The sequence below is a fragment of the Pseudoalteromonas neustonica genome, from assembly GCF_001653135.1.
In the GTDB taxonomy this organism is placed as follows: Bacteria; Pseudomonadota; Gammaproteobacteria; order Enterobacterales; family Alteromonadaceae; genus Pseudoalteromonas; species Pseudoalteromonas neustonica.
The window spans coordinates 230,687-288,357 of record NZ_BDDS01000002.1 but is presented as its reverse complement, the minus strand read 5'-3'; the positions used below and the strand labels follow the sequence as shown (position 1 = coordinate 288,357).

The 57,671-nt window shown below is 40.5% G+C and carries 55 protein-coding genes (2 of these 55 running past the window's edge); 29 read left to right on the top strand and 26 right to left on the bottom strand.

Features of this window, described 5'->3' with window-relative positions:
* The 5 genes from A7967_RS04550 to A7967_RS04530 form a co-directional block, all read right to left on the bottom strand.
* On the bottom strand, window positions 1-204 hold the 5' portion of the coding sequence (locus A7967_RS04550) for an AAA family ATPase (RefSeq protein WP_064435433.1). It extends 1,032 nt beyond the left edge of the window; 204 of the gene's 1,236 nt are visible here — the first part of the coding sequence; it begins with the start codon at window positions 202-204; its stop codon lies off the left edge, out of view.
* Entirely contained in the window at window positions 194-1,858 is a 1,665-nt protein-coding gene (locus A7967_RS04545; protein ID WP_064435432.1) for a Mu transposase C-terminal domain-containing protein, read from the bottom strand. Before A7967_RS04545 ends, A7967_RS04550 begins: the two co-directional genes overlap by 11 nt.
* Before the next feature lie 9 nt (window positions 1,859-1,867).
* Window positions 1,868-2,785, bottom strand: coding sequence for a hypothetical protein (locus A7967_RS04540; RefSeq protein ID WP_064435431.1), 918 nt, complete (start codon window positions 2,783-2,785; stop codon window positions 1,868-1,870).
* A gap of 118 nt (window positions 2,786-2,903) precedes the next feature.
* Window positions 2,904-3,353 carry a hypothetical protein gene (locus A7967_RS04535; protein WP_064435430.1) on the bottom strand — a complete coding sequence of 150 codons (450 nt, stop codon included), beginning with the start codon at window positions 3,351-3,353 and terminating at the stop codon, window positions 2,904-2,906.
* Between the two features lie 52 nt (window positions 3,354-3,405).
* Window positions 3,406-3,672, bottom strand: coding sequence for a helix-turn-helix domain-containing protein (locus A7967_RS04530; protein WP_064435429.1), 267 nt, complete (start codon window positions 3,670-3,672; stop codon window positions 3,406-3,408).
* A 174-nt stretch (window positions 3,673-3,846) separates the two neighbouring features.
* Here A7967_RS04530 and A7967_RS04525 point away from each other — a divergent pair, with 174 nt between their 5' ends.
* From A7967_RS04525 to A7967_RS04505, 5 genes are read left to right on the top strand one after another with little or no spacing between them, the layout of a single operon-like run.
* Window positions 3,847-4,530 carry a S24 family peptidase gene (locus A7967_RS04525; protein WP_064435428.1) on the top strand — a complete coding sequence of 228 codons (684 nt, stop codon included), beginning with the start codon at window positions 3,847-3,849 and terminating at the stop codon, window positions 4,528-4,530.
* 24 nt (window positions 4,531-4,554) lie between these two features.
* Window positions 4,555-5,085, top strand: coding sequence for a hypothetical protein (locus A7967_RS04520; protein WP_064435427.1), 531 nt, complete (start codon window positions 4,555-4,557; stop codon window positions 5,083-5,085).
* Window positions 5,069-6,127 (top strand): hypothetical protein, encoded by a 1,059-nt coding sequence (locus A7967_RS04515; protein ID WP_064435426.1) that lies wholly within the window; start codon window positions 5,069-5,071, stop codon window positions 6,125-6,127. Before A7967_RS04520 ends, A7967_RS04515 begins: the two co-directional genes overlap by 17 nt.
* A 9-nt stretch (window positions 6,128-6,136) precedes the next feature.
* A complete protein-coding gene (locus tag A7967_RS04510; RefSeq protein ID WP_064435425.1) occupies window positions 6,137-7,138 on the top strand; it encodes a hypothetical protein in 1,002 nt (333 codons plus the stop codon).
* The gene (locus A7967_RS04505) at window positions 7,135-7,692 is read left to right on the top strand and encodes a hypothetical protein (RefSeq protein WP_064435424.1); all 558 of its coding nucleotides are present in this window, start codon (window positions 7,135-7,137) and stop codon (window positions 7,690-7,692) included. Before A7967_RS04510 ends, A7967_RS04505 begins: the two co-directional genes overlap by 4 nt.
* 31 nt (window positions 7,693-7,723) lie before the next feature.
* Here the strand turns inward: A7967_RS04505 and A7967_RS04500 are convergent, their stop codons facing one another.
* Both A7967_RS04500 and A7967_RS04495 read right to left on the bottom strand, forming a co-directional pair.
* Entirely contained in the window at window positions 7,724-7,978 is a 255-nt protein-coding gene (locus A7967_RS04500) for a hypothetical protein (RefSeq protein WP_064435423.1), read from the bottom strand.
* Window positions 7,979-8,236: 258 nt separating this feature from the next.
* Window positions 8,237-8,611 carry a hypothetical protein gene (locus A7967_RS04495; RefSeq protein WP_064435422.1) on the bottom strand — a complete coding sequence of 125 codons (375 nt, stop codon included), beginning with the start codon at window positions 8,609-8,611 and terminating at the stop codon, window positions 8,237-8,239.
* A gap of 68 nt (window positions 8,612-8,679) precedes the next feature.
* On the opposite strand from A7967_RS04495, the gene A7967_RS04490 reads away from it, so the two are divergent.
* The 20 genes from A7967_RS04490 (at window position 8,680) to A7967_RS04395 (ending at window position 33,196) form a co-directional block, all read left to right on the top strand.
* Entirely contained in the window at window positions 8,680-9,525 is an 846-nt protein-coding gene (locus A7967_RS04490; RefSeq protein ID WP_157756403.1) for a hypothetical protein, read from the top strand.
* A 79-nt stretch (window positions 9,526-9,604) separates the two neighbouring features.
* A complete protein-coding gene (locus A7967_RS04485) occupies window positions 9,605-10,405 on the top strand; it encodes a hypothetical protein (RefSeq protein ID WP_064435420.1) in 801 nt (266 codons plus the stop codon).
* A 161-nt stretch (window positions 10,406-10,566) separates the two neighbouring features.
* Window positions 10,567-11,724, top strand: a complete 1,158-nt coding sequence (locus A7967_RS04480; protein ID WP_064435419.1) for a hypothetical protein — start codon at window positions 10,567-10,569, stop codon at window positions 11,722-11,724.
* 4 nt (window positions 11,725-11,728) lie between these two features.
* A complete protein-coding gene (locus tag A7967_RS04475) occupies window positions 11,729-12,121 on the top strand; it encodes a DUF2190 family protein (RefSeq protein ID WP_064435418.1) in 393 nt (130 codons plus the stop codon).
* Between the two features lie 38 nt (window positions 12,122-12,159).
* Window positions 12,160-13,098 carry a hypothetical protein gene (locus A7967_RS04470; protein ID WP_064435417.1) on the top strand — a complete coding sequence of 313 codons (939 nt, stop codon included), beginning with the start codon at window positions 12,160-12,162 and terminating at the stop codon, window positions 13,096-13,098.
* Window positions 13,099-13,168: 70 nt separating this feature from the next.
* On the top strand, window positions 13,169-13,636 hold the full coding sequence (locus A7967_RS04465; RefSeq protein WP_064435416.1) for a hypothetical protein: 468 nt from the start codon (window positions 13,169-13,171) through the stop codon (window positions 13,634-13,636).
* The gene (locus A7967_RS04460) at window positions 13,636-14,058 is read left to right on the top strand and encodes a phage virion morphogenesis protein (RefSeq protein ID WP_054453634.1); all 423 of its coding nucleotides are present in this window, start codon (window positions 13,636-13,638) and stop codon (window positions 14,056-14,058) included. Before A7967_RS04465 ends, A7967_RS04460 begins: the two co-directional genes overlap by 1 nt.
* Window positions 14,059-14,069: 11 nt before the next feature.
* Window positions 14,070-14,519, top strand: a complete 450-nt coding sequence (locus A7967_RS04455) for a phage tail terminator protein (protein ID WP_064435415.1) — start codon at window positions 14,070-14,072, stop codon at window positions 14,517-14,519.
* Window positions 14,516-14,719: a hypothetical protein gene (locus A7967_RS04450; RefSeq protein WP_064435414.1), complete on the top strand. Its 204-nt coding sequence runs from the start codon at window positions 14,516-14,518 to the stop codon at window positions 14,717-14,719. Before A7967_RS04455 ends, A7967_RS04450 begins: the two co-directional genes overlap by 4 nt.
* Window positions 14,716-15,615 carry a hypothetical protein gene (locus tag A7967_RS04445; RefSeq protein WP_054453637.1) on the top strand — a complete coding sequence of 300 codons (900 nt, stop codon included), beginning with the start codon at window positions 14,716-14,718 and terminating at the stop codon, window positions 15,613-15,615. Before A7967_RS04450 ends, A7967_RS04445 begins: the two co-directional genes overlap by 4 nt.
* 52 nt (window positions 15,616-15,667) lie before the next feature.
* Window positions 15,668-15,994, top strand: coding sequence for a hypothetical protein (locus A7967_RS04440; RefSeq protein WP_064435413.1), 327 nt, complete (start codon window positions 15,668-15,670; stop codon window positions 15,992-15,994).
* Window positions 15,995-16,014: 20 nt separating this feature from the next.
* Window positions 16,015-16,359, top strand: coding sequence for a hypothetical protein (locus A7967_RS04435; protein WP_064435412.1), 345 nt, complete (start codon window positions 16,015-16,017; stop codon window positions 16,357-16,359).
* Window positions 16,319-19,267: a tape measure protein gene (locus A7967_RS04430; RefSeq protein WP_064435411.1), complete on the top strand. Its 2,949-nt coding sequence runs from the start codon at window positions 16,319-16,321 to the stop codon at window positions 19,265-19,267. Before A7967_RS04435 ends, A7967_RS04430 begins: the two co-directional genes overlap by 41 nt.
* Window positions 19,268-19,321: 54 nt before the next feature.
* Window positions 19,322-20,179 (top strand): hypothetical protein, encoded by an 858-nt coding sequence (locus A7967_RS04425; protein WP_064435410.1) that lies wholly within the window; start codon window positions 19,322-19,324, stop codon window positions 20,177-20,179.
* A gap of 76 nt (window positions 20,180-20,255) precedes the next feature.
* Entirely contained in the window at window positions 20,256-20,861 is a 606-nt protein-coding gene (locus A7967_RS04420) for a hypothetical protein (RefSeq protein ID WP_064435409.1), read from the top strand.
* Window positions 20,861-21,451 carry a hypothetical protein gene (locus A7967_RS04415; protein WP_054452950.1) on the top strand — a complete coding sequence of 197 codons (591 nt, stop codon included), beginning with the start codon at window positions 20,861-20,863 and terminating at the stop codon, window positions 21,449-21,451. Before A7967_RS04420 ends, A7967_RS04415 begins: the two co-directional genes overlap by 1 nt.
* Window positions 21,435-21,845: a DUF6950 family protein gene (locus tag A7967_RS04410; RefSeq protein WP_064435408.1), complete on the top strand. Its 411-nt coding sequence runs from the start codon at window positions 21,435-21,437 to the stop codon at window positions 21,843-21,845. Before A7967_RS04415 ends, A7967_RS04410 begins: the two co-directional genes overlap by 17 nt.
* Window positions 21,838-29,796 carry a hypothetical protein gene (locus A7967_RS04405; RefSeq protein WP_064435407.1) on the top strand — a complete coding sequence of 2,653 codons (7,959 nt, stop codon included), beginning with the start codon at window positions 21,838-21,840 and terminating at the stop codon, window positions 29,794-29,796. Before A7967_RS04410 ends, A7967_RS04405 begins: the two co-directional genes overlap by 8 nt.
* Before the next feature lie 3 nt (window positions 29,797-29,799).
* Entirely contained in the window at window positions 29,800-32,571 is a 2,772-nt protein-coding gene (locus A7967_RS04400) for a hypothetical protein (protein WP_064435406.1), read from the top strand.
* A complete protein-coding gene (locus tag A7967_RS04395; RefSeq protein WP_064435405.1) occupies window positions 32,561-33,196 on the top strand; it encodes a hypothetical protein in 636 nt (211 codons plus the stop codon). The genes A7967_RS04400 and A7967_RS04395 overlap by 11 nt, the downstream gene beginning before the upstream one ends.
* Window positions 33,197-33,705: 509 nt before the next feature.
* On the opposite strand, the gene A7967_RS23275 is transcribed toward A7967_RS04395, so the two are convergent.
* The 6 genes from A7967_RS23275 to A7967_RS04370 all read right to left on the bottom strand — a co-directional run bounded on the left by A7967_RS23275 (window position 33,706) and on the right by A7967_RS04370 (window position 37,444).
* Window positions 33,706-34,071, bottom strand: a complete 366-nt coding sequence (locus A7967_RS23275) for a hypothetical protein (protein WP_231659000.1) — start codon at window positions 34,069-34,071, stop codon at window positions 33,706-33,708.
* Window positions 34,072-34,157: 86 nt separating this feature from the next.
* Window positions 34,158-34,319 (bottom strand): hypothetical protein, encoded by a 162-nt coding sequence (locus A7967_RS23270; RefSeq protein ID WP_231659001.1) that lies wholly within the window; start codon window positions 34,317-34,319, stop codon window positions 34,158-34,160.
* A 535-nt stretch (window positions 34,320-34,854) separates the two neighbouring features.
* The gene (locus A7967_RS04385) at window positions 34,855-35,427 is read right to left on the bottom strand and encodes a MiaE family protein (RefSeq protein WP_054204596.1); all 573 of its coding nucleotides are present in this window, start codon (window positions 35,425-35,427) and stop codon (window positions 34,855-34,857) included.
* A 101-nt stretch (window positions 35,428-35,528) separates the two neighbouring features.
* The gene (locus A7967_RS04380; RefSeq protein WP_054204597.1) at window positions 35,529-36,173 is read right to left on the bottom strand and encodes a sulfotransferase; all 645 of its coding nucleotides are present in this window, start codon (window positions 36,171-36,173) and stop codon (window positions 35,529-35,531) included.
* A 3-nt stretch (window positions 36,174-36,176) separates the two neighbouring features.
* Window positions 36,177-37,067: a transporter substrate-binding domain-containing protein gene (locus tag A7967_RS04375; protein ID WP_054452963.1), complete on the bottom strand. Its 891-nt coding sequence runs from the start codon at window positions 37,065-37,067 to the stop codon at window positions 36,177-36,179.
* A 2-nt stretch (window positions 37,068-37,069) separates the two neighbouring features.
* Window positions 37,070-37,444 carry an MAPEG family protein gene (locus A7967_RS04370; protein WP_054204599.1) on the bottom strand — a complete coding sequence of 125 codons (375 nt, stop codon included), beginning with the start codon at window positions 37,442-37,444 and terminating at the stop codon, window positions 37,070-37,072.
* A 115-nt stretch (window positions 37,445-37,559) separates the two neighbouring features.
* Between A7967_RS04370 and A7967_RS04365 the strand changes: the two genes are divergently transcribed.
* Window positions 37,560-38,912, top strand: a complete 1,353-nt coding sequence (locus A7967_RS04365; protein ID WP_054204600.1) for a DUF2254 domain-containing protein — start codon at window positions 37,560-37,562, stop codon at window positions 38,910-38,912.
* A gap of 10 nt (window positions 38,913-38,922) precedes the next feature.
* On the opposite strand, the gene A7967_RS04360 is transcribed toward A7967_RS04365, so the two are convergent.
* The 3 genes from A7967_RS04360 to ggt all read right to left on the bottom strand — a co-directional run bounded on the left by A7967_RS04360 (window position 38,923) and on the right by ggt (window position 43,388).
* The gene (locus A7967_RS04360; RefSeq protein WP_054204601.1) at window positions 38,923-39,636 is read right to left on the bottom strand and encodes an SIMPL domain-containing protein; all 714 of its coding nucleotides are present in this window, start codon (window positions 39,634-39,636) and stop codon (window positions 38,923-38,925) included.
* Window positions 39,637-39,742: 106 nt separating this feature from the next.
* Window positions 39,743-41,437 carry an NAD-dependent malic enzyme gene (locus tag A7967_RS04355; RefSeq protein ID WP_054204602.1) on the bottom strand — a complete coding sequence of 565 codons (1,695 nt, stop codon included), beginning with the start codon at window positions 41,435-41,437 and terminating at the stop codon, window positions 39,743-39,745.
* A 160-nt stretch (window positions 41,438-41,597) separates the two neighbouring features.
* Complete coding sequence (gene ggt, locus A7967_RS04350; RefSeq protein ID WP_054204797.1) at window positions 41,598-43,388, bottom strand: gamma-glutamyltransferase; 1,791 nt, start codon at window positions 43,386-43,388, stop codon at window positions 41,598-41,600.
* A gap of 87 nt (window positions 43,389-43,475) precedes the next feature.
* On the opposite strand from ggt, the gene rrtA reads away from it, so the two are divergent.
* Complete coding sequence (rrtA, locus tag A7967_RS04345; RefSeq protein WP_054204603.1) at window positions 43,476-44,063, top strand: rhombosortase; 588 nt, start codon at window positions 43,476-43,478, stop codon at window positions 44,061-44,063.
* A gap of 32 nt (window positions 44,064-44,095) precedes the next feature.
* On the opposite strand, the gene A7967_RS04340 is transcribed toward rrtA, so the two are convergent.
* The 7 genes from A7967_RS04340 to A7967_RS04310 form a co-directional block, all read right to left on the bottom strand.
* Complete coding sequence (locus A7967_RS04340; RefSeq protein ID WP_064435404.1) at window positions 44,096-46,585, bottom strand: S9 family peptidase; 2,490 nt, start codon at window positions 46,583-46,585, stop codon at window positions 44,096-44,098.
* A gap of 97 nt (window positions 46,586-46,682) precedes the next feature.
* The gene (locus tag A7967_RS04335) at window positions 46,683-47,873 is read right to left on the bottom strand and encodes an endonuclease/exonuclease/phosphatase family protein (protein ID WP_054204605.1); all 1,191 of its coding nucleotides are present in this window, start codon (window positions 47,871-47,873) and stop codon (window positions 46,683-46,685) included.
* Complete coding sequence (locus A7967_RS04330) at window positions 47,873-48,805, bottom strand: YeiH family protein (RefSeq protein WP_099458965.1); 933 nt, start codon at window positions 48,803-48,805, stop codon at window positions 47,873-47,875. The genes A7967_RS04335 and A7967_RS04330 overlap by 1 nt, the downstream gene beginning before the upstream one ends.
* 7 nt (window positions 48,806-48,812) lie before the next feature.
* A complete protein-coding gene (locus A7967_RS04325) occupies window positions 48,813-48,983 on the bottom strand; it encodes a DUF2798 domain-containing protein (RefSeq protein WP_231659002.1) in 171 nt (56 codons plus the stop codon).
* A 109-nt stretch (window positions 48,984-49,092) separates the two neighbouring features.
* Complete coding sequence (locus A7967_RS04320) at window positions 49,093-50,241, bottom strand: 5-(carboxyamino)imidazole ribonucleotide synthase (protein WP_054204606.1); 1,149 nt, start codon at window positions 50,239-50,241, stop codon at window positions 49,093-49,095.
* A gap of 1 nt (window position 50,242) precedes the next feature.
* Window positions 50,243-50,728, bottom strand: coding sequence for a 5-(carboxyamino)imidazole ribonucleotide mutase (gene purE, locus A7967_RS04315; RefSeq protein WP_054204607.1), 486 nt, complete (start codon window positions 50,726-50,728; stop codon window positions 50,243-50,245).
* Window positions 50,729-51,127: 399 nt separating this feature from the next.
* A complete protein-coding gene (locus A7967_RS04310) occupies window positions 51,128-52,714 on the bottom strand; it encodes an ABC-F family ATPase (protein ID WP_082355598.1) in 1,587 nt (528 codons plus the stop codon).
* A 311-nt stretch (window positions 52,715-53,025) separates the two neighbouring features.
* Between A7967_RS04310 and A7967_RS04305 the strand changes: the two genes are divergently transcribed.
* Window positions 53,026-54,234: a porin gene (locus A7967_RS04305; protein ID WP_054204608.1), complete on the top strand. Its 1,209-nt coding sequence runs from the start codon at window positions 53,026-53,028 to the stop codon at window positions 54,232-54,234.
* Between the two features lie 261 nt (window positions 54,235-54,495).
* On the opposite strand, the gene A7967_RS04300 is transcribed toward A7967_RS04305, so the two are convergent.
* Window positions 54,496-55,353, bottom strand: coding sequence for an alpha/beta hydrolase (locus A7967_RS04300; protein ID WP_054204609.1), 858 nt, complete (start codon window positions 55,351-55,353; stop codon window positions 54,496-54,498).
* A 128-nt stretch (window positions 55,354-55,481) separates the two neighbouring features.
* Entirely contained in the window at window positions 55,482-55,664 is a 183-nt protein-coding gene (locus tag A7967_RS04295; RefSeq protein WP_054204610.1) for a hypothetical protein, read from the bottom strand.
* A gap of 107 nt (window positions 55,665-55,771) precedes the next feature.
* Between A7967_RS04295 and A7967_RS04290 the strand changes: the two genes are divergently transcribed.
* Window positions 55,772-56,293, top strand: coding sequence for a TetR/AcrR family transcriptional regulator (locus A7967_RS04290; RefSeq protein ID WP_054204611.1), 522 nt, complete (start codon window positions 55,772-55,774; stop codon window positions 56,291-56,293).
* Window positions 56,294-56,460: 167 nt separating this feature from the next.
* Here the strand turns inward: A7967_RS04290 and A7967_RS04285 are convergent, their stop codons facing one another.
* A protein-coding gene (locus A7967_RS04285; protein WP_054204612.1) for a S41 family peptidase crosses the window boundary here: on the bottom strand, window positions 56,461-57,671 show its 3' portion. 154 nt of this gene lie beyond the right edge of the window; 1,211 of the gene's 1,365 nt are visible here — the last part of the coding sequence; its start codon lies off the right edge, out of view — the gene reads right to left on this strand; the stop codon is at window positions 56,461-56,463.

Genomic DNA, 57,671 nt, shown 5'->3' with positions numbered 1-57,671 from the left:
ACCAAATAACTGATGCCACATTTTGGCAATGACCTTTTCAGGGTTGATGGTACATTTGTTTGCCAGTACCTCTTTAACTGACTGCAATGCAAAGCCACAGTTTAATTCTTCGGCGGTCATGCCTGTGGTACTAAGCTCTTGGTTAATCAGCTCAACACGCAGGGTTTGCTCGGCTGTGTATGGGTGTGGTTGGCTATAGCTCATAGGTTTGTTCCTTACGTAATTTGGGTTGGTCTAATAATTCGTCTAGGTCGATTTCGTGCTGTGGCCGTGCTGGCGATACATCAAAATCAAAAATATTTACTGTGCTTTTTTGTTCGGCTATTGCCGTGATCGGGGCTGCAAACTTAGTGATTGAATCAAGATCAACTATGCGTTCGTCATTTTCTTGGGCTTGAATTTCGCGGCGTTTGGTGTCAATGCGTTTTAAGCGACCAGTGCGGCGCGCACTTTCGGCTTGCTCAATACGCGACGATGGCACGGCATGCGATTTAGCTTTTAAGTTAGCGAACATTAAAAACTCCCCGTTTAGCTTATAAAGCTTGGTGTAGCTGTCGTCGTGTAGGTCGTAGGCGGCAATGAGTTCTTGGCCATTAAACTGGTGTAAAAAGTCGGCACTGTAGTCACGTTGATGCAAGCGAAAGCGGCCACGGCGAATGTTGACGGTTTCGCGCGGTAACATGACAAAATCGCCCTCTACGGGTGGTACGCGCTCTATGTTTTCGTCCCATACTTGTTGGCGGGTTTTGCCCTTAACCTCTGGGTGTGCGCTATTGTGATAATCGTTTAAAAAGGCTTTAAATTCGGCTATCCACTCGTCTACTGTGGGTAACGCTTTTTTGCCTTGCTTGGCCTCTTTAAGTACTAGCTGTTTGTGGCGATCGTCATGGTCGCGCCCGCAATAGGTGCTAAAGCGTTTACCAACGCGGTCTTCCATGTGTAAAAAGAACCGCTCTATCCACTTAACCCGTGCATTACCTGGTATGGCAAAAATTACGTCTATTTCAAACTGCGCATAAAAGCCGGTGGTGTCGTCGTTCATGAGTTTGTTTTTGTAGCCTGAGCCGTTATCTAGGTAAAACATGGCGGGCACATTGTTATGCACTTTAATAGCGCGGCTTATGGCTGCTAGGGTGTCGAGTGTGCTTTCGGCGTAGCCGAGTTCCCAGCCTACAATGCAGCGGCTTGCAACATCTTGAAACGCGGTTAGCTCGGCGCGGTAAGGCTTGCCCGTTTTTGGGTGAGCCAGGTATACGTCGAGCGTGTGGCCATCGCCGTTATACATAACGCCAGGCTTTAAGTTGTCGGTTGAGCGCAGCAAATGATCTTTATGTTTTTCACGGTACAGTTTTGCACCCATGCGATACGGGCTTTGTGGGCCTAGCTCATGCGGGAGTGCATTTATAAAACGGCGTACTTGGTGATGCTCTGCCTTGTAGCCCTCTTTGTTTAACTGATCTGCAACTTGCGCAAAACTTGGGCTGTTTGGGCTGTGGTAAAGCTCAAGGCTACGCGCAAGCCAGCTATACTTAGTTTGTGCTTTACCTTTGTGGTTAGGTAATAGGCCATTAATACCGTTGTCTTTATAGGCATTGCACCAGTTATAAATAGTTGCGCGCCCTGGTAACTTACCTAACGCATCAATAGCCGTTGTTATTGTGCCCAGCGCCGTATTTGCACGGTATGCTTTTACCAGCACATCAAACGCTTTTTGTAAGCCACATTCTTGAATCAGTAAATGGCGTACTAACACGGCCTTACTCTGGGCTTTTTTACGGGCTGTTTCGCTGGCATTTTGCCAACTTAGCTCGTTACCTGTGCTTGGTAACTTATTGTATTTTTGAACTGCAGGATGCATTGCTCTCTCCTACTTTTTATTAGAATTAGTGCTAAAACGGTCGTTGAACATGGCTAGCATGTATTCACGGTTGGTTTGGGCGTCTTGCCATTCGTCTTCGGAAAATTGCGGTATGCACTCAGCGCCGGCTAAATGCTCAGGACCAAACTCGCCACTTAAACGATTGAGCATGTGGGTAATGCGTTGCTGTACGCCTAGCCATAAATGCCACGTTGTTTGCGCTGCGCCTATGCGGTGGTTTAGGTCAAGGTCGCGTGTGTTACAGAGCTGCTCGGTCATGGCAATAAACTGCTCAAGGGATTGGTTAATAACCGCGTTATGAGCAAACGACTCACGGCGAACCTGTGCAACCAGCATGGGCAGCTCGTACATTTGCTTAGGGGCTTTGGTTAAGCGTTCGGTCTCTAGGGCGTTTATAAGCGTGGCCGTTTGGTCTTCAAGCTCGATGTGCTTGTCTTTTAGTTTGCGGATTTCTTTACGGAACTCACGCACTGATAAGTCATTGAGTGTGTCTAGGTCGTCGTCATCTAATGATTCAACGGTTTCAACTGGTAAACGCGCCATTTCAATTAACTTGCTTTTGTTCATGTTCAAAACGGCGGACGTCCGCCGTTTTGACTCAGGCAATGCTAAAAACATTTTTGCGACAGTCATTGATTCTCTGACAGTTCTAGGAGCTAATGAATGCTCGCGGATTTTCGATTCAAACTCGCCGTGGGCTGAATGCATTTTGATAGACATGTACACCAAGCCACGCTTAGCTGTATCTATAAGTGCTTGCTCTTCCATCTGAATAACTAGCTGCCATGCACTTTCTACATTGTCAGGCATCACTAGATGAACTTGAGTAGCCATAGATTCAATTTTTTCAGCTAGCTGTTGTTGCTCTTCGGCAGAGAATGTTTGATCCGTTAACTCAGTGCTCATAATGGCCTCCGGCTGCGTTTATGCGGCTGGCTTTACAAAATACAGACGGTTTTTGGTCTTTGATTGTCATTGTTTTTAGCCTTATATGGGTTTTATATCGGGTGGTGTGATGGTGCTTTCAGTCTTGGTTATCGTTGTTGAGTAGCGACTCTGAAATATAACGCTGCATGGCGGTTCGCTCTTCTATCTCCATTTGCAGTTCGGCGTGTTGCTGTAACAGCTGAGAGCGTTGGTCGACGGCTTTAAACAAAATAGGTTTTAGTAGCACGTTAGCAGGCTCTGTTGAGCGCACGGCATAACAAAGCGCTGGCAAATAATGCATTGGCATATAGTTGCTTTGACTTGGGGCTAACCATTTATTGAGTTTGGCTTGGTCTACATCGTTGTTTTGAGCGCGGAGTGCATCGTTCATGCGGTCTGCAATGACTGGGCGACTAAAGCCAGAGCGTTTCATTGCTGAACACACGCTATGAATAAACAAGTGGTATATATCGCAATCAGGCGCTACGTCAGCATCTAGAATGCTTTTAGTGAGTTGTTTTTGCTGTGCCATTGTTAAGTTTTCCATGGTAAAAATCTCTTGCAAAATTACATTGATTTAATACGCGTGATTGCCGATGCTATTGCTCACTGGCTAGTAACTCGCGTAACGCTTGTACTTTTTTAGCGCGACAATCTTTGTTTTTAATGTAGGCAGGTACATCGGGGAAAATAACTTCTACCGGTTTACCAATAATCTTGGCAATGGCAGCAGCCACTTTGTATGAGGTGGTATGTTGATAAACAACACTGCTAACATGCGATAGGTTTAAACCTAGCGCAGTAGCAACAATTGACAGTGAATAGCCTTTTTCTTCAAGGGCTTGTTTAATTTGCTCTGGTTTCATTGTAAAGTACCTTTTGGTTTACATTCTCTTTTCAGTTCTTTGGCGAGATTTAAAGAGAATGTTTTTGTTAATGTGTGGTGAGTATAGGTTTAATTTATTAACCCTGTCAATGCACTAAGGATCAATATTTTCAACCTAAAAGTTAGGTTGTTGATTTAAAATAGGTTTAAATAATTGAACCCACTAAGAGAAGAAAGAGAATCTTTAGGTTTAAATCAAAAAGACGTATTTGAAGCTATTGAGGTTTCTAAGGGAACATATATCCGATGGGAAGCTGGTAAACCAATCCCATCCGATAAATTGTCTGAACTTGCAAAGCTAGGATTTGATATCAATTATGTGGTTACTGGTTGTAAAAGTGATTCATTACCAGTCACCGCAGCATCAACACAAATCACAGCGCTGCAAACCAGCCACGCAGATTTAACTGCGGTGCCACAATATGACTTAGCGGCCAGTGCGGGGGGAGGTGCTTTAGTTATTGCTGAGCACCCTATTGCTCGTTTTGAGCTTTCAACCCGTTGGCTGCAACAAAATAACTTACATAATAAAAAATTAACTGTGGTACCTGTACGCGGCGATAGTATGGAACACACTTTGTGTGATGGTGATTTAACCTTGGTATCGCTAATTGATGATCCTGCAGATGCACGTGAAGGTGTATGCGTACTGAGGTTTGATGATGAGATTTTTGTAAAACGTATACAGTACGACTTTAAAAGTAAGGGCTATAACATCACCAGCGACAACAACGCATACTCTGGCTTTTTTGTTGAGGCGGATGATATTAGCGCTGGGCGCTTTAGCGTGCTTGGCCGTGTAGAACGCGTGCTACAACGAGCACGTAAAGTGGATTGATAATAAAATAGTAAAGGGATTTATATGAAAAATATTTTTATAGTTGCTGCTGTTTTTACAGCATTGGTTGGGTGTGGGCATGAAGATAAAAAGCGAAAACCAGTACCTGTTGCTGTAGCGCCGACTCCTCCACCTGTTGCTTTTGTTGGATCGAAATTTACGCGGCCTTATAAATATCATGGGTTTGACGTTGCTAAAGTAAGTGAAATTTTAGGCGTTAAACCCAATGCCGCCGGTAATATAGAAATTGAAACTAATGAGCATCTTATACGCTATGACGTAACAGATGGTGTGATTAGTTACTCTGAGGTGTATATGCTGGAAACAGCGCCTTGTAATCAAAGCCAATCATTTGACCCTATTGTTATGTTAGATGCAGTGGCCGTAAATCTTGCTGATTTAGAGATGAATACACGGATGACTCACTTAGCCACTTACCATGATCATCAAGAAAAATTAAAGATTAGTGTTACCTGTGAGCAAGACGGAACGCCCATTGTGGTGAGGTTTAGTAATAAATATTATCGGGGGGTGAAAAATGACAATAGAGTTTAAAGAAACTGATGATGGGATTTCATTCCTAATTAATGGTGAGGAAATTACATTCTTCGAAAAAAACACCGATTATTCTTATACATTACGCAACGATTTTGAACTAGATAACGATGAGATTAATGAACTTTTAAAGTTACAATATATTGAAATTCCATTAGATTTTATTTATAACAAGGAAGATTATACAAAAATAAATGGGGCATCTATAGACTTGAGTATTACCGAATATCATTTAGGCTTTCGTGTTAAACATGAACTACAAAATTGGGCAAACTACTACTCTTTTAAACAGTTTAATTTAGTTTTTGAAAAGCTTCTTTTAGAAGGTCCATTTAAAGTAACCACATATGACTATTCAGAAGTAGACTTAGATATTGAGGTAGACAGGTTAAAATATCAAAATCGAATAATGTTATTGGATGTAACAAAAGCACTTAATCACATAGAAAATTGCTCGTTAGAGGCTCATAAAATTTTAATAGAACAGTCAAAAGATGATGTTTTCATAAAGATTTTTGAGTTTCCTGCGGAATATAAAAACATTTGTTCTCAATATTTAATATGGTTTGGTGAATTCCTACAGAACTTAGGCATAGATGCTAATGTTTCAACAAATCAAAGAAAAAACCAAACTCAGCTTATAGTCTCTCCAAACGAATGCCCTGAATTACTCACTGAAATAGAAAAGCTATTTTATCAGTATCTATCGCTCCCTTATGCTGAATTATTACCTCCAGAATCAAACCTAACACCACAAGAATTACATGCATATCAAGCAGTGAAAATGCAAGTGCAACATTTACAAACGCAAGTGCAATTGAAGGACTATGTGATCGCAAGCTATCAAGCAACTAATACAAGCCTAATGAATAAAATTAGCGAAAAAGACTCAGAACTTTTGCTTATCAATAGCTTGAAGGATGAAAACAAGTTTGAGGTTTTTGGTGGGATTTTAGCAATAAATAAAGTGCAGAAGATTGGTAAAAATGATAATGCATCAATCGATCTGTTTAAGATCTATAATAAATTAATAAAGAAATAGGTTGGAACTATGGCAAAAAGAAATGAACGCAATATCTTATTTTTAGATCTTAATTTATACACTAAAACTTATACGCCACACATAACAGGGTTAACGAACCAACTTACCCTAGATGAGCTGATGAAGAAAGTTGTCGCCTTACGTGAAAAAAACCTTGTTAACGTTAGGATAGGTACGAAAGAGCCGAAAGAGCTCTATATAGCAGATATGAAATATAATAGAAGTACTACCACATGGCAGCTATTGATAAACATTGTTGATACGTCTTTAGCTGATGAAGTGCACCGTCAAATTGGTGGTGCAGCTAGCACGCGTAAAGTAAACAGCAAAACCGATGATGTCGGAACTGAGTTCTCTAGCCATGTTATTTTTAAAGGATCTAAACAGGAAAGTACCGTTTATTTAGCCTTATATGAACAAACCCCTAATTTGCCCGTCAAGCTCATTGCTCGCTATTTAAATGAAGTGTTGAAACGTGTTGCACGTGAGTACGAAGACGAGTTTAAGATTAAACACCCGCAAAATATTTTGGACGAAAAAGGTAAGCCTAAAACGATAAGAACTTACTTTAAATGCCACTTTAATGGGCATGCGTCAGACCAATTTAAAAATGATGTAGATAATGGTGAGTTTAACGATATAAAGCTGATTACTGGGGAAATGAGTAAAGTCGAAGGTTATGATGTGCAAAAGCACAGCCAGCTTAGAGAAGTACAAATACCAGTAAAAATTGATAAAGTAGCTCTTTTAAAAGCCGGGGGTAATCATAAATGGCTTTCTAAATTTAGACGTGGTGTAGCAAAAGACTTAGGCATGCAGGAGCTTAAAGTTTCGTTTAAAGATGAGACGGACGCATCACATACGGCTAATATAGATGTTGATACAGGTATGTTAGTTAACTCTGAGAAGTATGTTAAAAAAGTAAAGATTAGTGATTTTTCGGAACCTTTAACTACGTCTGTTGATCTAATACACAAACCCATTATTAAGAAAATGCTCGAGCACATATGACATCAAATATTGTTTACCAGCTAACTAGGCCAATATCTTATTTATTATTGCACCACCCCGCTGGAAAAATTTATAACTGGCGTATACCATTCGTGCTTGCCTTGCTAAGTGCAGCATTACTGTTTGTATGTTTTGATGTTGCCACTATTGCGACTAAAGATGGGTTAATAGATCAACTCGCTGGATTTATAACTGGCCTACCCGGTTTTTTAATTGCTGCGCTTGCAGCAATTGCAACCTTTAACCGCCCTGTTATAGATCAAGAAATGATTGAAGGCCCTACTATTACCATTAAAGTTGGCAATACTAAAATTGAAAATAGTCAGCTTACACGTCGTGATTTTTTATTGAGGCTATTTGCTTATTTAACGGTGCTAAGTATTTTTTTAGTGATCTTTGTAAAGGTAGCAATGGTAGTTACTTTGCCTGCAACCATTGCTTTGTATGGACAATGGTTATTTGTTGGTGTTTTTTTATTGTTATTTTGGCAGTTACTTGTGTTGTTGCTCTTTGGAATGTACTACTTGTGCGAACGCCTTAATATGAATATATGATAAAGCCCCTAGTTAGGGGCTTTTTTGTATGCTAGTCGTTCCAGTCATGACGACAATACCATCTATCATCATTTGTTATTTCATAAAGAGCAGAACATGAAATTCCAGTTTCTAGTGTAGTGATGGTTATTGTTGCTTCAGTTTTACTTGTGAAAGAAACAGAAGGCGAACAACTATATTCCTTTCCTGTGTCACGTTTCACTTCTTTTTCTAAATTTCTAGCGCGTGATTCAGCTATTTCTTGTAACTTATTTTGCATATCAAGAGAGGGGAGATTATATGTCATAGTACGGCCTTATTAATGAATTTACGTGTTAAGCGTTTAGTTAGCCAATCTAAAGAATTATAGAATAAGATTTGCCTTTACTGTTTCTATCATAGGTATGATAACAATGTAAAATATCAATAAAATATAAACTGTCCATATATGCGATTTTAAGCAACTAACATTACTTTGTGACTATATTGCCTTTGCTAAATATCGTTTAAACACACACGGTCGAATTTAAACGCAGTTTAAACATGGTTTAACTTGGATTTAAAGTTATGGTTTTGCGTTTTGGTGGTTAAGCCATGTTTTATGAAATTGTTGTTTGGTTGGCTTGAACTCTAAATTTAGATCGTTAGACATAGTAAGGTTGTTATTAAGCGTTAGCCGAATGTATTCAGACTCAGTAATAATGTGATCGTCATAAGCCTGGTTAACGGCATCTGAAAAGTCTTTGCTTGGGGTTGATTCTAATTTATTGGTAAGTGCTGCATATAATTGCGACATTGCCTCACCGGGGTTTGATGATAGGTATTTATCTGGGTTGTTGTTATAGACATAGGCAGCTATACCAATACAGTACAAAACGATGGCTGCTACGATAAGCCAAAGTAGTTTGTTGAATGTTTTAAGGTGAGCTTGTTTATTCATAACCAGTCCTTGGTGTTTTAGTGTTTTTTGAATATAGTAGTTTACAAATAAATTTCAATGGACCTGATGTGGAAATAGTTAATAAGATTCTAAGTTTCTTAGTTAAATGCTTTTCTATCGATGAAAGTAGATCGTTACACAAAAATCATTCATTTTGGTTTGCTTTATTTGCTCCTGTCATCTTTGCACTCTTTTTAGGGTTAAATTTAACTAAAGAGTTAGTAATTAATAATAGTTTTGACTTTGGGCTGACGGCCGCTCATTTAGACTCTTTTATAAATTACTACAAGTTCCCGATTGGCCTTTTACCGATATCTATACTTTTGAGTGTGATGGTTGCCCGTTTTCACGCATCTAAGCAAACAGTTCAACAAACACATCTTAAAAATTACTTTGACCACTATAGTTTCTTTGAAGCATATTGTTTGGAATTAAAAGAAACCTTTAAAATATCAATTGACGCTAGAACCTTATACCTTCACCTTTATACAGAGTCTAGTTTATTGAAATTTGATGCAAACCCGAGCTATGATCTTGTTTATAAATATCAGCACGTTATACGTAAAATTTTGAGTTTGGACAAAGATGTATCATTTCAAAAATTAAACATAGAATCTTTAAAAGTAATTGATGAGTTTGAAAATGAATTTAAATTCGGTAATAGAAAAGAAGAAAGAAATAAGCTTTTTAATAATACATTTATAGATTGGGTTGAAAAAATAGAGCCTATTCTAATCAAGATATATTCATTTCAAGGAAATAGGTTGAATAAAAAACAACTACACGACTTAACCATTAAAATGGAGAAAATAAGTCTAGAGTTCCATGAACGTTGCACTTCCAAATACCCGAAAGAAGTAAGGATTAAAAAAGAAGTTTACGAAGGAATGGATGGTGAGCATGATGAGTTTTAAAAATACAACTTTATATTGACTTAATCGCCTGACAAAAACATCAGTATGTGGATTTATAAATTTTAAGGAATAAAATTAAATGATAAAAAGGTTTGTTGAATGGTTCAATGAGTGCATGCCTGTTGAAGAAAGTGTTGGCTTACATGAAAATAAAGCATTTAGGCGTTGGGTTGGTTACCCCCTTCTTATAATTCTACTTTTATTCATAGCCATAACTTGGGATTTATACAACGCTGGTGTATATAGTTTTAGCAAAAGCTTCTTGATAAACTCAACAACATTGAACGGATTTGCTAAATTTTATGCATTTCCAATTGCCGCACTTGCAGTCCCTCTTACCTTCGGGGTTATGTTTAACCGATTTCATTCCTCTAAGCAAAAAGCAAAAAGTAACCAATTAATTGAACAAAATAACTCTGCTAATATATATTTTTCACATTTTGCATATTTCAGTGAATACACAAAAGAAATTGACAACAAGGACGAAGTATTAAAAAAAGGAACGTTTAAAATTGATCTTTCAGCACAATTGGCTTACAGAAGAATTTTTACCAATTCAACTATAAGTAATTCAGATTTCAATATTCCTAAATCCGTAGTTGATGAGTTAGTTGATGAGTTAAGTAAGGAGTTTCTTTCTTTTAATAAGTATGTAATAGACGCATATAACGGTCCATACTTTTCAAATTTTGAGATCGAAGGGTTCAAACCTACACGAGCAGTCAATAATAAAGAGAGCTTCAAAAATATGGTTAAATCATACTTTCATGTTTATCAAGAGTTATTTAAATTTCAAGGTACTACAAACACAAATGAAATTTTAGATTACCTTTCAACTGCAGAGAGAAATTTCTTTGAAACTTATTACCCTAAAAAATAATTCAGTCTTAACATTAAATTATTGCTTTAAACAGTTTAATTTTAGGAGTTATACTTTAATAATCAATTAAGAGTATTATATGTAAAGCCTTTTCCTGCGGCTCAATAGTAACTCCCCCCTTACACTGGGTGCCACTTAGTTAGTTTATTGGCACTTGGAACATGGCAAAAAAAACAACCCCAAACACCCAATTTGATTGGTTTGAAGTTTTTAAAGCAGGTACCCAAACCGACGCTAAAGGCGTTGAGCACACATTTAGCGTCGCTGATTTAAGCAGCGTTGTAACCAACTTTAAACCGAAGAGCGCGCCACTGGTTATTGGCCACCCAAAAATGGACGACCCTGCATGGGGCTGGGCCAGTGAATTAAAAGCCGAAAACGGTTCGTTGTTTGCTAAAGCTGAAGACGTATGTGCTGAATTTGCACAGGCTGTACAAAGCAAGCGCTACCCTAACCGTTCAGTTAAATTAGAAAAGGTGGCTAATGGCTACCAACTTGCCCACATTGGTTATTTAGGCGGTAAAGCCCCCGCAGTTGAAGGCCTAGCCTGGCAGTTTAGCCAAGCAGATGACGCCGACACACTTACCCTAGAATTTGCTGCAGGTGATATTGACAACATATCGCTGCATACATCAAACGCCCTTACCCGCCTTATGAGCAACTTGCGCAGCTTTTTAACTGACCGTTTTGGCAGTGAAGCGGCTGACAAAGTTGTGCCACATTACGAAGGTGAATGGTTAAAAGAAGAAACCATTATTGCTGAGCACGAACGTGCTAAAGCCAATACGGGTGAAGGTGCCGAATTTAGTAAAGGCGACGCTATTAATAACAGCAATGCCACCCCACCCACCGATGAGGACAATGCAATGGATGAAGAAGAAAGAAAGGCGCTGCAAGACCAGATTGATGCGGCTAACGCTAAAAATGCAAAGCTTGAATTCGCGCAGCGTGTTGCAGCAGCCAGCACTTTTATTAATACCGAAATAAACGGCGGTACTGCACCGCGCTTAACCAATACCGACGGCATGGCAGAGTTTATGGCCAAACTGGATGACGGCGACACGACATTTGAGTTTGCTGCCGCAGACGGTAAAAGCCAAGCGCTTAAACCAGCTGCATGGTTTGAAGGCTTTTTAAAAGGCTTGCCGGAGCAAACAGGTTTAACCCAAGAGTTTAGTAAAGACGATAAAGACGGCGAAGTAACTGACGACAGCGCAGAAGCACTGGCAGCGAAGGCGCTTGAATTTCAACAATCACAATCTAGCAAAGGCATTGAAATTAGTATTACTGCCGCGTTAGACCACATTAAAAAGGCCTAAGAGCATGGCACAACCAGGATTTATTAGAAACTTTGTAGCAGTGGCTACGATTGCTGCTAACCGATTAGTTGCGGTGTCTGCGCTTGAAGATTTTCAGGTGATTGGTGCAACAGATGCCAGCGCCGTATTTGCAGGTGTAACAGAGCAAGGCACGGACAACCATTTACGTGTTGATGTGGTAATGACCCAAAGCGCCCCTGTTGAATTTGGTGGTGATATTGCGGCGGGTGACTTAATTGTTGCTGACGCTGACGGCAAAGCCATTGCCTTTGTTTTAGCTGATTATTCAGGGGAAACCCAAATACATGTTGCAGGCTGGGCGATGGAAGAAGGCGATGCTGGCACCATTGGTGACATATTTTTAGCCCCGCAGTTAATTGCGACTATTCCCGCTTAGCGCTGGGTTAACTTAACTTTATAAAGTGAGGATTTGCCATGAGTAATGGTATGCCATTTACCCCCGATGTTGAGCAAACGGCGATAGCCATTGCTTATACAAATAAAAAGCTAATTGCTGATAATTTAGCGCCATATTCATCTGTTGGTAAACGATCGTTTGAATGGACTGAATACAACAAAGGCGACAAGTTTACGCTGCCAGACACAAAAATCGGCCGTAAATCTAGCCCGAATCAAGTTGAGTTTGGTGTAACGGAAAAAGAAAGCTCTGTTGTTGATTATGGTTTATCTGATGTTATTCCAAATGATGACCAGAATAATGCACCAGCAAACTATAACCCACGTACGCATGCCGCTGAGAGCATTGCGGACTTAGTTTTACTTGGTCGTGAAGTGCGTGTTGCTGAGCTGTATAACACTGCGGCTAACTTTGGTAAGTCTGAAAGCTTATCGGCACAAGGGTTTAAATTTTTAGATGACCCTACGCTTGATATTCTACCGTTCTTTTTAGAAATGCTTGACGAGCCATTAATGCGCCCTAACGCGATGAATATGTCTCAAACAGTGTCTACTAAGTTACGTACCCACCCTAACATTGTTAAAGCGTATAACGGCACCAGTGGCGATAAGGGCTTAGTACCTTGGAGCTGGATTAAAGAGCAACTCGAAATTGATCATATTAATGTGGGTCAAGCTCGCTTAAATACAGCGAAAAAAGGCAAAGACGTTGTGCTTAAACGTGCTTTTGCTGACAACTTATCGTTTACGTATCACGACCCATTGGCGTCATTTCAAAACAAACGCATGACCTTTGCGCTAACTGCTCGTTATGGCTCGCGTGTGTCATCAAACCGTGATGTAGCCGCAGGTTTAAACGGTGGTGTAGAAGTGATGGTGGGTGAAGCTGTTAAAGAAATAGTGTTAGCCAAAGACTGCGGTATTTTGCTGACCAACGTGTTAACACCTGCCCAATAAATCATTGTTCCCTGTGTAAAGGCCCCAGTACCGACTTGCTCGGGGCCTTTTTTTACTAACTGAGGTACGTATGTTTACTACAGAACAAGCAGTTATAGACAAAATTGGCATTAATACGCTGTTGCAATTTGCGTCGAATAAATTTAACGAGGCAGGCACGCGCGTAACGCGTGATGATGTAGAAGCCGCCCTTTTAAATGAGACTTACAGCGAGTTGCAAGAGCAAATTAATGCCTGGTATGTGCAAGCACAAAAAAATGTAAATGCGATTATAGCGGGCTACGTAGCACGATTTGCATTAAACCAAGATGATATTAATAACTCGGTCTTGCCTGGCATTGCTAACGATTTAATGCACTGTGAGCTTGCCCCTAACATTGCTGACGAAAACCTTAAAACCCTGAAAAGTAACGTAATGATAATGCTTGATAAGGTTAGTAAAGGTGTGATCCAAATTAAGGAAGATGCGCCTGCAGGCGTAAGAACTGGGATGCGAACAAAACCTGCAGGCTCTCAATTTAATTGGGAACGCTATTAATGGCGGGTGTATTTATACACATAACGGGTAATGCACTGCCCCGCTTAACCCAAATTGCAAATACAAGCGGTGAACCAGCTGATGTATTGGACGACATTGGTGCATTTTTAGACATGGACGTCACCACCCGATTTTTACGCGAAGTAACACCCGAAGGCCGCAAGTGGGAGCAATCACAAGCAGCAAAAGACCGTGGCGGTTTAACGTTAACTGATGAGCGCAACCTTGCAGGCTCTGTTACGCACAATGTAAATGGGAATACGCTTGAGCATGGCTTAGGCGAAAAGTACGCAGCTATACACCATTTTGGTGGTGAAACTGGCCGCAATAAAAGCGTGACGTTAATTGCACGGCCAATACTGGGTATTGCCGCTGTTCAAGAAAGTGAGATTAACGACATCATCACTGACTGGTTAATTTAAAGAGCATTTAAATGGCATTTAACTTTGATTTAAACAACATAGAAACCCTGCTAAGTAGCACTGTTTTTGACGCTTCGGTGGGGTTTGCGAGCGATTTTAACCATGTGCGTGAACATGCTGTACACAGCGCGCAGCTGTTTGTATTGCCATTGGCCGATGACAACACCAACACCAATGAAGTACACGGCCTTGACGAATACCAAGTTAAAGACGTGTTTGCGGTGATGATTGTGATCCCTTGTGCTGCGGGAAATGCGCACAGTGATGCACAAGTAAAGCAATTGCGCAGTGATGTAAAAGCCGCTATTGCAGGATGCCAATACCCTGGGTGGGACCCAATAAAGCTTGATAAGGGCCGCACTATTGAGCTTAACAAAAAAACAAACAACCTAATTTACCAGTGCCAGTTTAGTGTAACTGGCCTACATACCGTAACCGTAACTGTGAAGGTGATGCCATGAGCAAACAAACCGAGCCGCAATCAACAAAACCCGCTGAACAAAAAGCTGTTGTAAATACAGCCCCTAAAAAGTCCCGCGCGATGACGATTGCCCAAAACGTTAACCAGGTGCTTGCAAGTACCAAAGGGAACAGAGACGAGATAGCCGGCGCTTTTAACTTAAAAAGTGGTGAGCTAATTAAAGTGGAGCAAAGCGCATGAGCAGTTGGCGATTTAAAGACAAACTCATTTTAGCTGATGCCCTGGGCACAACCTTAACGGGCCTACACGCTATTTATGCCAGCGAGGTTGAGCTGTCACTTGAAAGCGAAAGTGAAAAAGACGAGCTAGAAACCAGCTACAGCGGTGCAAGCCTTGAAACGTTTTACGGTGAGCACATAAGCCTTAACTTTAAAACCCCGCTTGCGATGAGTGGCACGGTAGGTAATGAGCCTGCCTTTGCGCCGCTTTTACTTGCTTGTGGCATGGTGCAAGTGGCGGATGCCTCAAGCGTTACGTTTACCAAAGGCGCGGCTGTAGCGGTTACGTGTAAAGTGCGCTTTGGTAAAAACACCCACAACATTAGTGAAATGAAAGGCAATGTGAGCTTTGCGCTTGAAAAAGGCAAACCCATGCTTAACTGGCAGTTTAAAGGGTTGTTTAGTGCACCGGTTGCAAGTAACGCCGCCCCTGCTGTTAATTGGGACCGTTGGGTACGCCCTGAAGTACTTGGCGTGAGTAATAGCAGTGACTTTAAGCTTAACGATGTTAAACGCACGCTACATAAACTTACCGTTGATTTAGGTAATAACGTGGTATTTGACCGCGCCATTAATCATGAAGAAATAATGATAACGGGCCATGAAAGCAGCGCTAACTTTACGTTAACCGCAGAAGAACTGGCAACCTTTAACCCGTTTGACGATGTTGGCAAAGTACACATGTTTGAATTTACCCACGGCACCGCCGCAGGTAAAAAAGTCACTATTATTGGCCGCTACCAAATGCCTTGGCCTAAGTACACCAGCCTTGACTCAGAATTAACTGGTTATGAGTTTGACGGCAAGCTAGTACCCAGCGGCGCAGGGTATGACGAACTGACGATAGTGTTTGAGTAAGTTAGTCACCCATAAATAACAAATTACGACTGCTAAATTAGGAAAACACGCAATGAAATTAAAATTATTAAATCAGTTAAAAAGTGCCGTTATAAGCGCCCCGCTCAACTTTGAGTTTGGTGGGGTTATTTTTCAGTTTACGGCAAAAATTAAGCTAGTACCTGAAAATGAGCTTAAAACACTGACTGAAAAGCAAGGTGCTAATGATGGCGAGATAGTACGTGAGCTGTTAGTAAGCTGGGGTGACTTTTTTGATGACGGTAAAGAGGTCCCCTTTGATAAAAGCACCCTTGAAGAAATGTTGGCGTACAGCGGCCTAACTGCCCGATTAAGTGTTGAGTGCATTAACGCCCAGTACCGTATCACTGAAAAAAACTAGCCGATGTTGCTAGGTGGTTTTTGGGCGACCTAGCAGCAGCCAGTAAAACGTTGGATGACGACGAAGCCCACTTTGGCGCACCTAAACAAACCGCGCCAAACAAAGAAGACACATTATTTGTATTGCCCCCTAACCACACGGCTGTATTGGCACTCACCACCGCCAGTAGTCAGTGGCAGCGGGATAATGAAGGCGTTGAAATTGCCCTTGATTATGCCAGGGCTGATATAGCCTGGCGCTATGCAAATATAACTCTTAACCCTGATGATTTTGCAAAACTGCAAACCCTTGAGCGCACCATTATTGGTTTAATAAGGCGACCCGATGAGCAACAACTTGAATTTGGCGTTACGCTTAAGTTATGACGGTAGAGCTGTTACAACCGGTGCACGCCAAAACGTAACTGAATTAAACCGTATTCCGCAAGCGGTGCAACGCCAAATGGCCGCTAACCAGCAGTTAGGTGCCAGCCAAGCACATATAATGCAACAGCAAGGCGCAATGACGCGCCAATTGGGGTTGATGAATAGCGCTTACGGGCAAATTGGGGCTACGCTCACTACTTTGGTAGGTATTGGCACCGCCACAATGTTTGTGCGTGATACGGGGGCTGCACAGCTACTTGATACCCGCCTTAAAGGGCTAACTGGCTCAGCGCAAAACTACGCCAAAGTACAAGAATACCTATTTGCCACATCAGACCGGTTAAATACCGGTTACACCACCCTTGCTGACTCTTACAGTAAAATTTTAACCCTACAAGAAGTGGGCGTTGTTACCCAAACCCAAGGTAAAGCTATTTTAGAGGGCATGGCTAACGCCGCAGCTAAAACAGGTGCCAGTAATGTGCAGCTTGGGCAAAGCTTGTTTGGTATGACCCAAGGTATGACTGCCGGCGTTTTACGCGCTGAAGAGTTAAACCAAGTAACCGAACCCATGCCAGGGCTTTTACAAAAACTCGATAAAGCAGCGGGTAAAGCCGCCGGCGGTTTTAGGCAAATGGTGAACGATGGCCAAGTAACCAGCCAGATGTTTAAAAATTACCTAATTAAAGCGCTAAACGATTATGCGGGTGCGGCTGAGGCCACCGAAGGTAAAATAAATGCCAGCTTTGCGGAAATGGGTAACGAGTACCAACGCTTAATACGTAAATACGAAGAGCCAGTAAATTTTGCTGTAACTAGCGTGGTTGACTCAATTACCGACACGATGGGCTACTTGCATGAGAATGAAGACGTTGTTGGTAGCTTAGTGATTGCCACTGGTGCATTAGCCACGGTATTAACGGGGCATTTAGTGGCGGGGTTAGCCGCAAGCGCTAAAGGTTATGTTGCTAATGTTGCCGCTAAAAGCCGTGTTTTAGTTGCCGATGCTGCGCTTGCAAAACAAAACCAAGCTAATGCAGTGTTAGAGCTGCAACGCGCTGCACAAATGAAAGCGTATGCACAGCACACACTTGCGGTGGCTAATACCACCAATTTACGAACTGCCGCAGTTGCCCGCTTGGCTGCTGCGAATACGCGCTACACTGCAACTCAAGCAGCCGCTACTACTGCTACAAATATTTATACTGCGGCTGCAGGAAGAGCAACCATTGCGAGTAGAGGATTAAATGTTGCAATGGGCTTGTTAGGTGGCCCCATTGGTTTGGTTGTAACTGCTGGGCTTGCACTTGCTTATTTTGCAAGCCAAGGGGATGACGCGAGTAAAACAGCCAAAGAACTAAAAACGTATATTTATGATTTAAGTGATGCTTTTGACTCGCTAAATAACACCAGTGCGGGTGTACAGTTAAATACGGCATCTAATAAAATGGCTGTTTACACCCGTAATATCAATAATGCTTATACACAACTGAGTAAATTGAAAGCCCGTGAAAAAAACTCATCAGATGAGCGGACTAAGGGAGGGTATCGTCGTCAGATAAATGAACTACAAAGCTACATTAATAAACAAAGCACATTGCGTGCAGAGATAATGAATAGCACCCGTACAATTGCTAATTTTGAGCAGAACCTAGAAAAACTGCCCTGGCAAAAAGTGGCAGAGGCGTCAAAAAATGCATTGAGTGCCCTGCCCGATAACATTAAGCGTTTAGAAGTAAGCTTAATGGGGGAAGAAGCCCGCTTAAAAGATAGCTATGAAAAACGTAAACAAATGGTGATTGTTGCGCGTGAAAACGATGCAGCTAATAAAGTTAAGTACGACGCCATTTTAAAGCAGCTTGATGTTAAATATAGCGAAGACCTAAAAACCATTGCACAAAAGCGTGAAACTGAAAAGACACGGATACAAAACCAAGCTGAAGAAAAACGCAAAAACGATTTACAAGCTGACTTAGAAAACCGTATTGCTGTAATTAAAGGCTTTGCTGGGCGCGAAGCGCTAGCCGCTTACAACAACGAACTGAGTGTTGAACAAGCTCGCCAACAAGCACGCGTTGATGCAAAACGGCGTTCGCAACTTGGCCTTGCTGCTAATGATGATGCGGGCGAGCTTGCATATAACACTGATAATCAGCTACGTGATTTAGAGCGCCAAACGGAACTAAACTCTGCTGCTGGCTATTATAGCCAACGGGAGGCCAGCGAAGCCGCGCACCAGGAACGGTTATTTCAAATAAAAAACCGTTATGCGGGAGCACTGCAAAGTAACATTGTGGCGTTTGCTAACTTTGAGAAACAAACCGAAGCGGACAAGGCAAATGCGATTGTGGGCTTAGGTGCTGCTACGTTTAAAACGATGGCGAATCAAAGCAAAACCGCGTTTAAAGCCTACAAGGCGTTTGCTATTGCTCAAGCGATTATAAATACTTACCAAAGTGCTACCGCTGCATTTAACTCATTAGCCGGCATTCCTATTGTAGGCCCTATTTTAGGCGGTGTTGCAGCAGCTGCGGCTGTTGGTTTAGGTATGCAGCAAGTGAGGCAAATTAAAAACCAACAACCAGCAGGTATTGCGCATGGTGGTTTAGATTATGTGCCAAATGAATCTACCTATGTATTACAACGTGGTGAGCGTGTATTAAGCCCTAAACAAAACACTGAAATTAGCCAAATGGCACGACGTTACAATGCAGGCGGCGCGGCAAATGATACTGGTAACAGTGGTGTGAATATTCATATAACCAACCAAATTACTGTGCAAGGCGGAGCAAGTGAGGAAACATCGCAAGCCGTTGGCCAAGACATAGCCCGCCAAGTTGTAGGTGTTGTGGTGGCTAACATTCAAGAGAATGGATCAATTATTCGCGCAGTACGCGGTGCTGCTTAGTTGTTAAGTGGTTGAGATTGGTGTAAAAAGGAGTTTTAAAGCGAGGGAATGTAGATGAGTAGAGAACACAATAATTATAAAAATTACATTTTTAAAATAGCCTGTATAATGGCCTTTTTTTTATTTTTTATTTTAATAATCTTCGTAAACAAGTTTGGATATTACCCTTCCAATAATATTCAAACCTGGAATAGCGCAACAGGTATAATAAATAGTCTAGTCAGTCCATGTGTAGCTTTAATTTCATTGATTTTACTTTATAGAATATGGATAGATAATAAAAATGAGCTACAAAAGACACAAGAAGCACTAGAAGAACAATCTACATTACATAAATACAATATAATCGAAAATACAATTTTAAAATTGACGAATCAATTAAATGATGAAATAGCTAAAATAAATAATATTCAATGTACTGGTGATGCTCAAGGTGGAACTATTATAAAAAGAAAGTACACAGCTCTGAAAGATGGCGAAGTACCGTTACAAAACCTAAAATCAGTCATAATAGATTATTTTTCTGTTGCGAAACAGAGCTCTACCGTACAGCCTTCTATTCTGGACGGTTATCATAAAGGAGTTATTGAAAGTGAGCAATTTGATCTACTTACCTCAACACCATTATGTATAAGCAGGCTCACAAAAGATATTAAATCAAAAAGTTTGAAAAAAATATTACATCAAATTCTCTTCTGTTTATTAACTAAAGAGTTACTTTTAGTCATTGCTAAAAGGGCTTATCATCAATATGAAAAAACTAATGAAATCAATGGAATTGAAAAAGAAAGATTCAAAGTAATGTTTTTAGAATTCACAGAGATTTTAGATGAAAATTGTAATGTAAATGATCTTGGTGTTTTCAATTTAAACGAGTTATGCTTGTATTTGAACTATAGGGATTCACTGTAAACACCTTTCCAGCCGAAATCTCCCCCCCCTAAATTTTATACTCGTTACCAGTGTTTTATTATGAAAACTGGTAACGATGCAACCACTCCCTCTACCCAAACGTCCTAAAAGCTCTAACTTTACGTTAGTGCCTAATAGCCAAATACACTTAAATAAAGCAAACAATGCGACCGAGGTTTACGACCTTGAGGGTGCCTATTGGGAATTTGAAATAGAACTTGCCAATGTACCTGAGCGCGATGCATTGGCCCTAGATGGTTTTATTGCCAGCCTGCGCGGCCAAGTAGGCACGTTTACCTTAATTGATTACCGCCGTGAACAGCTTGATAAAGACTTTGTGGGCTATGTGCGTGGTGCAAATCAAGATGGCAACATTTTAAATATTGATGGCTTACCCGCTAACCAAACCTTATTGGTTGTTGGCGAACGTATGCAAGTAGATGTTGGCCAAAACACCGAACTTAAAGTATTAACCCAAGATTTAGTGACTGACTCACTTGGCCGCGCAACGGTTATATTTGAATCCCCCCTACGCAAAATACCTGCAGACAACACCTTAATCACGTTTAAACAACCGGTTGGTTTGTTCCGCCTTGCTGATAACAAGCAAGGACTTGCCAGTGCGCAGTATAAAAACGGCATTGTTACCAGCTGGAAAATTAAAGGGCGGGAGGCGTTTTAATGGAAAGCTTAAACGCTGCCCTACTCGCTGATTTAGCAACAAGCGGTCGTGCTCGTTACTTTGTGCGCCTGGCGTTTAAAAGTGGTGATGTGCTGTTACATACCGGTGTGGGTGAGCGCCGCTTTGCTAATTTAACCTGGCATGGCGTGGGTATGCTTGGCACCGTGAGTGAAATACCGGCCAGCGATAAAAACGACAGTGCTCGCATACGTTTAACCCTACACACCCAAGACCAGGCTATTTTAGCTGAGGTTGCCGAAAACGACCCCATTAGCCAGGGCTGCGAAATATACCTAGTGACTGTTGATGAGCATTACCGTGTGAGCCAAAGCCAGTTACTTGAAAGCGGCTACATTGTGGCCTGTGATGTTGAGCGCGGCGATGTATCACAAATACAACTTAGCGTAGCAGGTGAAAGTGAGCGCTGGAAAGAAGCCCGCTTAAACCAACGCTGGAACGACGCCACCCAAAAAGCGCTTTACCCGGGCGATGTGTTTTTTAGTGAGCAAGCGACCGCCAATAAACAAAACCTACCTGATACACAACCTGGTAATTACATAGGAGGGCCACGCAATGAACGTCGCCGCTAAGCTTGCTGCTTTTATAACAAAGCGTAACTGTGAACCGTTTAAATGGGGTAAAAATGATTGCTGCCTATTGGTAGCTGATTGGGTGCTATTTGCAACGGGTAACGATGTAGCCGCCGACTTTAGAGGTAAATACCGCACTGAACGTGGTGCATTTAAACAATTATTTAAACGTGGTTTAAACGATATTCAAAGCGTGTTTAAAGAGCGTTTAAACCCCGCAATTGCGCTTAGTTACGCCCGCCGCGGTGATATCGCCTTGGTTGAGTTTAAAGGTGAGTATGTGGGCGGCATCGTGACTGTTAATGCAGTGGTGTGCGTGGGTGAAAATGGCTTGGTTACACTACCGATGGATACAGTAAAAACAGTTTACCCATTGGAGCCGCGCAATGTCTAAGATTGTAAAGCGTGAGTCGTTATTAAGTGGGGACTTTTTAGGCATTACCCATAAACTATGGGATAAAACCATGGGGGCATTATGGGATTCATTGACCCCTGATGAACCCGTAAACGACTTAGCCACCCTTGGCCAAGGCTTACAAAAAGGCATTGACCAACCCCGCCGCATTACATTTGGCCGTGATCGTGTAGGTGGTGTTATTGCACACCAAGCAGAGATTGAAAAAAACGATAAAAAATGGATGCAGTTAATAGTACTTATTAACGGTGCGCCCATTGATGCCCTTGAAGAGATATACATTGCGGATAAAAAACTGAGTGAATACCCAAGTGAAAGCTGGGATTATTCGCTCAGTGATGGCCGCCAAACCACAGCTAACGCTAAAGCCGTGGCTAAAATGGCGGGCTGGACGAGTGAACATATAGGATTTGGCCAAAGCTATGTGTTTATTGAAATTGAAAATAACCGCGAAGTGTTTGAAGACGGCATAAGCGACATGGGCTTTTTAATACGCGGTGCCCGTGTGTGGGACCCGCGCGATACAAGCCAAGACCCTGACGACGAAAGCACCTGGCTTTGGAGCCAAAACGCCGTGTTATGCGCCCTGCACTATGTGCGTTTTTACGGTGCTCACGAAGTGCCGTTTGAGCGTTTACCACTGCAGTGGTGGATTGCAGCCATTAACGTGTGTGATGAAGACGCTGAGTTTACGGATGCTGAGGGCGTTGTAACGACAGAGCCACGTTATACAACCAATGGCAGTTTTACGTTTAGCACCAAACCCATTGAAGTTTTAAACCAATTAGAAGCGTGCTTTGCAGGTAAGATTTTTAGACAGATGGGTCAATGGTATGTGCGCGTAGGTGCCTGGTATGGCAATCCAACGCACACAATTAATCAGGATGATGTACACGGTAATATTAAAATAAAATGGCACGCTGATTTACGCGACCGTGCCAATGTTGTTAGAGCCACATTTACCGACCCTGAGCAAAACTATGACCGTACAGATGCCCCGCCCGTTATGTCTAAGGGTTATCAAGCCATTGATAACCAAACGCTTGAAAAAACCATTACTCTGCCATTTGTACGCAGCAGTACTACAGCGCAGCGCTTATCCACTATTTATATGGAGCAAACCCGCCTTGGCGAAATAGAGCTACCGCTTAAACACAAAGGTTTGGCTGCAGCTGTGGGCCGTACGGTGTATTTAAATTTACCACGCGAATCCATTAGCAATAAAATTTACCGTGTTACAGAGCGCCGCTTTAGATTAGACGGTGGCGTAACCTTGATGTGTGTTGAAGACGGCCCTGATTTATGGGCTGATAACATAATACCTGGTGCGCAGGATTTAACCCCAAACAGTGACTATTTGGTTGGCAAACCACAACCAACTTTTGATGTACGGGTAACAATAGACGGTGACGGAAACGGCATAATTAAATGGAACCACCCGACCCCGCTTGCTGTGCATGAATACGATGTTGAGTTTATTAATACTGCTGCTAACGGGCCAGTATTTAAAACCTCAGTCACCTACACACAAGTAACAATCCCTAATTTGCAGCTGGGAGAATACACCGCACGTATTAGCGCTAAAAACATATTTGGCCAGCGCTCACTATTGGTTGCGGTGCAATTTAGTGTACTAACCCCTACTTTGCCGAGTGTATATGTTACTGCTGATTATAACCAAATTACGTTAACTGCTGAGATTGCCGCAGCTGGCATTGGTACACAGTTTGAGTGGGAGTTTTTAGGCACCGCAGCACAGCCACATAATGGCGAACGTGTGCTTGCACAGATTTATAACCGCATTGGTTTAAAAAGCGAAACGGAGTATAAATTTAGAGTGCGCAGCGTAAATCACCTGGGCGCAAGTGATTGGGTTAACGTAACGGCCACTACGACCACCGTTGATTTAACAGAGTACATTAATGAATTACCCCTTACAAAATTAAGCACTGAGGCCCAAACCCTTATTGCTGACATAAACGCGCAAGTTGATCGCCTGCGCCCTGAAACTGAAAACAACTTACCCAGCTTAATTACTAAAAACCTTAATGCCATCACCGAGCTAAGCACTAAAATTGAAGTACTCGACGCAGAGAACCCCCACGGAATACCGTTTAAGATTGATCAGCTCGTTGATATTGTTGATGTGATCAACGCCGAAAACCCGAATAATCTACAGCAACAACTAGCCGACTCCAACAGCAAAATAAACGATTTAGAGCGCGTAACAGAGGTTTTAGACGAAACCAAGCAAAACAGCCTGCCCGCGCTTATTAAGATCAACAATATTGCGATTGAGCAACAGCGTTTAGAACAGCAAAGCATTGGTTTAAGCCTTTTAAACGTGACCAGCGCGTATACAAGTTGGCGTACCGAGTACGAACGCCGCACGTTTAATAACGAACGTTTGATTGATGCAGCTGTGTATGTTGATCCAGATACAGGCACCATTGTTAACCGCGCGTATGCCATTGCTGAAGAAAGTTTTAATAGCGCTACGCTCTTAATTGACGGTGTGAACAGTAAAATTACGCTAGCGTCACAACAAATTACTCAGTCTCAAAACCGTATTAGCCAGGCTGAGGCGCAGCTTATTGTTCAAGCAGCACAAATTAATCAGAAAGCGAGTTTTGCCGAAGTAGATGGGCAAATAGCCGGTGCATTGGCCGCACTGCAACCCGCGTATAGCTGGCAGTTTAATACCAGTAATGAAGGGTTCGATCCAGATAGCCATAACGCCCTTGGATACATTGTGGCCACCGCGCAAATTAGCAGCCCTGTTATTAGCTATAACGCTGATGAAAACCCGGTGTTTCGCCTGCGCGTTCGCAAACACTCAGGCACAACCTGGCGCGGCGATATTAAATTTAATGGTGGGTCCACTACCCTGCATTTGCCTGAGCCAACCAGTACAGATTTTGAGACCTTAACGCTGGATGCAACGGGCACAGCTAGCTACACGGGCACGATTACAAGCTTAGAGTTTGACCTTGGCCCCTGTGATATCGACTTTATTGAGGTTGGTAAACGTGGCGCGAATGATTTAGCGCTTACTGAGATTACAGCCCGTACAACAGAGCTTGAGCAAGATATTAACGCCGCAACGGGCATCATGGGCCAGTATGCAACAACTGCTTGGGTTAATGCGCTGGGCTATCAAACGCAAAGTAACGTACAGACGCTAATAGACTCGTTTAATGCTCAGTACAGCATTGCCGCTACGCTGCAAGAGTTTAACGAGCAAGACATCATCGTTAAAGCCAACGCGGCTCAAACGTGGATCAACGGCGCAGAAGCCACAATACGCGACCAAGTTACCAGCATTTTAAACAGCGAAGACGGCGTAAACCAGCGCATTAGTATTGCTGAGCAAAGCATGGATGCCATAGCCGGTGAAATTAGCCAAAGCATAACTCAGGTTAGCGGCCTTGAAATTGATGTTAAAGGTTTAGGCTTAAATGAGGTTATTGCAGCATATAACAAAATGCAGCAAGACAAAGAACTTGCAGAGCAAAGCTTTAGCCTGGCTACAGCGAATCAAAAGCTCACCGCGGTGACTGACGATGTAAAATCACTCGCTACCCAAACGCTCGAACTTGCGGGCTTATACGGCCAAAATGCCGCGTATTTAACAAGCCTAAACCAAGCATTTGCAAATGAGCGTACAGCGCGATCAAGTTCTGAACGTGAATTAAGAGCCGAAATAACCCGCGAAGGTACACGCTCTGTTGCTCAAGCCAATGAACGGGTTGATGCAATTGTTGGTTACTGCGTAGATGCCGGTGGTAATAAAGTTGGTGAACCAGACGCGATGGCTTGCATTGCACTGGGCCATGAATGGATTGATGGCCCACTGGTACAGTTAATTAACGACTACACCACCGTTTTTGTAAATGAAAAAGGCTATCAAACTGCGGCTAACGTACAGCAATTTATAAGTACGTTTGACGGTGAGCATGGAATTACAGCAACAATCCAGCAGATTAATGACGAGGGCATAATCACTGCTGCTAAAGAGGCTCAGCAATGGGTTAACGCCGCTGAGGGCACTATTACAAACTTGATCACTCAGTTTGTAGCTCAACCAGACGGCATAAACGATTCACTGGCCTTTGCACATGAGCAAATACAAGCCAATGCTGATGATATTCAAAATGCAGCGACAGCGCGACAACAGTTATCCGTTCGCATGGGGGAAGCTGAATCTGATTTAGTGTCTCTTGATGAAGCCATTGTTAGCGAGCAACAAGCCAGAGCGAGCCAAGGCAATCAGTTACGCATTGAATTTCAAACCCAAGATTTAGCCATGCTGGCCACGGCCAATGAATTTACCCGTGCCGTAACTGGCTATTGTGTAGATGCCAACGGCGAACGTGTTGATCAAGATGATGCCGTGCAATGTGAACTTGACGGCCATACTTGGGTAGATGGGCCCGCTGTTCAACGCGCAATTAACTTAAGCGCTGCGTATGTTGATGAAAAAGGCTATCAAACACAGAACAACGTACAGCAAATACTTGATACATGGGATGCAAGTTTTAGCATAAAAGCGACTATTCAGCAGATAAACGATGAGGGCATAATCACTGCTGCTAAAGAGGCTCAGCAATGGATTAACGCCGCTGAGGGCACTATTACAAACTTGATCACTCAGTTTGTTGCACAACCCGATGGTATCAACGAATCTATTGCACTGGCTGAGGAAAGCATACGAGCCAATGCAGATGATATTCAAAATGAGGCCACAGCGCGCCAACAGTTATCAGTCCGTATGGGTGAGGCCGAATCGGATTTAATATCCCATGACGAAGCCATTGTAAACGAACAGCAAGCACGCGCCAGCATGGGGGCACAACTGCGCATTGAATTTCAAACACAAGATTTAGCGATGCTTGCGACAGCGAATGAATTTACTCGGGCTGTAACCGGTTATTGTGTTGATGCCAATGGCGAACGTGTTGATCAAGATGATGCTGTGGCTTGTGAAGCTGCGGGTCACACATGGATTGACGGCCCTGCCGTACAACGCGCCGTTGAAATTGGTGCCGCATGGGTAACACTGCAGGGCTATCAAACACAAAGCAACGTTAACCAAATATTAGATACGTTCAATTCAACGTATAAAATAAGCGCCACGCTACAGGAGTTTGACGAAAACAACACGCTCACTAAAGCCAACAATGCTCAGCAGTTTTTAAACGGTAAAGACGCTTATTTTGAAACCCGAATCACGGCTTATAACGCTAAAGAGGACGGCGTTGATGCTAAGTTTACTGACGTTCAGCAACGTTTAGACGCAGCCGAGGGCGCGGTAACAACGAGTATTTTGCAAATTCAGGGCTTGGAACTTGGGCAACAAGCCCAGGGCTTGAATGATGTAATTGCTGCGTACAATCAATTTAAGCAAGATAACGACTTAGCCACGCTCAATGTTAAAGCCGCTCTCGCTAACGAAAAGCTCCAATCGCAAAGCACAGACCTTGAAAGTTTGGCTCAGCAGCAGCTTGAGTTAGCAGCCATTTTTAATAGTAACAACGCTATTATTACCTCGCTAAACAAAGCGGTAGCTAATCAATATCAATCAAGTGTAACCCGAGACCAACGTTATCAAGCTACGTTTGATAATGTAACCGCACGTTTTAGTGATGTAACCACAGCCATTGCCACTATTGACGAAGCCAACACCCTGCGTGACGTTGAGTTTGAATCGTTTGTAGCGGAAACAATCGCCAGCTTTGACGAAGTCGCTGAAACCTTTGCCAGCCAAAACCAAGCATTCAGCACGTTGCAGCAAACGCTTACAAGCAAAATTAATGATGATACCGAGGCCGCTAAAAACGCGGCGATAGCCACAGCGCAAGAGTACACACGTACAGCGGTGGGTTACTGCTTAGATGCACAGGGGCAAATAACCAGCGAAAACGACGCCGTGCAATGCGTGGCAGATGGCGGCTCATGGGTTAATGGCCCGCTCGCTGAGTTTATCGCCAATATGCAAATCACCGATGGTGAAAACAGCGCGAGCATTAAACAGCTACGCCAGTTATTTACCACAGTAGACGGCAAGCTTGTTGCTCGTGGTGGTTGGACTCTCGACAACAATGGCCGTGTAACGGGTATTGCTGGCTATAACGATGGTGTATTAGCAAGTCTAGATATTGTGGGCGATGTTATTCGCCAAGGGGCGATGGTTGATGGCACCTTTGTGCCCACGTCTTACGTTGATAATAGTGACCCACTTAACCCTGAGCATGTATTCAAAGGCCGCATGGTCTTAGGTGATGGCCATACTGTTAGCTCATTAGAAGACATTAAAGCGCAAGATGGTAAAGACGGAAAAACCCGTTACGTTGAGTATGTTTATAGTGTCACTGGTTCAAGTGGCTGGCACTCAGAATACACAACCGGAGACCTTTATCGCCGTGAACGAACTATTGAAAATGGTGAAGCTATCACTGGTTGGAGTGTCCCAGCAAGAATTACAGGTTTAAAGGGTGATAAGGGAGATACCCCGAGCTTCACCACTAATCCTGATGGTTCATACACCATAACCAATGGTACAGATACCATTACCATTAAAGACGGTGTGGACGCGCCCATACCTACAGTAACAGATAACGGTAACGGTACCCATACAGTTACGGATGGTGCTGGTAACAGCATAGTTATTGCTAATGGTAACGATGGCTACACCCCCTTAAAAGGCACGGATTACTTTGATGGCTTAAACGGGAATTACATTAGCTTGGTTTACCGTGCAGCAACATCAAAACCTTATAAACCCGTGGGTGGCGGCTTTAATGGTGCCACTGAAAATATACCTAGTTTGTATCAAGATGCACCCTATTTCGAAGAGAGTAAAACAACCTATGTTAGTCGTGCTGTTTACATCGATACGGGTGATGGTTGGGCTAATCAGGGCTGGAGTGAACCCGCACCTTACATCATCAAAGGTGATGATGGTTACACACCACAAAAAGGCACAGATTATTTTGATGGAGAACCAGGCTTAAAGGGTTCCCGAGGCGCAGGCCGTTACATTGTAGCCACGTCAAGCGGCGCATGGTCCGACGCAAGCGCAAACAGCGCAGTACCGAGTGGTTCCCCCGTCATTAATGACATAGTTACCATTTATAAATCCAGCGACCCGAAAATTGAAAACACCAAGCGTTATACCGGATCAAGTTGGCAATCGTATGTGTTGCGAGTACACGGCAGCGCCCTGATTGAAGACACTCTGGATGGTAAGGTTCTGCGTGCGGGAACGCGCATTGAATCCCCGCGCATTGACTTGGTTGGCTCAGCGTTTATGAAAATTGAACTCGCCAGCGGCTTTGGCCCTGATAATTTGTGGTATTGGTACGGGCCTAAAATCATGAGCAATGGCCTACCGAATCTTGCAGCACTTCGAAAATCCAACGCCCTTGAATGGAAAGACACATCAGGAAATGCCTATTTCGGTGGGTCAATTTCCGCGGGCTTATTTAGAACCGCTTTAACAACAACGGACTTAGCGGCGAATGCCAATGTAACAATAGGCCCATTCGGGTCAAATGGCGGGATTATAGATCTTATTTGCTCGTTACAAGCGAACACATACCGCAGCGGTAGAAGTGAAGTAGAGCCGACAAAACCACTTAGCCCCCGCTTTAGCATCGTTTTATATGAGTTTGTAAATAGCAATTGGGTAACAAGAAGAACCCAATCATACACGGGCACATCATACCTCAATAGTACATACGACCATGAATCACGCAAATATATATGGAGCATGAGCCAAGCCTGCTCAGGCTCGTTCACATATACAGATAACAAGCAAAGCACCGTGGATCGCACCTACAAACTCGCAATTTCAGTACGTGATGATTTTAGAGTGTCGTCATCGTTCACCACATCGCAAAAATTAACATTAGTGTCTCAAGAGGATTAAAATATGGCAGCATTTACAGCCAGTCAAGCCAGTGTTACCAACGGCTCTAAAGTAGTAACAATCAACAGCAGCGAGAGTATCGCCACTATTCGACAAGGTGATTTTTTATTTTTGGCTGGGTTTTTAGTTGAGATAAACCGTGGCTACGTGGGTAGCGCTAGTCAGCAGTACATAGAGCTGGTTAACAACTGGGCCAATAGCAATCAGTCAAACCAAAAGGCAGTGGTAATCCCCACCACGGGCGATTTTAGAGCCGCCGTGGATGCTATTAACAACGCAAACAAAAACGTCAACGATAACTTTGTGGCAATGCAAAATTGGCAAACTAAAATGGGGGCGGTCACGTTCGTTAATCAAGACGGCAGCACCACAAACGTTAAAACGTTAAAGCAGATTGAAGCGGACAACGCCACACAAATGGATGCGTATCACCCGTACCCGTGGGCTATGCGTAAAGTCGAGTTTGAAGCTAGACGTGCTGCTAATAATGAAAAGTTTGCGGCCAGTGGTTTTGTGCATTTTGGTAAGCATAGAGTTAATGACGCTACACTATTCAATGTTAATGAAGGATTATATACCTACCCGACAGGCGGGAATAGTACTCTTTTACTAGGAGATTTATCATCAGGTGCAACAGGCGAAAGTAAAACAAACTCCTCGGTGTTGAATATTTCTGGTATAACAACATATTTACAAGCAAACAATTCTTGGGCAGCGCTAACAGTAAAACTACCTCCCGCAGAGGGTGGCACTCGCACCTACGACAGTGCGACAGGTATCTCAGTGACACATGCCACGCCAGCTATTGCGTTTGCCAGTGAGACCGCGACTAATAAAGTTGTGACAGACCGAGTTGATATGTGGGGCATTCTACAAATTGAGCAAGAAATCAACGATAGCTACCCGTTTGTATATCTAAATGGCTTGCCGCAGTCAGTAGCAAGCTCAATAAATGATGTGCCCACAACAGCAAATACTGTCCAGCCCATTGAGTACTTTGCACAGTATGCGGGGGACACTAGTAGCCGTGGAAAAGGAGTCAATTGGCAAACAGCAACGCAGGCGCAGCGTATTGCTATTGCGTCAGATCCAAACAATAAAATACGATTTGATGATTCTACGGGTCATTTTTATCAAACCCATGACTTTGTTTTATCGTTTGCAGGGATAGGTAATAGCGATTGGTTAACGATAGATGCTATCTCAGGTGATTTAGCATTTAGTGCGCAATCCAAACTGGTACCAGCACTAGCAACGAACGCGACTAAGTTTAGTGCAGGGAACGAGGTAGGTGTATTTACAGCGAATAACAACCCTGATTGTCACTTTTTGGTTTGCGGTACAATTAATAGATTAAATCGAGGGGCATATCATCCTAGTTTAAACCCTTTTGGTACAGGGTATCTGAGATCAACTTCTGCGCCAGATTCGTTAGGACATGGCGCACTCTGGAATGGCGCTTCACTTGCAATTGCGAGTAGAGCTGAAGCTTTCGATCCTGTCGCTGTTAGAATTGGAGGGGCTTCAAAATGGGGCAAGGTAGGCGGTTTATCAGGCCGCCCAGATGGGCGTTTCTACGATGTTATATACACTAGTGGTCAAGGTGGCGTCTGTCGTGATATGCGTTATTCAGCTTGCGGGTTAGAGCAAGAAAGTTTTACAGAAGCAGATCTAAAGATTAAATCTGGTGAGTATCGTGGGCATGAAAACGTGAGCTTTACCAAACTATTACCTATAAATGATTCACCTACCGTTTCTTCTTCTAATATAGGCGTTAGAGCTTTCAACGATCTAGCGGTGGAGTTAGGTATAAATGTGGCAGATTCATACTATGTATATAATACGACTAACGGTGAGCTGTTTTACAATTTAGATCGAAGAGAGATGTTACAAGGTTCATTCAAGAGTCATATTTACTATCCTGAGACGTGGGGTAATTCCCCTTCAGTCATCTTAATATACATTTTGAAACAAGCATCCGTTGCTGGAGAATTTCTACATACCGATGTTATTGGGCCTCCTGCTAAAATCCTTCAATGTGACGATTTAAAAGATGGCTGGCTAGGTAGATGGCTCCCTCAGCTAGTACAACCCAGTAAAATTTTAAATGCAGAATTAAGTTTACCGTGTATCGGCAGTTCGTTAACTCAGGCATTATTTACTAGTAATCAAATTACTTGGGCTAATTTGACTGCTACATTTAATCCCACGGAAAATACTGTATTAGTTGGTGGAGGTGCAACATCTCAAGATAATTTATACATGTTAATCTACAATACCAAAGCAAAAATCACCAAAAACTCAGTTAGCAGTAGTATTTATGGTGGTGTTAAAGGAATAGGTAAAGTTGATGCTATAACTGATAACTTAACTGGTTATTCGTTATTAACTTATTCATTAGCTGGGATTATTCCTGCGCAGAGATATTGGCTCGGGCTTGCTTTAAATATTAGTATGAAAAAATTCATCCTCTCGTCTGAATCCAAATTTTCATTATCAGGGGAAGGTGCTCTCCATAATGAATTATCATTGCATCCCCCGATATCAGGAATTACTGGTGTAAAAGCACTCAATTACAGCGTTGTCGAAAACCAACAAGGTTTTATCAATTACGCATATACAGAGCTCAAACACGACGGTACCGATTGGGGTGATGACGGTAAAATTCACATCGTAGACGGGCAATCAACAATGCTTGATGAAAATGGCAACACTGTTTTAGTCGGCACAGCTCGTTGTGTAGAACCACTTGGATGGATTAAAAATGACAAATAAATTAGACGCTATTTTAGATTTTATCGTCCTAGATGACGACCAAGTACCTGTCCTTAACCAGCAAGGTTTACCCACACTTAAGCAAGGGCCCGTCGTAAAAGACCTGGCACAGCTTATCGCCAAGGGAAAAGTTCAACACATTGAAAAATTTGCAAAAATCTTTGCAGAAGGCGAGCAATGGATCTGGGCGAATGACTATTTTAATTACTTAGTTGAGCTGAATAAGGTAACAGAATACAACGCAAATTTACCAGTTATCATAGATAACGAAGATGGTACAACGGCAGAAATTAAACCACGTTCACTCCCTACCGCACCTGAACGATCACCTCTTAAATCCATTGAAAAAGTGTTAGAACCATACGCTAAGAAAATTGAAAAATTGCTAGGTATAAAATTTAAAAACGTTCAAGTTTCACTAACTGAGAAAAATCAAAATGGCTTGTCATCACTAAAAACAGCTTTTGATTTAGCAGTCGAATTCGAAGCAGAAGAACAGTTTTTCCCTATTCACTTTAATGCTGAAACATGCAACGGAGTAGAAGTGGTTGAATTACTGGGCGAAGCTGAGTTTAAATCTTTCGGCTTGCAATTCATCTTAGCTCGAAAAGCATTCTTTAGTTAAGATTTAAAAAGGGTTTAAACAATGTTTAAACCCTACCCTTTATAAATATTGTTAAACCAAGTTTAAATCTCAATATAATCACCGTCAGAAAACAAAACAAGACTCTATTTAACATAATTTATAAAATTCTAAAATCTAGCGTCTTTTTTTCTAAATTTCAGCAGCGGCTTACAATTACTGATGATGGACCCATTGCAGTAAGTGTTAGGGCTTGTTCGTTTGTAGACTAATTGTAAGGGGTTGTTCGTTTATAGAATAATAAAGATATGGATATTTTCGCCCTTGCCTTGCGGAAACCCACGCCGTTACTGGGTTTGTACTGATTTTAGCGTGTAAATCCTTAACTTTGAATTACGCTTGTTTTTAGACAAACCCGTTCAAAGTGACCCAAAACCCGCTTATTCCTGCTCATTTTACGTTTAAAACTAGATATTTTTTGATTGTTAACGTGCTTAAAACGGAGTTTAAATACCATTTAAACGCTCTTTAAATCTTCAAAACGTGGTTATTTAAACCTTTTCGGCAAATATAATCGTATTAAACTGTGGTCCTAGTTCAATTGTGACCATGTAGCCTTGATAGGATAATTTTATTTGGTTGCCTATATAAGCAAACGTATTTGGTTTTTGAACTGCGTTCATTAGATCATGTATTTGTTCAAGACTAAGTTGACCCGCTAAAAGCTTTTCAATTTGAGTGCTGCCAACTGTAACGGCGCTACTATATATAGGTGCGTTTTTACGTGACAATTCATTTAATAAATTTGCAGGCAAGTGCCCTAGCGTAAATTGCTGGCCATCAGCTCTGGATTTTTTAAGCGCTAACTTTGCTGCGTGTAAATTTATCTGCTTTATATAGTACTGCTGAGATTTCAAAACGGCTTCGTTAAATTGTGGGATTGCTAATTTTTGTAAGTCCGTTGATAAATTTATAACTGATTTTCCTGCTGCTATATCTGCACCTAACCATGCTTTGCCCGGATTATAATCCAGCCTCCTAAATCTATGCCTGGCAATTTATTGAGTTCTTCACCTGTTGATGAATCTACAACTTTGAATGACTCCATAAATTTATTAACTTTTTCAGGTTTGCTAACTGATAAACCCATGCGTGCAATTTTCACCTTTATTAATTGCTAACACTTATAAGTATTTTACGGATAATCAATTCAGTAAAAATCTAATCCCACTTATTGTGATTGGATCTAACGCGACGAATGTCTGTTATTAAATATAATTAATATATTGGCTGCGATTTTTAATGTTTTTTGTGATCTATTTTTTGCTACTCGCGCGGTGTTTTATTATTTTTAAAAATGAATTTCGATAGCCAGCCTCCAGCCTCGTTTACCATTGTATGATCAACCATGGTCACCACTAACTATTTTTAACCGACTCTCAAAAGTCCGATATCTTTTCGGTCAATCATTATTTAGAGTTACTTCTTTGCAAAATTATTTAAAGATATTAATTAGAAGAGATAATATATAAGCACTAAATATAAATAAGGTGTAGAGGATTTACGATTTAACTAAAGAAGATTAGAGTTTTTATTTCTAAAATGAGGCAGCGTCGAATTCCCTGCCACCTTTTCTTTGAATTGTCAGATTGTATGCTCAATTTTAAATTACTGGCACTGGGTAACAGTGCCAATAATGATTAATGAAGCGCAGCTGTAAATGGAATGTTCTTACAAATTTCAGCTTCTGCGATTAGTATTTCTTCTAATCGTATATCTACTTCATTTTTATCAAAATATTCATAAGCGAGTTCAACAAATAAGTTTTTATGTTTTTCTTCAGATTTTGCGATCGCAGCATAAAACTCTTTTTCTTTACCATCAGGTAGTGCTTGCGCTACTAGAGAAAAACGCTCATGCCCCCTCGCCTCTATAACAGCTCCAACTAACAAACGATCCATAAAAAATTCGTCACGGCCATTTCTAAATACAGCACGAATTTTTTTTACATAAGGATCTTTTTGATCATTTCCTAAATTTACATCTCGGTCAATCAACAGCTTTAAAACTTGTTTGAAATGAATCATTTCTTCAAGTGCGAGATCGGTCATTGCTTTTACAAGCTTACGACGATCTGGGTAATGCGATAACATAGACATTGCCATGCCCGACGCTTTTTTTTCTGCTGCAGCATGATCTTGTAAAAAGGTATCAAAGTCAGCCATAACTGCTTCGGTCCATGAAAATGGGGTGTGATATTTTAATTCAAACATAATATTTTTACTTAAGATCTAATAGTCAGATTTTAACGTAAATGGATTATAAAATCTTGTTGTTAGATATAAATTTACAATTACATTAACGCATAAAAAAGTTATAAATTTCCATTAGGATATAGCAACTTGTCAATTTTCCCATGAGCAGTTGAAGCTACCTTTAATGGGTGTTTTATTTCGTTCCATGCTGTAACTTTGCCACCAATGTTCATTCTTTCAAAATTAGTTAGTTCGCTTTTTATATCTAAAAATTGACACAACTTATTAAAACTATTTATATCAGAAATATCAATCGACAGAAAGTCATCAGGACGATTCGAAAAATATTGCTTTGCGCCATTTAAATGTGTTGTATAACATTGCTGTAAATATGCGTCACATTCTAATTTATCAAGGGACAAATCTTTAAATGTATTGAGGTAACAACGTTTAATGTGTGGATTGAATCCCCCATCCTCTCTCATTAAATTTTTGTACATACGCGTTAAAAGCTGACGAATGGATGGGATCCATTTAACGAGCTCACGCTCTAAATAAATAAATTTTGAATCTGGGTAAAGAGTATCTAAATTTTGGTAATCATTAAAAATAGGCGTATCCGCAATAACTTTTGCGTCAATCATACAACGTTTAGTATAAGCCGTATGTGCGCAGCTAAAGTCCAGCTGTAAAAAAGCATTACACACACTCGTTGTGCCAGTTCTTGGTAAACCGATTATAAAAATTTTGGTAGGTGCATTCATAACTTACTTATCTAATTGTAGGTTTTTTGGAGTAAACCATAGTTCGCTGTCGTTAAGCGGTGTTAATTTAGAGAGATGTTTGTTATCTAATTTAATGATTATTTTTTCGTGCAGCTTTGCATTTGCAATACTAGTGGCAAAATATTGATTAAATAACCTATCGAACTCCCCATTTTGTTGCATTCTTTCAAGGCCGATTTTTATAGCTTGATGTATATCTGGGCGCTTAGAGTTAACAAAATAATATATAGCTGCGGGATAGGACAAAGCTATATTGGGCACCGTTACAATATTTTCCTCGACCGATAACTGTTTTTTTTCCCATTCAATTTCTAAAATTGAGCGTGGAAAAGCATCGCCTCGGTTTCTAATAAGCATATTAAATAATGCGGCATAACTTGTCGATGTTGAGACCTGTAACCCGTTATCTCTCAAGATATCGGTATCAGGCCAGTCATGTCCTTGGATAAAATCAATATTATGAAAATGAAACTCATCTTTTATATCTTTAAATAACGGAAGCTTATCTTTAGTGGTAAACAATAAGCGCCACCCATATAAACCTTTATAAATGGGAATACGTATCGGAGTAAAAATTCGCTCCCGCTCTTTACTTGTCATTGACCAACCAACATTGATCAGCTCCCCCTGCTCTAGCTCTTTTAAAGAACGACTTTGCACCATTTTTACTGATGATTGGAGAGTATGAGGTTGTTCACTATGCTCTAAAGCAAGTTTAAGTAATACAAGTGGATACCAATTATCCTGTTCATTCTCGCGTTCAGGCTTTGGATAAATAACATGTAATGGTTCACTGTTTTGCTTATTGTTAGCGTGAACATTCAATGTATATAAAAATAATATACTTAATAGTGTAAACTTACTAATTGCCATAACTAGAAAAGCCGACCCATCAACAAGATAGATGCGCTCAATGCAAGTGTTGCAAATGTTGACAGCATACCTATTACACGAAGTTTTAGTGTATCGTCGTTAATGGCTACAAAATGACAAATTCTCCCAAATACGAGTAATGTCCCTAAAGCATGGCAATAGTGGCTGCTTAATCCTTGATATTCAGCTAAAAAAATCAAGATTAAGGCAAAAGGTACATACTCGATAAAATTTCCATGAGCTCGCGTTGCTCTTAATAATTGTGGGTTATTATCAGTTCCTAATGATATTTTGTTCGCTTTTCTTACTTTAACGACATTCATACTTAAATAGATATAGATAAAGGCCAGCACCGCTGCATAGAAAGATATAACCATAATAATAATCCCTTTTATTTTTTTATATAGTAACACAAGATTAATCAACAAATAGCCAGCAGTTACACTGATTTATATGCTAACGTGCTAAATATATACTGAAAAAAGGAAAGTTATGTTCGCACCTAGAAAAATAGCTGATAATTATAGAGAGCTGATCAATAGTATTGGTTTTTACCCATCAATGTTAGCCGTTGTATTTTTATTATTTGCTGTCTTTACAATGTCGATCGAGTATGCAGAATTTGTTAAAGCGCTTAAAAAATATCTATCAGTCGTATTAGTTGATAGTGAAGAAAATGCGCGAACTATTTTAAGTACGCTAGCTGGAAGTATAATATCTTTAACTGTTTTTAGTTTTTCAATGGTTATGATTGTACTTAATACAGCAAGTGCTAGCTTGTCGCCAAGAGTAATCCCGGGGTTAATAACCCGAAAATCACATCAAATGGTATTAGGGTTTTATCTCGGTAGTATTATTTATTCTATTATAATGTTAATAAACATAAAAAAAATCGATGACAATACAGTTGCGATCCCTGCTCTTGGTGTGCTTTTTTCGTTGATATTTGGGCTAATATCACTCGCCCTTTTTGTGTATTTTATTCACTCGATATCCAAGGCAATTCAAGTTGATAATGTACTAAATGATTTATTCAAACATACCAAAAACGTTATTAAGCATATCATTGCTCGCCAAGATGAGCATAAAGTAGATTGTTTTCCAGATTTTAATCAATGGTACTCTATAGAAAGTAGTACTGAAGGTTATTTCAAAGGCGTGCACAGTGACAAATTATGTGCTGTATTAGCTGAACATAATTTACAGCTTTATATTGTGGTGAACCAAGGTTTTTTTACAGTCAAGGGTTACCCGTTTTTAAAGTCCAGCCGAGATTTGAGTGAAGAGCCTGAATTAGTAGAAAAGTTATTGAACTGTTTTATTTTCTATATTGAAGAGTATATTAGCGATCATTACCGTTACGGCTTAACGCAGATTTCTGAGATTGCAGTCAAAGCAATGAGCCCGGGTATAAATGATCCTGGGACAGCCGTTAAAGCAATTGATATGTTGAGCATATTACTGATCGAACGATTGAAAATAGCTGACACAAACTATTCGTTTAAGCACAGTGACAGCTCTCCTTTGCTGTATTTACATGAAACATCATTTGATGAACTATTGCACGATAATTTCACACCAATTCGTAATTACGCGAAAAGTGATGCATATGTAATGACCAATGTTTTGGAGGCTTTTAAAAATATTTTATTTGTTGCCAACGACAATGAAGATGCAACATGTAGTTTATTTAATTATTTAACTGCGATAATTGATGATATTAATCAGCAGATAAATAATGAATATGATCGAAAGGAAGTAACCAACATGCTAAATGCAATCTCTCGAATTAGCCCTGATCAAGGAGAGCAATTACTGGCACGTTTTAACGCGCCAGCAAAATGATTGTCACGTTTTATTTATTATCAATTAAATAAATAGCATAGCTAGAAGCGCTAATAACTAATTCACCAGCATGGTAAGCATCTGGTACAAAACTACCTGATTCGGCATCGGCCATGCTGGCCATTTTAGCTCTCATATAAGGTTGAGAGCTTGTTTCTATTGGCTTTAAAGATGCGCTATAAAGACCTTTAATTTCTACGTCGTAATCGGATGCGAATTCTTTTGCGGCACTTTTAGCATCTTGTATCGCCATTTTTTGCGCTTTTTGCTGTAATTCGTCATACCTGCTTGATATAAATTGCGTATTATTAATTTCGTTAATTCCGCCACTTACAAGGCTTTGCAATAATAATGGGTATTTATCAACTTCTTTTAACGTTAATGACAAGCTACGTGAAACCCTAAAACCAACAAACTCTTGCTTGTTTGTCTCACGGTTATATTGGTTTTCTCGGTGGATACTAATTTGGCCAGCATTAATGTCTTTATCTAATACACCAGCTTGTTTAGCTAGCTTAATGGCTTTTGCCATTGTTGTGTCAGCTTTTTGTTTTGCTAGCATTAAATCTTTATGTATTTCAACAATACCTACACTCAGCTTGACATTATCAGCTACAGTTGTAACTTGTGCTTGGCCTTGAATATATATATGTGGGGCATCAGGAGTTGTACTTGCAAATGTATTGAAACTTAAAGCTGCAGCTAACAATGATAAATAACGCATAAAGATCCTTAATAGTTTTAGTGTAGCTATTAGATACCCTAAGTGGTTAATTGAAAATGAACAAGTATAAAAAAACAGACCGAAGTCTGTTTTTATTTTTTAACGGTTAAATACTACAACGTTTATAATTGCGATATTTTGGTAACCAATAGTTTCTATCAATGGCTGCCCATAACATATCATCACTGATCTCAAGTGCAACGCCTTCTTCAATTGCTTTTTTAGCAACGCCAAATGCAATACGTTTACTTAAGGTTTCGATCTCTGTTAGTGCAGGAAGCAAACTGCCTTTCCCGGTGTTAGCTCGTGGCGATGATTCAGCTAGTATTTCACTTGAGACCATCAACATTGCATCGGTAATACGTGTTGCTTTAGCCGCGATAACACCTAAACCAATACCAGGGAAAATATAGCTATTATTGCACTGCGGTATAGTAAATGTTTCACCATTGAATACAACAGGTGCAAATGGACTGCCGGTTGCAACAATCGCGTTACCTTCGGTCCAGTTGATTACATCTTCAGGAAGTGCTTCGACTTGCTTTGATGGGTTACTTAGCGGGAAGATAACTGGTTGCGCGCAGCCACTGTGCATAGCACGGATGACCTGCTCAGTGAATAAACCCGGTTGACCAGATACGCCAATTAAAATATCAGGCGCGGCACAATGCATCACATCTAATAACGAAGCAAATTCGCCACTGTATGTCCAATCTGCTAACTTTTCTGTCGGTTGTGCAAGTGATTGTTGGAAGTCACGTAAACCTTGCATACCAGCTGTCACTAAGCCAAAACGATCAACCATAAACACTTGGCTGCGCGCTTGTTCGTCTGTAATACCTTCCGATATCATTTGTGTGATGATTTGTTCTGCAATACCACAGCCTGCAGAACCTGCTCCAACAAACACAACTTTCTGCTCAGATAACTTTGAGTTTTTTACACGACATGCAGCAAGCAATGAACCAACAGTGACAGCCGCAGTGCCCTGTATATCATCATTAAAACTACAGATCTCATCACGGTAGCGCTTTAATAACGGCATAGCGTTTGGCTGTGCAAAATCTTCAAATTGCAACAGCACGTTTGGCCAGCGACGCTTAACTGCTTTGATGAAGAGATCTAAAAATTCATCGTATTCATCTTGTGCAATACGTTTATGGCGTGCCCCCATGTACATTGGGTCGTTTAATAGTTTTTCGTTATTAGTCCCTACATCAAGCATAACTGGTAATGTGTACGCAGGGCTTATACCACCACATGCGGTATAAAGAGACAACTTACCGATTGGAATACCCATACCACCGATCCCTTGGTCGCCTAAACCAAGAATGCGCTCACCGTCGGTTACAACGATGACTTTTACTTTACCTTTGGTCGCATTACGCAGTATATCGTCGATTTGGAAGCGATCTTCATAAGATATAAATAAACCACGAGCACTGCGATAAATATCAGAGAATTTTTCGCAGGCATCGCCCACTGTTGGGGTGTATATGATAGGCAGCATTTCTTCAAGATGGTCACGCACTAAACGATAATAAAGTGTTTCGTTGTTATCTTGAATCGCACGCAAATAAATGTGCTTATTAAGGTTATCGTTAAAGCTTGAATACTGTTGGTAACAACGTTCAACTTGTTCTTCGATTGTTTCGTAGCGAGGAGGCAGTAATCCTGCAAGGTTGAAACTTTCGCGCTCTTTTTGAGTAAATGCACTGCCTTTATTTAATAGAGGAGTTTCAATCAAGCCTGGGCCTGAGTGATGAATATAAAGATAATTTGGATCGGTATTTGTAGTCATAATTCCAAGCTTAACGAAGTCTTTAATTTTGATCTGCCATTATTACCGTTGAATATTAAAAAGCAATGACATTCAACCTTGTCAGACCATTGACGATACGAGAAATACGCACATTTATTATGTGCGTAGCGTGTTATTGTACATTAAGTTAGTACTGTGATTAAGGCTTATTCACAGCGTTTTTATGTTCTTTAAGAACAAAATTCTGTTCGCTTAATGCGATACCCTCTCTGCGTGGATCAGCTGCACCATATAATTTACCGTTGAGCAGCTCAACTGCATGTAATCCAGAGTTTAAATCAACTTGTCTTACTGTATGACCACGCTTTTTTAGATCGGGAATGATACTTTCAATAGCGGTGCCTTTTTCTACACTGGTATAGTTATTACGATTAGTGATACGTGGTAAGTCAATTGCTTGTTGCGCGGTTAATTGCCAATCAAGTACGCCAATTACAACATGCGCTACATAATTTATGATACGACTTCCCCCCGGTGAGCCTACAACTAAACGTAAACTGCCGTCTTTATTAAAAACCATCACTGGCGACATTGAGCTTCGAGGTCGTTTACCTGCCTCAACTCTATTTGCTAATAGCATGCCATTTTTGTAGGGTGACAATGCAAAGTCAGTAAGCTGATTATTTAATATAAACCCGTTAACCATGACCGTTGAACCAAATGCCATTTCTATCGAACTGGTCATTGAAACGGCATTACCTTTTGCATCCACAATTGATACATGAGTGGTTGAAGGTAACTCGTAAGCATCATCTTGTGCGTAACTTAGTAATGGACGGGGCTGACCTGCTTCTGCTTTTTTATCATGTTCTGTAATTAGTGTTGCTCGTTGACTCACGTAACTATGAGCGAGTAACTCTCGAGTGGGAATGTCTGCAAAGTCAGGATCCCCCATATATACATTACGATCAGCAAAGGCTAATCGAGATGCTTGGCTAAAGTAATGAATCGCTTTGGCCGAATTAGGCTGGTATTGGCGCATATTTTTGTCTTCAAGTAATGCAAGTATTTGTAATACAGCAACACCACCACTGCTTGGTGGTGCCATAGAGCAGACGTTGTATTCGTGATATGGCGTACAAACCGCATCACGTTGTTTACTTTTATAATTAGCTAAATCAGTTAATGCGAGCGTACCGGGTGCTACGACTGAATGCTGTACCGCATCCACCATTTTTATCGCGTTATCGCCTTTGTAAAAAGCATCGATCCCCTTACTGGCTATCTCTTTATATAGATCAGCTAAGGGTTGGTTGGTTTTTAGCACACCTACTGCCAAAGGCTTACCATCTGGGAAAAAGTAATCTCGGATCGCAGGAAGCTTGGTCACACCAGGGTTTATCTGTTTCACTAATAACGCATGCAACCGCGGTGATACAATAAAACCGTGTTCTGCAAGTTCAATGGCAGGCTTAAAAAGTGCAGCCCATTCAAGGTTGCCGTATTCTTTATGGGCTTGAGCCAATGCATGTAATACACCTGGCACACCGACTGAACGCCCTCCAACGACTGCATCAATCCATGATGCAGCTTTACCATCTTTATCTAAAAACAGCGATTCGTCTGCATTGCTTGGTGCTGTTTCTCTACCATCAAATGTTGTTAACGCATTCTTTTGTTTGTCGTAATGAAGTAAAAATGCCCCACCACCAATACCAGACGATTGTGGCTCAACAAGTGTTAATACCAATTGTGTTGCTATAGCGGCATCAACCGCACTGCCACCGCTTGCTAATATTGTTTGACCCGCTTGTGTTGCATATGGATTTGCGGCTGCAATCATATATTCATCACCAACAACGTGTTGTTTTTGCTCAAGTCCAGTAGCAGCTTCTGGCTCACGTATTTCTGGGGGTAATTGGCTTGCAAAAACAGGCAGTGTTAATAACGTTAAACTAAAAATGATACAGGTATGGGCGTGTGAAAACATAAAAAAGCTTAATTGCATTGAGATATTTGGCATCTTAAAGTTAAACGGGCACAATATGCAAAATATTATGTAAAAAATAAGAATAAAATGGTCAATTTGCCAATTCAACCCCGCTATATATTACCGCCTCTGTGTTTAATGGTACTGAGTGCACTTTTTGCTTTGTTTAGCCTCAATGATTCCTTAGAGTTTAATCGCCAATTAATTGAACAAGGCCAAGTGTGGCGTTTAATAAGTAGTCAATATGTACATACTAATTGGGCACATTTAGGATTAAATTGCGCCGGTATCATTTTAATTTGGGCATTGCATGCTGAACACACAAAACCGCTTGTATATGGTGCACATACAATTGTTCTCGCCACATGGTGTGGTATATGTATTTACTATTTTTGCCCTGATATTGAAATCTATACAGGGTTAAGTGCATTACTGCACGGGGTTATTGTGTGGGGTGCTATAAAAGACATTACCGTTGGAATGAAGACGGGATGGCTATTATTCTTTGGTATTTGGGCAAAAATATTATTTGAACAACTTGAAGGTCCTAGTGCACAAGTAAGTGAACTTATTGCCTCTAATGTGGCTATTGATGCACATCTCATTGGTGCAATTGGAGGCGTGTTATTAGCTATACCGCTAATTTTTAAGTTAATAAAAAAACGCCAAGCATAAACTTGGCGTTATTTTTTATTTACAGACTGTGATTAAAGAGTCTCTTTAAACATTTTGTAAATACGGCGATACTCATCTAACCAACTTGATGGTTGTCTAAAACCATGCGGCTCAACTGGGTAAATGGCTGTTTCAAAGTTTTCTTTTTCAAGTTCTATCATACGCTGTACAACACGTACCACATCTTGAAAGAACACGTTGTCATCAACCATTGGGGCATTGATCAATAAGCGGTTTTTTAGGCCCTCAGCAAAATAAATTGGTGAACTGCGCTCATATGCGATTGGATCTACATCTGGGTGGTTTAAGATATTTGACGTATAAGGTCCGTTATAATGTGCCCAATCAGTTACAGGGCGAAGCGCTGCACCCGCTTGAAATAAATCAGGCTGAGTAAATAATGCCATAAAGGTCATAAAACCACCATATGACCCACCATAAGTACCTACAGCGGCTGTATCAACATTCGCATTGTCAGCCATCCAGCTTACACCATCGGCTAAATCTTGAATTTCTGGTGTGCCCATCTGACGATAAATAGCGGTACGCCAATCACGGCCATAACCTTTTGACGCCCTGTAATCCATGTCCATTACCACATACCCTTCAGAGGCGAGTAGCGAGTGGAACATAAATTCACGAAAGTAACCTGACCAACCCATGTGTGAATTTTGTAAATAGCCAGCACCATGGTTGAAGATGACTGCTTTACGGTTTTGGCCGCTTTCGCCCTCTACGTAATCCGCTGGGTAATATACTTTTGCATAAATAGGTTGTTGAGTATGACTCGATGGGACTGCAATGATTTTAGGTGCAATGAGTTTTTTAGCTAAAAACTCTTCAGATACAGTATTAGTTAAACGTGTAGCTTGAGTGTTAGCTTTTGCTGGTGCTACATAAAGCTCGGCCGGTTGCATAATTTTTGAATGTGTTAGCAACAGTTTAGTTTGATCTGGACTTAATTGATAATCGGTCATCCCATCAAGGTTAGTGACTTGCTCTGATTGGCCTGATTCAACATTTACTTTGTAAATCTCGTATAACCCTGGGTGTTCAACATTCGCTTTATAATATATAGCGCTATTGTCATCAGTGAGTGTTAGATTTGAAACAACAAAGTTACCCTTTGTAAGCTCAGTAGCCTTACCTGTAAGCGGCTTTTTATAAATATGGCTATAGCCTGACTCTTCAGATAAATAATACAAGGTGTCTGAGTTATTTAACCAACCAAAATCATTATACGTGTAATTAACCCAGGCATCATCATGAAGACGATGCTGCGACACAAGTTTGCCTTCGTCCACATTAACGGTCGCTAGCCAACGATCTTTGTTATCCCATGCTTCAAGCATAACAGCGACTTGATCGCCTGTATCATTCCATACTATTGCGCCTTGATCCCAGCCCCAATCCATCATTAGGTTTATATCACGCGGTGCTTTTTCTGATTTATACGTTTTACCATCACGGGCATAGTTTTCTGTTTTTACAGAGGCTAGCACGTCTTCATCAAACCCAGGAAGGCTCGTCATTGAAATTGTTTTTTGGCTATTGTCGGTTAAATCAATATAAATAAGTTCAGAGCCTGCTGATTTTTCATCTGCTACACGTCTGCGTACTTTCTCAGCTTTAATTGTGCCATCGTCACCAATGTAGTTAGGCATTATATCAGCGTCATCGCGCCATGATTTTTGATCTTTAATAACCGCTAGGATGGCTTGACCATTTGGTGATAACTGCGCATTTACCAGCGTTTTGCCTTTACCTAAATAAAATTGGGCATTGGCAATAGAGGTGTTTTGTTTTGTTAACTGCTCTTTACGAGTTTGCTTGTCTTGCTTGTTTTTATGCATCAAAGAGACATAATCAATTAGTTTATGCTGCTCTTTTGCTATATATGTAGCAGGCGCTTCTACACCTTTGGGTTTATCACTTAGCTTAATATTCGCAAGTTCACTTGTAATACCTGTAGCTAAATCAACTTTATTAAAAGTGGTGCCTTGTCGATAAACAAGTGCGCCGTCATTCAAAAATTGTAAATTAGACTCTCTGGCACTACTGTGAGTAACCTGTTTTATAGCACCCGTTTGAACATTTTTTACAAATACATTGCCTTCAAATGTGTACGCTTGCAATTTCTTATCATTTGAATAAACCGCATTTTTAGTGCCAAGTGTATGATGTGCACTTAAGGCAACTTGCTCTGCTGTTTGCGATGTCACACTTTGACTAAATACATCTCGTAATTCATTACCTTGTTGCTTACGCGCATAAAAAATAGTGCTTGAATCTGCAGACCAATATGCACGCTCAGGTTGACGCCCTAACCAATCAGGATGAGCCATTGCTTGCTCTAGTGTAATAGCTGTTGAGCCAGTATCTTGTGGGGTTACGACAACACTTGGGGCTACTGTTTTTGTAATAGGTGCTTGTGATGCTGTTGATTGACAACCTGAAAGCATAAAGCTAGATGCTACGGCAAGTGCAACTAAGGTTTTTTGAGTAGAAGATTTAAAAGTCATAGTGCTTCTGTAAGGTTATTATAATTAACCTAATTTAATCAGAAGCACCTATGTAATAGCAATTTTTTTAGATAAACAACACAACTTTGCTGTTCAATTACTTCATTGAAATATCTAGCCAGACCATACGATGATCTGATGATGCATTGCGGTCTTTAATAAGCCGATACAATTCGCTGTTTTTTACAGGCCAAAAGACACCGCCATCCACTACATCTAATCCATAGGTAGATGGTAATACATAATCAACCCGCGCTTGCCAATAAGCTGTGTACGCAGCGCCGTACTTTTGTGGGTAACTGGTTTTAGCCCCTTTACTGTGAGGTACAAATTGGCTATTGATCAACGGGTTTTTTAGTAACTGATTTGTCGTATCTGGGCGTTTTTTATCGCCCTCAGGTGCGGCATTTAAGTCACCAACAATAACAAAGCGCGATTGCGCAGCTAATCCCCCTTTTACGCCTTTGTCATCGTATAAATAGTTTGCGTTGGCAACATAGTCTTTTATTAAGCGTATTTCATCGTGATTGCGTTTACCGTTTCGATCTTCAGCGCCATCAAACACCGGTGGTGTTGGGTGTGAAGCAATAACATGAAGTGTGTTGCCTTTTATTAGTGTGTTGCCTTTTATTTTAACGGGAATATCCCAAAATGACTTTGAGCTTACACGTAGCGCTTGCCATTCTTCATTGTTATACCAATTCTCACCTGTTACTGGATCTACAGGCATTTGAGCACCAGGCATATCTTTATTCTTGAAATTTTGAAGAGTACGAATGTTATCAAAATCGATTGGATAACGTGACAGCACAGCCATACCATAATGGCCTTCAAACAAACCAAAGCCATACGCATCGCCTTTTACACCTGTAACCTGCCCATCATTATCAAGGTCGAACGGCGTTTTTAACCCGGTGTTAACCGGTGCTATGTAGGTATAAGGGTAATTAATAGCAGGTTGTTTGTTTTGGCTTTTAGTTAAATAATGCGCCTTAAAGTATTCAATGCCTTGCTCTTTAGCCACATAATCAAACTCATTGAGGAGTAAAATATCAGGGCGAACACGTTGGATAATTTCGGCAATATTTTTAATTTGTGGGTGGTTATTTTGCAGCGCTTCAATTAATGCATTTGGGTTAACTTGTTCACCTTGTTTGGTATAATTTGTCGCATCCATACTCACATTAAACGTTGCAACGCGTAATGTGTCTGCAGCAAACGCTGCGCTAGAAGTACCGGCAAGTAGTAACACACTACTAATCGCAGCCATAAAAACCTTACTATTCATTATATGAATCCATCTAAAATTAATAATAAAATGACACTGCTTACCACTATCCACAAAAATGTCGCCATTATAAAGGGCTTAAGTCCTGCTTGCTTTAATACTGCAAGCGATAACCCACTGCCAATTAAAAATAAAGTCATCACTAATACTTGTTTTGCCGCACTATTGATAAGTTGCCAGGCCTCTGAAAATTGCGGTAAATAGGTGTTGATCAATGCAGCGGCTAAAAAGCCGATGATAAATAAAGGAATGCTGGCTTTTTCTTCTGAGCGCCAAAATACCCCTGCTAATGTGGTATACGGAATGATCCACATTGCACGAGTAAGCTTGACTGTAGTGGCAATGCTCAGTGCAACTGCACCATACGTAGCCGATGCACCCACTACGCTACTAGTATCATGAATAGCTAAAGCAGCCCACAATCCAAATTGTTCTTGGCTTAGGTTAAAATAATGGCCGATACTGGGAAATAACAATAGCCCAACGCCATTAAGCAAAAATACCACCCCAAGGGCAACGGCAACTTCATGATCTTTTGCTTTTATAACTGGCGCCATAGCGGCAATGGCGCTACCGCCGCAAATTGCCGTGCCAAAGGATATTAGCACGCCGGTATTACGATTAAGTTTAAAAACTTGTGTTAAAATTTCACCTAATCCAATAATCGCGGTGATACTGACTATTGTTAATACAAGTGAGCTTCGCCCCACTTCTATTACTTGGTTAAAATCAACGGCAAAACCCAGGCCAACAACCGCCGCTTTTAACATCCACTTACTGGCTTTTTGAGATAAGTCGGCGAAAGGGTTTCCTAAAAATATGGCGAAAGCCGCGCCAATAATCAGAGCACTGCCAGCACCAACCCAAGGTGTAATACACAGAGCAAGTAAAATAAGGTACAAAGGTTGTGTTATCGTGTTTGATAAAGACATTTCAATCCTATGGACGTACTAACTTAGCGGTAAGCTTATCAACCATTGGGGCTACAAATGTAACAGTTGGAAACGCGATACAAAATGCAAAGATCCACGCTTTTAGCCACACAGATATAATAGTATCAATTATGCCAACATTAAAAATTGAAATAACTAACGACATAAAACCAGACATAAACAATGCCATAAAAAAGCAAATACAATGGCTCGATACCTAGCGCTTATCATTGGCAACATCCTTTTTTAGGTACTATTAAAAAAGCCGAGATAAACTCGGCTTATAACTAATTTAAAATCAGCGCGGTGCTGGTGGCAAGCACTCCGGGATAATCTTCCTCAGGAAGATGCTCTGAGAGCTCCCCTAAGCGCTCCCCTAGCTCATGGAGGGTTGCTGCTGAGACATTTATATGACCCATTTTTCTACCTGGTTTCGCAGTTTTTCCATACCAGTGGCTTGTTACATCGGGTACGCTGAGTACCTGCGTAGGTATAGCGGCTTGACCTAATACGTTTATCATTGCAGTGACTCGTTGTAATTGCGTATTACCAAGTGGTAATCCTGCAACGGCACGCATATGATTTTCAAATTGACTGCTGTGTGTACCTTGTTGTGTCCAATGACCAGAATTATGAACACGTGGGGCAATTTCATTCACAAGTAATTGCCCGTCAACATCAAAGAACTCAATAGCTAATACACCAACATAATCAAGCTCAGTCGCTAATTTGTTAAAGGCATCTTCAGCTTGCTGTTGGATAGTCGTCTTCTCTTTCCCAGCAATTGATAATGTTAGTACACCATTGGTGTGCTGATTTTCAGTTAACGGATAAATAACGGTATTACCGCTTTTGTCTCGCGCACCAATAATCGATACTTCGCGATCAAAAGGGATCATTTGCTCAGCGATAATAGAATGCGGCGCTATATCGGTCCCTGATGCTATAAAGTCAGCCATTTCAGACCAAATTTGTTCGATTTGCTCATCTGACTTTAATCGCCATTGACCTTTCCCATCATAGCCAGCTTGACACGTTTTAATCACTAACGGTTTGCCTAAAGCAATAACGGCTTGTTCTAGATGAGCTTTTTCTGTTATTAACTGATAAGGCGCACATTTTACAGATGTTTTACTAAGCAATGCTTTTTCAAGAGCACGATCGCCCCCTGTTTTAATGGCGGCTTTACCTGGGTAAAACTTATTGCTTGCACAGCATAATGTAAGTACGTCATCAGGGATATGTTCAAACTCAGCAGTAATTGCATCTGCTTGATCAATTGCTTGAGTTAATGTTGTGGTATAAACTTCACCCGTTAATGGATGGACAACTTTTTGGCTACCAACATCGTAAGCAACCACATTTAAATTAAGTGGTGCACCCGCTAAACACATCATGCGTGCTAACTGACCTGCACCTAAAATTAAAATAGTCATATTACTCTGCAGGGTTCGGATTAGCTAAAATTGTTTCAGTTTGTTCTTTACGAAACGCTTCGATTTTTGCAAACATCTCAGGTTGATGACACCCTAAAATTTGTGCGGCTAATAAACCTGCATTTGCAGCACCGGCATCACCTATGGCTAAAGTACCCACTGCAACGCCTTTTGGCATCTGACAAATAGATAATAATGAGTCTACCCCATTGAGTGTTTTTGATTTCACAGGAACACCTAATACTGGTAACGAGGTAAAGGCCGCAGCCATACCAGGTAAATGCGCAGCACCGCCAGCACCAGCGATAATAACTTTAATTCCGCGCTCTGCCGCAGAACTTGCATAATCAGCAAGCAGTTGAGGAGTGCGATGCGCAGAAACAACTTTAGTCTCGTATGCAATGCCAAACTTATCTAGCATAATCGCTGCGTGTTCCATAGTTGGCCAATCTGATTTGGAACCCATAATAATGCCAACAACACTCATAAATACTCCTCAGTAATAGTTTTGTACTAATAGCGGACTTATGTCCGCATTTATGGCACGTATTATATACCCAAGCCACATCAAGATGCGAGTGTCGTTAGCATTAAAAGCGATTTAAGCAAGGCATTGAAGCAAATAATGACTGTGATCTTTTAAAATCGGTAACGTAGTACAAACAGCTTTTAAACCAATTCGAGGGCGCTTCACGGGCACTTACTTTCTGCGTTATTACTCCTTAAAAGGGATCGCCATTATTGCGAAGTCACGCTGACTATTATTAAGCTATGGGGAAACGTGGAATGTAATCTTTCTGCAGGCCTGTGTATTAATGGCTAAATTGCAAGTATCAAAAAACAAAAAAGCCATGACAGGCATGGCTTTTTTTGAACGAATTAAAATTTAGCTTTCTTTACTCGCTAAGTATTCAGAATAAGTGCCTCTGAAATCAATTATTTTACCGTCTTTAACTTCCCAGATACGTGTAGCAACAGATGATACAAATTGACGGTCGTGGGATACGAATAATAACGTACCTTCATATGCTTCAAGCGCAAGGTTGAGCGCTTCAATTGATTCCATATCCATGTGGTTAGTTGGTTCATCCATTAATAGGATGTTTGGCTTATGCATCATAATCTTGCCAAACAGCATTCGACCTTGCTCACCACCAGAGATAACTTTAACAGATTTAGTTATGTCATTTTGTGAAAATAACATACGGCCTAAGAAACTACGAACAACTTGCTCATCGTCACCTTCTTGTTGCCATTGCTCCATCCATTGAAACAAATTGAGATCTGTATCAAACTCATCAGCATGATCTTGCGCGTAATACCCTATATTGTGATTTTCAGACCACTTAAACTCACCTTGTTTAGGTGCTAAGCGCCCTGCCAGCGTATTTAAAAGTGTTGTTTTACCCACACCGTTTTCACCAATAATCGCAATTCGTTCGCCAACTTCAACTAAGCCTTCAAGGTCGGTGAAAAGCATATCGTCAAAACCTTGGCCAAGATTTGTCATTTCTAATGCATTACGGAATAATTGTTTTTCTTGCTCAAAACGAATAAATGGGGTTTGGCGCGATGATGCTTTAACTTCATCTAACTGAATTTTATCAATGCGCTTAGCACGCGAAGTTGCTTGCTTAGCTTTAGATGCATTCGCAGAGAAACGAGAAACAAACTGTTGAAGTTCTGCAATTTGGTTTTTCTTTTTAGCGTTTTCACTTAGTAAACGTTCGCGGGCTTGTGTTGCTGCAAACATGTACTCATCATAGTTGCCCGGGTAAATGCGTAATTCACCGTAGTCAATATCGGCCATGTGTGTACACACTGAGTTTAAGAAATGACGGTCATGCGAGATGATGATCATTGTACAGTCACGTTGGTTTAAAACGTCTTCAAGCCACTTGATAGTGTAAATGTCCAAGTTATTGGTAGGCTCATCAAGTAGCATAATATCTGGATCTGAAAATAATACCTGAGCCAATAGCACGCGTAGCTTAAAGCCCGGCGCAATTTCAGACATAGGACCGTAGTGTTGCTCAGTCGCAATACCAACACCTAAAAGTAATTCACCCGCTTTTGATTCAGCAGAATAACCATCCATTTCAGCAAATTCTGTTTCAAGATCGGCAACTTTCATACCATCGGCTTCGCTCATTTCTGGCAAGCCGTAAATGCGGTCACGCTCTTGTTTTATTTCCCACAATTCCTTATGGCCCATGATCACAGTATCGATTACTGAGTATTCTTCATAGGCAAACTGGTCTTGATTAAGTTTAGCGACACGTTCGTTTGGATCAGTGCTTACATTGCCAGCTGATGGTTCAAGCTCACCACTTAAAATTTTCATAAATGTTGATTTACCACAACCATTAGCGCCGATTAAACCATAACGGTTTCCTTCGCCAAATTTAGCTGAAATATTATCAAATAATGGTTTAGCACCAAATTGCATGGTGATGTTAGCTGTACTAATGATAGCGCTACCCTCCAAGGGGAAAACAAAGGAATAAAATTGGCTGGAGTTTAAACTAAATAACGCAATTTTTCTATGAATTATTAGTGTAATAGCAAAAGCCTGAGTAGCATTATTATTAAATAAAACCAACCCAAAAGAACTGCTATTTTAATGAGTTTTAGCGAACTTAAAACCCTGTTTACGATTAATTTACAGTTAAATTTCCTCCATGCTTTTTAAATGATTTTTTTTCACTTTAGACCCAAATAGAGCTTTGTTAGTCTTCGCCGCTAAACACACAATATGAAATAATTTAAACAAGGCAGTACCGCATGAAGAAAATATTAGTTGCCGCTACTCTCACGAGTATTTTAATTACGCCAAATCTCTATGCTATCGAAATTTATAAGGATGATAAAAATACCGTTACCATAGGTGGGTTTATCGATGCGCGCGTTATTAATACGCAAGGGCAAACAGAAATTGTAAATGGTGCATCACGAATTAATTTTGATTTTAGTAGAGAACTAAACGATGAATGGACGGCGTTAGCCTTACTTGAATGGGGAGTAAACCCTGTTGGCAGTAGCGACATTATTTATAATAACCGCTTTGAATCAATTCAAGATGAGTTTTTATATAACCGATTGGGTTATGTGGGCTTAGCACATGAAAAATATGGTCAGCTGACTCTTGGTAAACAGTGGGGAGCTTGGTATGACGTTGTTTATAGTACCAACTACAGCCTTGTTTGGGACGGAAATGCCGCCGGTGTATATACATATAATAAAGACGATGGCGCTGTAAATGGCACCGGTCGAGGTGACAAGCTACTGCAATACCGAAACACATTTGGTGATTTTAGTATTGCCACACAAGTACAATTGAAAAATGATAACTTTTATACCTGTGATATTGACGCAATATCACAATCAGCATGTGAAGATCTGTGGAATTCAGGTAATACAGCGGCCCAAAAGGTAGAATTTAATTCAACTTACGGCGCTGCGCTGACCTACTCAATGACAAATAAGATAAAACTTACCGCAGGTGTCAACCGTGGTGAATTTAATATTGCCTACGGAGATGGTCAAAATAAGTCAGTCGTTGACTTAATATATGGTGCAGGTATTACCTTTGGTAAAATCAGTTCTCGCGGCCTTTATGTTGCAGCAAATATAAATAAAAATAAAAATCACGACACTGATAATTTAGGCCGGTTAATCAAAGATGCTATTGGTGTTGAGACTTTTGTCTCTTACAGGTTTGATAACGACTTTAGACCATTTGTAGCCTACAACGTATTTAATGCAGGTGCTGACTACGTAATTCAACCAAACTTCAATGCCGACCCAAACGATGTATTTAAGCGTCAGTTTGCGGTGGCTGGTTTGCACTACCTTTTCGATGAAGATACAATTGTATATATTGAAGCGCGTAAAGACTTTAGCGATTTTACAAGTAGCAATAAACAACAACAAGCTTCAATGGAGCAATCTGAAGATGATGGTATAGCATTTGGGTTTAACTATACTTTATAAAATTTAAATAAGCAGAGCTTACATGTTCTGCTTATTTCTGACTTTACTGATCCACACTCTTTTTTTTAGTTCTTTTAATCGTTGTAGCCATAGAAATAATGAAAATAAACATACTCCTGAAGTAAACTTTCCTTTGGTAATTACTAATGAGCCTTGCACCTTTGTTGAGATTACGATCATCAAAAAATAATGTATGATGTGTTCTTTATCATGTATGATACTAATAAGGACTTTTTCTGTTCAATACTTTGCATATACGCGTCATTTTTCTATAAATTTATTATAGCCAGTTAGCGCACTTTTGACGCTTAATGCTGGGTTCTCAGAATGCTCTGCATGTGCATTTATGGTGCTGTGCCACTCAAGGCGGTCATTTCTATTTACTGTTAATGTATCTTCAAGCTTATTAAACGCATTAAGCATTAGTGGATGCTCAGCCCCACCAACTGAAATGTACAAATAAGTTGGCCGATGTAACTCGTGTAACGATGTTTGTAAAAAATCAGTAAAGTGTTTTACAACAGTCATATCGTCATACCACGCAGCAGGGCTAAACGCGAAATAACCATTAAAAAGCTCTGGTTTTGTATGCAATGTGTAAAGTACAAAACTACCGCCTGCTGAAAAACCACTTAAGATACGATCATCTGTTAGCTTATAATTTGAAGACAGGTAAGGGAGTAATTCAATTTCAATAAATTGTAAAAATTTATCAGCCTCACCTCGCGCTTCAAAATTCGGCTCAGGTCTAGCATCAGTATTTACATCTTGTCGAGCATATGGCGGCACTAAATCTCTATTACGTGTGAATTCCCAAAATTGATTTGGAATTGACACTAATATAACTCCATTTTTAGTGTGTTCGTTAAGCACAGCATCCCATTTTGTTAAGTTAAAATTACCATCAGTCCTGATAATTAACGGGTAAGCTTTATTTGAATCAAAGTTCTCAGGTAATCGAATAAATACCTTTCTTGACTCATTCAATACATTAGATTCTATTGTAATATCCATAAAGGAGGATACATAATGATCATTATAACGCGCAGTAAATGTAATCACTCCCACCAATGCAATGACTAAACAAAAAGTAATTATATGACTTTTATTTATTTTCATTCGTTCTTTGTAATGAGATTTTAGAGTTCACAAAACGTATCAAAAAATAGATAACAAGTCACATCTTTATTATAAGTAAGCACAGTGACTACACTTAAAACAGGCGAACAAGATGAAGGGCTAAATAATCATTTTGTTATAAACGCTTTTTTTAAGGCAAGATACCCCTCTTTTGGGCCTAAAATAAGCCACAGCATGATCAAGCCACCAGGGATCAATATACCTTTAAGTAACGGGCCTAACATGTAAGAATAAAAACCGATGAATGGTAAAAATAAAACATAACCGATAACACGTTTGAAAAAATTCATTTTGCTTCCTTTTTATTGAGCGTGCTCACAAATATAATTGAGCGCGCTCAACAAATCAAGCTATGTAATTTAAGTCACTCTAAAAAACAAATAAAGTAATGAAATAAATGAATAAAAAAAATATAACACGGCATAAAATTTTAGATTCTGCTTGGCTCTTATTTTTAAATCAAGGCTATGAGCAAACATCTACACGGCAAATAGCTAATAATGCAGGTGTTGCAACCGGCACGGTATTTAGTCATTTTGAAAACAAAATTGACCTACTTAAAGCTGGTATGCATCAGCAGATAGGCACAATAATCATGCAGTCAAAAGAGACCGATGTTCAACATTCACCTCGATTGAAATTACATCATTACGCCCAACCGTTATTTGAATTTTATTGTAGTAATATTGAATTTAGTAAAATACTAATTAGCGATATGATTTGGCAAACTGAGTTTTTTGAGCTGCAAATAAATGACTTTAAAGCACTACTATTTAGTGAACAACCTCAATTTGATGACATTAAAGCGTCTGTAATGATGGATTGTTATTTTATGACAATTATTTCAGGTTTGAATCAAACAACCCCCGATCCAAAAAAAATGTTACGCATGTTAATGAATAAAATAGCAATTATCTAGCTTATATAACTGTAGTTTTAAGCTACTTAATTCACAATATGTAATTAAAGCCTAATATTATTAGGCTACCATTTCCAACCACAGCTTTTATATGGCGCTGAACCTTTTCTATGTTGGTAATTGAATATTACGCAATTTATCAATTGTTAAGTGCAGCTCAACTTAAATTAATTTCTATCGGGTTGTTCATCTAAAAGTTTTATTGCATATTCCAACGCAGAATCTTTACTCTCCTTAATATCTTTGATGTTAGGAAACTCAAATGCATGCTCCACAGGAACTCCGACAAATTCATAGCTTTGCCCTTCACTGTCGGCATAAAACTCATTAGATAACGTAATCCCCCAACCATTTGGTAGTGCTTTTATCAACGCATCACTTAAGGCTCCATAACTATTTTCACCGATGAATATCACATTATTCCTCGCCTTTAATGCTATTAAAAACACCTCTGCAGCACTTGGCGTGAGGTGACTGGTAATCACAACAATTTTACCAACGAAAGGTTTAATGTTTGCGGGGGAAACAAGTATGCCTTTCTTTTCACTCATGCCAGTTGGAACTTTGAAGCTTTTAGTGCCAATTCGAAGTGGTTTATCTATAAGATAGGACATTATTTGTAAAGCGACTAAATCACTTCCGCCAGAACTATCCCTAAGGTCTATAATCACTCCTTTAGAGCGATTAAAGTGTGGCGTTATCTTTTGCATTACTTCCTGTGTTTCATGTGCATCGAAACTTTCGACTCTAAAGTACGAACCGCCACCTTTGAGTTTTGCAATAAGGAAATTATCCGCTAGATATTGTGCAGGTTTGTTGGTAGAAAAATAGGATTCTACATTTTTTATCCATTGCCGATAGATATACCTGTAAACTTGTGAAATATCCGAAAACTCAGAGTTTTCAACTAGATATTCTTTCAGTCTTATTTCTGAAGCAGACTTTCTCGGTGAGTAATGGCTTAGCCTATTTAAAGAGCCATCAATCAATATCGCATGACCATCTCTGATATATTCAAGAAATTCGTCAATGATTTGTTGTAGTTCATCAGGGGTTGTATTGTTATCTGCGCGTTGGAGCCACCGTGACTTCAATGCCTTCCAGTTTAGCTCTTTTTCTTCAGTAAATGCGTAATGATAAGAAAAGCTGTCTAATACAACTCTTAATACCTGACGACTATTGAATACATAGCTATTGCTTTGAAAGCCATTTAGCTCATTAGAAGTACAAGTTTTTGGTAATACACCGAGCTTTGTGACAGATAGAGGGAATAACTTATCAAAGTCTAATTGTTTAGTTTTTTCATCAATGGTTACACCATCTCTTTGAGCTTCATCAGTTAAAAAATGATTCAAAAGACAATAATTATCACTGATAT

Excerpts from the sequence above, each read along its gene's own strand:
- A7967_RS04545 (WP_064435432.1), bottom strand. The coding sequence starts at position 1,858 with ATGCATCCTGCAGTTCAAAAATACAATAAGTTACCAAGCACAGGTAAC.
- A7967_RS04540 (WP_064435431.1), bottom strand. The coding sequence starts at position 2,785 with ATGAGCACTGAGTTAACGGATCAAACATTCTCTGCCGAAGAGCAACAA.
- A7967_RS04535 (WP_064435430.1), bottom strand. The coding sequence starts at position 3,353 with ATGGAAAACTTAACAATGGCACAGCAAAAACAACTCACTAAAAGCATT.
- A7967_RS04530 (WP_064435429.1), bottom strand. The coding sequence starts at position 3,672 with ATGAAACCAGAGCAAATTAAACAAGCCCTTGAAGAAAAAGGCTATTCA.
- A7967_RS04520 (WP_064435427.1), top strand. The coding sequence starts at position 4,555 with ATGAAAAATATTTTTATAGTTGCTGCTGTTTTTACAGCATTGGTTGGG.
- A7967_RS04515 (WP_064435426.1), top strand. The coding sequence starts at position 5,069 with ATGACAATAGAGTTTAAAGAAACTGATGATGGGATTTCATTCCTAATT.
- A7967_RS04510 (WP_064435425.1), top strand. The coding sequence starts at position 6,137 with ATGGCAAAAAGAAATGAACGCAATATCTTATTTTTAGATCTTAATTTA.
- A7967_RS04505 (WP_064435424.1), top strand. The coding sequence starts at position 7,135 with ATGACATCAAATATTGTTTACCAGCTAACTAGGCCAATATCTTATTTA.
- A7967_RS04500 (WP_064435423.1), bottom strand. The coding sequence starts at position 7,978 with ATGACATATAATCTCCCCTCTCTTGATATGCAAAATAAGTTACAAGAA.
- A7967_RS04495 (WP_064435422.1), bottom strand. The coding sequence starts at position 8,611 with ATGAATAAACAAGCTCACCTTAAAACATTCAACAAACTACTTTGGCTT.
- A7967_RS04485 (WP_064435420.1), top strand. The coding sequence starts at position 9,605 with ATGATAAAAAGGTTTGTTGAATGGTTCAATGAGTGCATGCCTGTTGAA.
- A7967_RS04480 (WP_064435419.1), top strand. The coding sequence starts at position 10,567 with ATGGCAAAAAAAACAACCCCAAACACCCAATTTGATTGGTTTGAAGTT.
- A7967_RS04475 (WP_064435418.1), top strand. The coding sequence starts at position 11,729 with ATGGCACAACCAGGATTTATTAGAAACTTTGTAGCAGTGGCTACGATT.
- A7967_RS04470 (WP_064435417.1), top strand. The coding sequence starts at position 12,160 with ATGAGTAATGGTATGCCATTTACCCCCGATGTTGAGCAAACGGCGATA.
- A7967_RS04465 (WP_064435416.1), top strand. The coding sequence starts at position 13,169 with ATGTTTACTACAGAACAAGCAGTTATAGACAAAATTGGCATTAATACG.
- A7967_RS04460 (WP_054453634.1), top strand. The coding sequence starts at position 13,636 with ATGGCGGGTGTATTTATACACATAACGGGTAATGCACTGCCCCGCTTA.
- A7967_RS04455 (WP_064435415.1), top strand. The coding sequence starts at position 14,070 with ATGGCATTTAACTTTGATTTAAACAACATAGAAACCCTGCTAAGTAGC.
- A7967_RS04450 (WP_064435414.1), top strand. The coding sequence starts at position 14,516 with ATGAGCAAACAAACCGAGCCGCAATCAACAAAACCCGCTGAACAAAAA.
- A7967_RS04445 (WP_054453637.1), top strand. The coding sequence starts at position 14,716 with ATGAGCAGTTGGCGATTTAAAGACAAACTCATTTTAGCTGATGCCCTG.
- A7967_RS04440 (WP_064435413.1), top strand. The coding sequence starts at position 15,668 with ATGAAATTAAAATTATTAAATCAGTTAAAAAGTGCCGTTATAAGCGCC.
- A7967_RS04430 (WP_064435411.1), top strand. The coding sequence starts at position 16,319 with ATGAGCAACAACTTGAATTTGGCGTTACGCTTAAGTTATGACGGTAGA.
- A7967_RS04425 (WP_064435410.1), top strand. The coding sequence starts at position 19,322 with ATGAGTAGAGAACACAATAATTATAAAAATTACATTTTTAAAATAGCC.
- A7967_RS04420 (WP_064435409.1), top strand. The coding sequence starts at position 20,256 with ATGCAACCACTCCCTCTACCCAAACGTCCTAAAAGCTCTAACTTTACG.
- A7967_RS04415 (WP_054452950.1), top strand. The coding sequence starts at position 20,861 with ATGGAAAGCTTAAACGCTGCCCTACTCGCTGATTTAGCAACAAGCGGT.
- A7967_RS04410 (WP_064435408.1), top strand. The coding sequence starts at position 21,435 with ATGAACGTCGCCGCTAAGCTTGCTGCTTTTATAACAAAGCGTAACTGT.
- A7967_RS04405 (WP_064435407.1), top strand. The coding sequence starts at position 21,838 with ATGTCTAAGATTGTAAAGCGTGAGTCGTTATTAAGTGGGGACTTTTTA.
- A7967_RS04400 (WP_064435406.1), top strand. The coding sequence starts at position 29,800 with ATGGCAGCATTTACAGCCAGTCAAGCCAGTGTTACCAACGGCTCTAAA.
- A7967_RS04395 (WP_064435405.1), top strand. The coding sequence starts at position 32,561 with ATGACAAATAAATTAGACGCTATTTTAGATTTTATCGTCCTAGATGAC.
- A7967_RS04385 (WP_054204596.1), bottom strand. The coding sequence starts at position 35,427 with ATGTTTGAATTAAAATATCACACCCCATTTTCATGGACCGAAGCAGTT.
- A7967_RS04380 (WP_054204597.1), bottom strand. The coding sequence starts at position 36,173 with ATGAATGCACCTACCAAAATTTTTATAATCGGTTTACCAAGAACTGGC.
- A7967_RS04375 (WP_054452963.1), bottom strand. The coding sequence starts at position 37,067 with ATGGCAATTAGTAAGTTTACACTATTAAGTATATTATTTTTATATACA.
- A7967_RS04370 (WP_054204599.1), bottom strand. The coding sequence starts at position 37,444 with ATGGTTATATCTTTCTATGCAGCGGTGCTGGCCTTTATCTATATCTAT.
- A7967_RS04365 (WP_054204600.1), top strand. The coding sequence starts at position 37,560 with ATGTTCGCACCTAGAAAAATAGCTGATAATTATAGAGAGCTGATCAAT.
- A7967_RS04360 (WP_054204601.1), bottom strand. The coding sequence starts at position 39,636 with ATGCGTTATTTATCATTGTTAGCTGCAGCTTTAAGTTTCAATACATTT.
- A7967_RS04355 (WP_054204602.1), bottom strand. The coding sequence starts at position 41,437 with ATGACTACAAATACCGATCCAAATTATCTTTATATTCATCACTCAGGC.
- ggt (WP_054204797.1), bottom strand. The coding sequence starts at position 43,388 with ATGTTTTCACACGCCCATACCTGTATCATTTTTAGTTTAACGTTATTA.
- rrtA (WP_054204603.1), top strand. The coding sequence starts at position 43,476 with ATGGTCAATTTGCCAATTCAACCCCGCTATATATTACCGCCTCTGTGT.
- A7967_RS04340 (WP_064435404.1), bottom strand. The coding sequence starts at position 46,585 with ATGACTTTTAAATCTTCTACTCAAAAAACCTTAGTTGCACTTGCCGTA.
- A7967_RS04335 (WP_054204605.1), bottom strand. The coding sequence starts at position 47,873 with ATGAATAGTAAGGTTTTTATGGCTGCGATTAGTAGTGTGTTACTACTT.
- A7967_RS04330 (WP_099458965.1), bottom strand. The coding sequence starts at position 48,805 with ATGTCTTTATCAAACACGATAACACAACCTTTGTACCTTATTTTACTT.
- A7967_RS04325 (WP_231659002.1), bottom strand. The coding sequence starts at position 48,983 with ATGTCTGGTTTTATGTCGTTAGTTATTTCAATTTTTAATGTTGGCATA.
- A7967_RS04320 (WP_054204606.1), bottom strand. The coding sequence starts at position 50,241 with ATGACTATTTTAATTTTAGGTGCAGGTCAGTTAGCACGCATGATGTGT.
- purE (WP_054204607.1), bottom strand. The coding sequence starts at position 50,728 with ATGAGTGTTGTTGGCATTATTATGGGTTCCAAATCAGATTGGCCAACT.
- A7967_RS04305 (WP_054204608.1), top strand. The coding sequence starts at position 53,026 with ATGAAGAAAATATTAGTTGCCGCTACTCTCACGAGTATTTTAATTACG.
- A7967_RS04300 (WP_054204609.1), bottom strand. The coding sequence starts at position 55,353 with ATGAAAATAAATAAAAGTCATATAATTACTTTTTGTTTAGTCATTGCA.
- A7967_RS04295 (WP_054204610.1), bottom strand. The coding sequence starts at position 55,664 with ATGAATTTTTTCAAACGTGTTATCGGTTATGTTTTATTTTTACCATTC.
- A7967_RS04290 (WP_054204611.1), top strand. The coding sequence starts at position 55,772 with ATGAATAAAAAAAATATAACACGGCATAAAATTTTAGATTCTGCTTGG.